General features: G+C 71.5%; 41 protein-coding genes. 30 read left to right on the top strand and 11 right to left on the bottom strand.

Annotated elements, in window-relative coordinates; translation table 11 throughout:
* Window positions 1-99: 99 nt before the first annotated feature.
* The 6 genes from FHG89_RS03485 to FHG89_RS03460 all read left to right on the top strand — a co-directional run bounded on the left by FHG89_RS03485 (window position 100) and on the right by FHG89_RS03460 (window position 12,761).
* Window positions 100-3,411, top strand: coding sequence for an efflux RND transporter permease subunit (locus tag FHG89_RS03485; protein WP_139582719.1), 3,312 nt, complete (start codon window positions 100-102; stop codon window positions 3,409-3,411).
* 160 nt (window positions 3,412-3,571) lie between these two features.
* Window positions 3,572-4,387 (top strand): polysaccharide deacetylase family protein, encoded by an 816-nt coding sequence (locus FHG89_RS03480; RefSeq protein ID WP_139582717.1) that lies wholly within the window; start codon window positions 3,572-3,574, stop codon window positions 4,385-4,387.
* An 11-nt stretch (window positions 4,388-4,398) separates the two neighbouring features.
* On the top strand, window positions 4,399-5,643 hold the full coding sequence (locus tag FHG89_RS03475; protein ID WP_139582716.1) for an MFS transporter: 1,245 nt from the start codon (window positions 4,399-4,401) through the stop codon (window positions 5,641-5,643).
* A gap of 65 nt (window positions 5,644-5,708) precedes the next feature.
* Window positions 5,709-6,653 carry a homoserine kinase gene (gene thrB, locus FHG89_RS03470; RefSeq protein WP_139582715.1) on the top strand — a complete coding sequence of 315 codons (945 nt, stop codon included), beginning with the start codon at window positions 5,709-5,711 and terminating at the stop codon, window positions 6,651-6,653.
* A gap of 294 nt (window positions 6,654-6,947) precedes the next feature.
* Window positions 6,948-9,125, top strand: coding sequence for a transcription termination factor Rho (rho, locus tag FHG89_RS03465; RefSeq protein WP_139582714.1), 2,178 nt, complete (start codon window positions 6,948-6,950; stop codon window positions 9,123-9,125).
* 144 nt (window positions 9,126-9,269) lie between these two features.
* A complete protein-coding gene (locus tag FHG89_RS03460; RefSeq protein ID WP_139582713.1) occupies window positions 9,270-12,761 on the top strand; it encodes a phosphodiester glycosidase family protein in 3,492 nt (1,163 codons plus the stop codon).
* A 47-nt stretch (window positions 12,762-12,808) separates the two neighbouring features.
* Here the strand turns inward: FHG89_RS03460 and FHG89_RS03455 are convergent, their stop codons facing one another.
* Window positions 12,809-13,705: a phosphatase domain-containing protein gene (locus FHG89_RS03455; protein ID WP_139582711.1), complete on the bottom strand. Its 897-nt coding sequence runs from the start codon at window positions 13,703-13,705 to the stop codon at window positions 12,809-12,811.
* A 275-nt stretch (window positions 13,706-13,980) separates the two neighbouring features.
* Here FHG89_RS03455 and rpmE point away from each other — a divergent pair, with 275 nt between their 5' ends.
* Together rpmE and prfA are read left to right on the top strand one after the other, a co-directional pair.
* A complete protein-coding gene (gene rpmE, locus FHG89_RS03450; RefSeq protein ID WP_007464546.1) occupies window positions 13,981-14,205 on the top strand; it encodes a 50S ribosomal protein L31 in 225 nt (74 codons plus the stop codon).
* Between the two features lie 115 nt (window positions 14,206-14,320).
* Entirely contained in the window at window positions 14,321-15,409 is a 1,089-nt protein-coding gene (gene prfA / locus FHG89_RS03445; protein ID WP_139582709.1) for a peptide chain release factor 1, read from the top strand.
* Between the two features lie 18 nt (window positions 15,410-15,427).
* Here the strand turns inward: prfA and FHG89_RS03440 are convergent, their stop codons facing one another.
* Entirely contained in the window at window positions 15,428-16,975 is a 1,548-nt protein-coding gene (locus tag FHG89_RS03440) for a GGDEF domain-containing protein (RefSeq protein ID WP_139582707.1), read from the bottom strand.
* A 73-nt stretch (window positions 16,976-17,048) separates the two neighbouring features.
* Here FHG89_RS03440 and prmC point away from each other — a divergent pair, with 73 nt between their 5' ends.
* The 4 genes from prmC to FHG89_RS03420 all read left to right on the top strand — a co-directional run bounded on the left by prmC (window position 17,049) and on the right by FHG89_RS03420 (window position 21,476).
* Complete coding sequence (gene prmC / locus FHG89_RS03435) at window positions 17,049-17,996, top strand: peptide chain release factor N(5)-glutamine methyltransferase (RefSeq protein WP_139582705.1); 948 nt, start codon at window positions 17,049-17,051, stop codon at window positions 17,994-17,996.
* Window positions 17,996-18,643 carry an L-threonylcarbamoyladenylate synthase gene (locus FHG89_RS03430; protein ID WP_139582721.1) on the top strand — a complete coding sequence of 216 codons (648 nt, stop codon included), beginning with the start codon at window positions 17,996-17,998 and terminating at the stop codon, window positions 18,641-18,643. Before prmC ends, FHG89_RS03430 begins: the two co-directional genes overlap by 1 nt.
* On the top strand, window positions 18,644-19,255 hold the full coding sequence (locus FHG89_RS03425) for an arsenate reductase/protein-tyrosine-phosphatase family protein (RefSeq protein WP_139582703.1): 612 nt from the start codon (window positions 18,644-18,646) through the stop codon (window positions 19,253-19,255).
* A 106-nt stretch (window positions 19,256-19,361) separates the two neighbouring features.
* Window positions 19,362-21,476, top strand: a complete 2,115-nt coding sequence (locus FHG89_RS03420) for a transglycosylase domain-containing protein (protein WP_139582702.1) — start codon at window positions 19,362-19,364, stop codon at window positions 21,474-21,476.
* 19 nt (window positions 21,477-21,495) lie between these two features.
* On the opposite strand, the gene FHG89_RS03415 is transcribed toward FHG89_RS03420, so the two are convergent.
* Window positions 21,496-22,959, bottom strand: a complete 1,464-nt coding sequence (locus tag FHG89_RS03415; protein ID WP_139582700.1) for an SDR family oxidoreductase — start codon at window positions 22,957-22,959, stop codon at window positions 21,496-21,498.
* Between the two features lie 35 nt (window positions 22,960-22,994).
* Between FHG89_RS03415 and FHG89_RS03410 the strand changes: the two genes are divergently transcribed.
* The 13 genes from FHG89_RS03410 (at window position 22,995) to FHG89_RS03350 (ending at window position 33,995) form a co-directional block, all read left to right on the top strand.
* Window positions 22,995-24,284, top strand: coding sequence for a serine hydroxymethyltransferase (locus tag FHG89_RS03410; protein WP_208760845.1), 1,290 nt, complete (start codon window positions 22,995-22,997; stop codon window positions 24,282-24,284).
* Window positions 24,277-24,702 carry a hypothetical protein gene (locus FHG89_RS03405; RefSeq protein ID WP_139582695.1) on the top strand — a complete coding sequence of 142 codons (426 nt, stop codon included), beginning with the start codon at window positions 24,277-24,279 and terminating at the stop codon, window positions 24,700-24,702. Before FHG89_RS03410 ends, FHG89_RS03405 begins: the two co-directional genes overlap by 8 nt.
* 192 nt (window positions 24,703-24,894) lie before the next feature.
* A complete protein-coding gene (locus FHG89_RS03400; RefSeq protein WP_030488045.1) occupies window positions 24,895-25,131 on the top strand; it encodes an AtpZ/AtpI family protein in 237 nt (78 codons plus the stop codon).
* Window positions 25,132-25,142: 11 nt separating this feature from the next.
* The gene (gene atpB, locus FHG89_RS03395) at window positions 25,143-25,940 is read left to right on the top strand and encodes a F0F1 ATP synthase subunit A (protein WP_139582691.1); all 798 of its coding nucleotides are present in this window, start codon (window positions 25,143-25,145) and stop codon (window positions 25,938-25,940) included.
* Between the two features lie 66 nt (window positions 25,941-26,006).
* Window positions 26,007-26,240, top strand: coding sequence for an ATP synthase F0 subunit C (locus FHG89_RS03390; protein WP_030488047.1), 234 nt, complete (start codon window positions 26,007-26,009; stop codon window positions 26,238-26,240).
* Between the two features lie 26 nt (window positions 26,241-26,266).
* Window positions 26,267-26,806 (top strand): F0F1 ATP synthase subunit B, encoded by a 540-nt coding sequence (locus FHG89_RS03385; protein WP_139582689.1) that lies wholly within the window; start codon window positions 26,267-26,269, stop codon window positions 26,804-26,806.
* Complete coding sequence (locus FHG89_RS03380) at window positions 26,806-27,627, top strand: F0F1 ATP synthase subunit delta (RefSeq protein WP_139582688.1); 822 nt, start codon at window positions 26,806-26,808, stop codon at window positions 27,625-27,627. Before FHG89_RS03385 ends, FHG89_RS03380 begins: the two co-directional genes overlap by 1 nt.
* Before the next feature lie 142 nt (window positions 27,628-27,769).
* Window positions 27,770-29,422, top strand: coding sequence for a F0F1 ATP synthase subunit alpha (atpA, locus tag FHG89_RS03375; protein WP_139582686.1), 1,653 nt, complete (start codon window positions 27,770-27,772; stop codon window positions 29,420-29,422).
* 4 nt (window positions 29,423-29,426) lie between these two features.
* Complete coding sequence (locus tag FHG89_RS03370; protein ID WP_139582684.1) at window positions 29,427-30,356, top strand: F0F1 ATP synthase subunit gamma; 930 nt, start codon at window positions 29,427-29,429, stop codon at window positions 30,354-30,356.
* On the top strand, window positions 30,356-31,792 hold the full coding sequence (gene atpD / locus FHG89_RS03365; RefSeq protein ID WP_139582683.1) for a F0F1 ATP synthase subunit beta: 1,437 nt from the start codon (window positions 30,356-30,358) through the stop codon (window positions 31,790-31,792). Before FHG89_RS03370 ends, atpD begins: the two co-directional genes overlap by 1 nt.
* A gap of 222 nt (window positions 31,793-32,014) precedes the next feature.
* Window positions 32,015-33,157, top strand: coding sequence for an LCP family protein (locus FHG89_RS03360; RefSeq protein WP_139582681.1), 1,143 nt, complete (start codon window positions 32,015-32,017; stop codon window positions 33,155-33,157).
* 88 nt (window positions 33,158-33,245) lie between these two features.
* Window positions 33,246-33,527, top strand: coding sequence for a F0F1 ATP synthase subunit epsilon (locus tag FHG89_RS03355; RefSeq protein WP_112584025.1), 282 nt, complete (start codon window positions 33,246-33,248; stop codon window positions 33,525-33,527).
* Window positions 33,528-33,539: 12 nt separating this feature from the next.
* Window positions 33,540-33,995 (top strand): DUF2550 domain-containing protein, encoded by a 456-nt coding sequence (locus FHG89_RS03350; RefSeq protein WP_139582679.1) that lies wholly within the window; start codon window positions 33,540-33,542, stop codon window positions 33,993-33,995.
* A gap of 139 nt (window positions 33,996-34,134) precedes the next feature.
* Here FHG89_RS03350 and FHG89_RS03345 read toward each other — a convergent pair whose 3' ends face one another.
* Window positions 34,135-34,332, bottom strand: a complete 198-nt coding sequence (locus FHG89_RS03345; RefSeq protein ID WP_244295129.1) for a hypothetical protein — start codon at window positions 34,330-34,332, stop codon at window positions 34,135-34,137.
* Between the two features lie 2 nt (window positions 34,333-34,334).
* A complete protein-coding gene (locus FHG89_RS03340) occupies window positions 34,335-34,907 on the bottom strand; it encodes a cob(I)yrinic acid a,c-diamide adenosyltransferase (protein ID WP_139582677.1) in 573 nt (190 codons plus the stop codon).
* Here FHG89_RS03340 and murA point away from each other — a divergent pair.
* Window positions 34,906-36,348 carry a UDP-N-acetylglucosamine 1-carboxyvinyltransferase gene (gene murA / locus FHG89_RS03335; protein WP_139582675.1) on the top strand — a complete coding sequence of 481 codons (1,443 nt, stop codon included), beginning with the start codon at window positions 34,906-34,908 and terminating at the stop codon, window positions 36,346-36,348. The two genes, FHG89_RS03340 and murA, sit on opposite strands and share 2 nt — an antisense overlap.
* 79 nt (window positions 36,349-36,427) lie before the next feature.
* Entirely contained in the window at window positions 36,428-37,276 is an 849-nt protein-coding gene (locus FHG89_RS03330) for a 3-hydroxyacyl-CoA dehydrogenase family protein (protein ID WP_139582674.1), read from the top strand.
* A gap of 39 nt (window positions 37,277-37,315) precedes the next feature.
* On the opposite strand, the gene FHG89_RS03325 is transcribed toward FHG89_RS03330, so the two are convergent.
* Window positions 37,316-38,161, bottom strand: a complete 846-nt coding sequence (locus FHG89_RS03325) for an ABC transporter permease (protein WP_139582672.1) — start codon at window positions 38,159-38,161, stop codon at window positions 37,316-37,318.
* On the bottom strand, window positions 38,158-39,009 hold the full coding sequence (locus FHG89_RS03320; protein WP_139582670.1) for an ABC transporter ATP-binding protein: 852 nt from the start codon (window positions 39,007-39,009) through the stop codon (window positions 38,158-38,160). Before FHG89_RS03320 ends, FHG89_RS03325 begins: the two co-directional genes overlap by 4 nt.
* 151 nt (window positions 39,010-39,160) lie before the next feature.
* Between FHG89_RS03320 and FHG89_RS03315 the strand changes: the two genes are divergently transcribed.
* Window positions 39,161-41,167: a protein meaA gene (locus FHG89_RS03315; protein WP_139582669.1), complete on the top strand. Its 2,007-nt coding sequence runs from the start codon at window positions 39,161-39,163 to the stop codon at window positions 41,165-41,167.
* Window positions 41,168-41,181: 14 nt separating this feature from the next.
* Here the strand turns inward: FHG89_RS03315 and FHG89_RS03310 are convergent, their stop codons facing one another.
* The gene (locus FHG89_RS03310) at window positions 41,182-41,478 is read right to left on the bottom strand and encodes a DUF1540 domain-containing protein (RefSeq protein WP_139582667.1); all 297 of its coding nucleotides are present in this window, start codon (window positions 41,476-41,478) and stop codon (window positions 41,182-41,184) included.
* A 729-nt stretch (window positions 41,479-42,207) separates the two neighbouring features.
* Here FHG89_RS03310 and FHG89_RS03305 point away from each other — a divergent pair.
* Complete coding sequence (locus FHG89_RS03305; RefSeq protein WP_139582666.1) at window positions 42,208-42,768, top strand: hypothetical protein; 561 nt, start codon at window positions 42,208-42,210, stop codon at window positions 42,766-42,768.
* Between the two features lie 67 nt (window positions 42,769-42,835).
* Here the strand turns inward: FHG89_RS03305 and FHG89_RS03300 are convergent, their stop codons facing one another.
* Window positions 42,836-43,453 (bottom strand): DUF4126 domain-containing protein, encoded by a 618-nt coding sequence (locus FHG89_RS03300; protein ID WP_139582664.1) that lies wholly within the window; start codon window positions 43,451-43,453, stop codon window positions 42,836-42,838.
* Window positions 43,454-43,524: 71 nt separating this feature from the next.
* Between FHG89_RS03300 and nucS the strand changes: the two genes are divergently transcribed.
* The gene (nucS, locus tag FHG89_RS03295; protein ID WP_139582662.1) at window positions 43,525-44,184 is read left to right on the top strand and encodes an endonuclease NucS; all 660 of its coding nucleotides are present in this window, start codon (window positions 43,525-43,527) and stop codon (window positions 44,182-44,184) included.
* Window positions 44,185-44,188: 4 nt separating this feature from the next.
* On the opposite strand, the gene FHG89_RS03290 is transcribed toward nucS, so the two are convergent.
* Together FHG89_RS03290 and FHG89_RS03285 are read right to left on the bottom strand one after the other, a co-directional pair.
* A complete protein-coding gene (locus tag FHG89_RS03290; RefSeq protein ID WP_139582660.1) occupies window positions 44,189-44,848 on the bottom strand; it encodes an SAM-dependent methyltransferase in 660 nt (219 codons plus the stop codon).
* Between the two features lie 79 nt (window positions 44,849-44,927).
* A complete protein-coding gene (locus FHG89_RS03285) occupies window positions 44,928-46,424 on the bottom strand; it encodes an aldehyde dehydrogenase family protein (protein ID WP_139582658.1) in 1,497 nt (498 codons plus the stop codon).
* Window positions 46,425-46,496 lie beyond the last annotated feature (72 nt).

The following is a 46,496-nucleotide window of genomic DNA, read 5'->3' as shown; positions in this document are numbered from 1 at the left end:
CTTCGGGACGGTGTGGGGGCGGCGGGGGTCGAGGTAGGCGAGTCCGGCACACTTTCGGGTATCCCCGCCCGCATTCTCGTTCAGGAGTGAGCCAGGCCGATGTCGCTGCTCGCCAGATTCAGCCTCGCCAACCGAGGGCTCGTGGCCCTCATCGCGGTGGTGATTACGGCGTTCGGAGCGTTCGCCGTGCCGTCGCTGAAGCAGCAACTGCTGCCGTCGCTCGAGTTCCCGGCCGCGTTCATCGTGGCCGCCTACCCCGGCGCCGGACCCGAGATCGTCGAGTCGCAGGTGACCGAGCCGATCGAGAACGCCCTGCAGGGCATCCCCGGGCTGGACAAGGTCACCTCCACCTCCCGCGAGGGATCGACGACGGTCCAGGTGCAGTACGAGTTCGGCACCGACCTGGACGACGTGGTCAACAAGATGCAGACCGCGCTGAGCCGGATCGACTCCCAGCTGCCGGAGAACGTCGACCCGCAGGTCATCGCGGGGAGCACCGACGACCTGCCGGCGGTGGTGCTGGCCGCGGCCGGCACCGGTGACGAGCGGGCGCTCGCCGAGAAGCTGCGCGCGACTGTGGTGCCGGAGCTGGAGGCCATCGACGGGGTTCGCGTCGTCGAGGTGACGGGAGCCCGCGACGACGTCGTGGTGGTCACCCCCGACCTGGCCAAGCTGGCCGCGGCGAAGGTGCAGCCCACCGCGATCGGCGCCGCGCTGAAGACCAACGGCGTGTCGGTACCGGCCGGTGCGGTGACCGACGGCAGCGGCCTCGCCCTGCCGGTCCAGGTCGGTACGCCCGTCGCCACCCTGGACGACCTGCGCGGCATCGTGATCACGCCGGGCGCGACCCCGGTCCGCCTCGGTGACGTGGCGACCGTCGAGCAGAAGCTCGCGCAGGCCACCGCGATCACCCGCACCAACGGCAAGGACAGCCTCGGCATCGCCGTCACCGCCGCCCCGGACGGCAACGCGGTGGAGATCTCGCACGAGATCCGGGACCGGCTGGCCGACCTGAAGAACGCCTCCGGCGCGGAGCTGACAGTGGTCTTCGACCAGGCGCCGTTCGTCGAGAAGTCGATCGAGTCGTTGACCACCGAGGGTCTGCTGGGCCTGCTGATGGCGGTCATCGTCATCCTGGTCTTCCTGCTGTCGGTGCGGTCGACAGTGGTGACCGCCGTCTCGATCCCGCTCTCCGTGCTGGTGGCGCTCATCGCCCTGTGGATCGGCGACTACTCGCTCAACCTGCTCACCCTCGGCGCGTTGACCATCGCGGTGGGTCGGGTGGTGGACGACTCGATCGTGGTGCTGGAGAACATCAAACGGCATCTGGAGTACGGCGAGGAGAAGCAGTACGCGATCATCACAGGTGTCCGTGAGGTGGCTGGCGCGGTGACCGCGTCCACCCTCACGACGGTGGCGGTCTTCGCGCCGATCGCACTGGTCGGTGGGTTCGTCGGGCAGCTCTTCGCGCCGTTCGCGATCACCGTGACGGTGGCCCTGCTCGCGTCCCTTCTGGTGTCGCTGACCGTGATCCCGGTGCTCGCGTACTGGTTCCTCAAGCCGCGCGGCGGCACCGTCGACGACGAGGCGGTGCGGCGCGACGCGGAGGAGAAGGAGCTGCGCAACCCGCTGCAGCGGGCGTACCTGCCGGTGATCGGGTTCGCCACCCGCAAGCGGTCGACCCGCTGGATCACCGTCGGGCTCGGCCTGCTGGTGCTCTTCGGCACCTTCGGGCTGGCGCAGAAGCTGGAGACCAACTTCCTGGACGACTCCGGCCAGGACACGCTCAGCTTCCGCCAGGAGCTGCCGGCGGGTACCGGCCTCGCGGCCACCGACGAGGCGGCCACGAAGGTCGAGGCGGTGCTCGGGCGTATCGACGGGGTCGAGACGTACCAGGTCACCGCGGGCGGTGGGGACACCCCGTGGGCGGGCGGCGGCGGCAACAACGTCGCGAGCTGGTCGCTGGCGCTGGACGGGGACACGGACGCCAAGCAGATGCGCGAGAAGCTGCGCGGCGAGTTCGACAAGCTCGGCGCCGGCCTCGGTGAGATCACCTTCGGTGGCGGGCAGGACGCCTCGACCAGCCAGCTGGAGGTGGTCGTCCAGGGCAGCGACCCGGAGGTGCTGACCCGCGCCGCCGAGGCAGCCCGGTCGGCCATGGCCGGGGTGCCGGACGTCGAGGACGTGACGACCAGCCTGGCCGAGCGGGTGCCGCGGGTCGACGTCGCCGTCGACCGGGTCGCCGCCGGACGGGTCGGGCTCACCGAGGCCGCCGTGGGTCAGCTCGTGTCGCAGGCGTTCCGTGGCGCGCCGCTGGGCCAGGTGGCGCTCGACGGCCGCCAGCAGGACGTGGTTCTGCGGTTGAGCGCGAAGCCGCCGGTGTCGCTGGAGGAGCTGCGCGCCCTTCCAGTGGGTCCGGTCAAGCTGGACGACATCGCGGACATCACCCAGGCCGAGGGGCCGCAGCAGGTCAGCCGGATCGACGGTGAGCGCAGCGTCTCGGTGACGGGCACGGCGACCGGCTCGAACCTGGGCGCGACCAGTCAGGAGTTGCAGAAGCGGCTGGACGGCATCGACGTACCGGGGGCGACCTTCACCATCGGTGGGGTCAGCGCCGACCAGGCGGACGCCTTCGGTGACCTGGCGCTGGCGGTGCTGGCCGCGATCGCGATCGTGTTCCTGATCATGGTGGCCACATTCCGTAGCCTCACCCAGGCGTTGATCCTGCTGATCTCCATCCCGTTCGCGGCGACCGGCGCGATCGGCCTGCTGCTGATCACCGGTACGCCGCTGGGCGTACCGGCGTTGATCGGTGTGCTGATGCTGGTGGGCATCGTGGTGACAAACGCCATCGTGCTGCTCGACCTGATCAACCAGTACCGCGCCCAGGGCATGGGTGTTCGGGAGGCGGTGGTCGAGGGTGGCCGGCGCCGACTGCGTCCGATCCTGATGACCGCCGTGGCGACGATCTTCGCGTTGCTGCCGATGGCGTTCGGGTTGACCGGCGAGGGCGGGTTCATCTCGCAGCCGCTGGCGGTCGTGGTGATCGGTGGTCTGCTCAGCTCGACGCTGCTCACGCTGATCCTGGTGCCGACGCTGTACACGATGGTGGAGCACACCAAGGAGTCGCTGCGCGAGCGTCGGCGGCGTCGGCGTAACGGCGGGTCGGCGGCGACCGAGCCGACCGCTCCGGCGCCCGCCGAGCCGGACGGCCCGAACCAGGTGGCGGTGCCGACCGGTGCGTCCACGTCGGCCGGTACGCCTCGCTCGGTGTCGGCCGAGGGTTCGCAGCCGGCGGCGACGCGCCCGGCCCCGTCGGGCGCGCTGGTGGACGGCACGGACCAGTTCGAGGTGCTGCGACTGCCCCGGAGCCGCACCTCGCCGCTGCCCCCGTCGGAGCCGACCGAGTAGTCGGACGACACCGAACGGAACGCCCCCGGCAGGCTCGACCCGCCGGGGGCGTTCCCGTTGTCCATCCGGACACTCCGATGGGACGACGGAACCTGCACTTTGCGTCACGCATTGCATACTCCTAGTAGGTGATGGGGGTGTCGGCGAGCAGGGCGGGCGGATGACCGAGAGCGCGCAAGGGTGGTCCCGGCGCGATCTGCTGCGCCGAAGTGCCCTGGTGGCGACCGGGGCGGTCGCCGGCGCGGGAGCCCTGAACGCGTGGTTGACCCACCGCCGGCTGCCGCTGGCCGGCGGTCCGGCCAGCGCCACGATCGGCAACGACCAGCAGAACGTCGGCTCCGGTGCCCTGCCGGTCGTCTGGTCGGTGTCGACGACGCGGCGGCTGGTCGCGCTCACCTTCGACGACGGACCGGCGCCACAGTGGACGCCGATGGTGCTGGACACCCTCGCCGAGCACCGGGTGCCGGCGACGTTCTTCCTGGTCGGCGCGCAGGTCCGGCGGCACGGGGACGTCGTACGCGGCCTGCTCGCCGAGCATGAGGTGGGCAACCACAGCTGGCGGCACCGGGACCTGGCCCAGATGGACACCGCGGCGGTGTACGACGATCTGCGCCGCAGCCACGACGCGATCGCCGACGTGACCGGGAGTCCGCCCCGGCTGGTCCGCCCGCCGTACGGCCACCTGGGCGGTGCGATGCTGCACGCGGCGGCGCGGCTGAACTACCGGCTCGTGCTCTGGTCGTTGCAGATGGTGGAGCGTGAGTACCCGGGCGACCCGGCCGGTCACGCCCGGCGGATCGTGGCCGGTGTCCGGCCGGGGACGATCGTGCTCGGGCACGACGTCGGCGACCCGCGGCGACTGGTCGCGCTCCGCGGCCTCCCCGACATGATCACCGGCCTGCGTGCGCGTGGCTACACCTTCGTCACCGTCTCGGCGCTGCTGGGAGCGGGTGTGGCCCCCACGTCGACCGGGTAGGGTGCCGCTCCGTGGCGTCCACCCTCTCGGTCCTTACCGGCAATCGGAGCTTTCGTAATCTCTTCCTCGCCGAGCTGGTGGTCTTCGGCGCCGACTGGTTCGTCATGGTGCCGCTGCTGGTGCTGCTGCCGCAGCTGACCGGCAGCGGCGTGTGGGGCGCGCTGGTGCTCGCCGTGGACACCGGCATCGTGGCGCTGCTGCTGCCGTACACCGGCACGATCGCCGACCGGTTCGACCGCCGGAAGATCATGATCGGCGCGAACGTGGCCGCCCTGGCGGGCGTGCTGCTGCTTCTCGGCGTGCGCAGCCGGGGCACTGCCTGGCTGGCGCTCGTGGCGATCGGCGTCGTCGCGGTCGCCAAGGCGTTCTACTCGCCGGCCGCCCAGGCCGCCCTGCCCAACGTCCTGGAGCCGCACGAGCTCGCCGCCGGCAACGCCGTGGCCGGCTCGGCCTGGGGCACCATGACGGTGGTGGGCGCCTCGCTCGGCGGCGTGCTCAGCTCGGCCACCGGCCCGTACTCCTGCTTCTGGGTGGCGGCGGTGGGCCTGGCGCTCGCCGCGGGCCTGGCCACGCGGATCCGCCGGCCGTTGCAGGCGCCACGCGACAGCGACCGCCCGGCCCAGCGGACCTGGGCGGCGGTCCGCGAGGCGCTGGGCTACATCGGCCACCGGCCGCGTGTGCTGGCGCTGGTCACCGTGAAGTCGGCGGTCGGGCTGGGCAACGGGGTGCTGACCGTGTTCCCGCTGCTCGCCGGCGTGTACGGGGTCGGCTCGCTGGGCGCCGGCCTGCTCTTCGCGGTACGCGGCGCGGGGGCGCTGGTCGGGCCCATCCTGATGCGTCGGGTGCTGACCAACAGGTCCTGGCTGCTGCCCGGGCTCGCGCTGTCCATGTCGCTCTACGGCGTGTCCTACCTGGGCGCGTCGGTGGTCCGGTGGTTTCCGTTGGTGCTGCTGCTGGTCTTCGTGGCGCACTTCGCGGGCGGCAGCAACTGGGTGATGTCGAACTTCGCCCTCCAGGGCGAGGTGCCGGACCGGTTGCGCGGTCGCGTCTTCGCCACCGACATGATGCTCGCGACGCTTGCCATCTCGGTGAGCCAGCTGGCGGTGGCCCTGATCGTTGACGTGGTGGACGAGCGCGTGGTGCTGGCCGGGTGCGGCCTGGTCACCCTCGTCTACGCGGTGGGCTGGCGGATCGCCACCCGCAAGCTGTCGCTCACCGACCCCAGTACCGAGCCGGTCCCGGACCCGGCCGGCTGAACCGAGCGGGTCCCATGCTGCGGGCACCGGACCGGATGGTCGGTGCCGACCCCTAGCATGGGCGCGTGCCGACGAACTTCACCGCCGGGCCGGTCCGGGTCCGGGTTCCCGCGACCAGCGCCAACCTGGGCCCGGGCTACGACGCGCTGGGCCTCGCCCTCGGGCTGTACGACGACCTGGCGGCCGAGGTGGCGCCGGCCGGGGTCCGGGTGACGGTGACCGGGCAGGGCGCCGACGAGCTGCCCGACGACCACAGGCACCTGGTGGTACGCGCCATGCGGGCCGCCTTCGACGTGCTCGGGGCGCAGCCCACGGGTCTGAGCGTGGAGTGCGTCAACCGGATCCCGCAGGCGCGCGGTCTGGGTTCCTCGTCCGCTGCGATCGTCGCCGGTGTGCTGCTGGCCCGCGCGCTTGTCGTCGACGGCGACCAGCGGCTGGACACCGCGGGCGTGCTCCGGCTGACCGCCGAGATCGAGGGCCACCCGGACAATGTCGCCCCCTGCCTGCTCGGCGGCTTCACGCTGGCCTGGTCCGAGCCGGCCGGCGCCCGCGCGGTGTCCCTGCCGGTCGCGGCCGACGTGCGACCGACGGTTTTCGTGCCGGCCGAGCGTGGCCTGACCGCTACCGCGCGGGCCGCGTTGCCGGCCACGGTGCCGCACGCCGACGCGGCGTTGACCGCCGGACGGGCGGCGCTGCTCGTGCACGCGCTCACCACCGACCCGACGCTGCTGCTTCCCGCCACCGTCGACCGGCTCCACCAGGACTACCGCGCACCCGGGATGCCGGCCACATCGGCCCTGGTCAACGCGTTGCGAGAGGTTGGTGTGGCGGCCGTGGTCAGTGGGGCCGGGCCGACCGTGCTGGCGCTCACCGACCCGCCGGCAGGCTACGCGGCGGGAACAGACTGGCAGATCTGGCAGTTACCGATAGACGACAGCGGCGCCCGGGTTGCCCGGGGTAGACTTGGACACGCCGAGCGGGACCCTGTTGCCGCAGGTCGGAAGAGTTGATTACGCTCTAGGCCTAGCACAGCCGCGAAGCACGCGATCTCCTGCGGGGCGGCGCACCCCGAAGCTCTCGGCGGTCAGCCCGTCACCCCTGCCAAGGCCCACGCCGCACCGCAGTTTCCACAGGTCGCCGCAGACGGCGAGACCTGCTCACCGACAGTTGGTGAGTCGGGATACCGCCCGGCTGCTGTGTCACAGACTCCCGCGACGCGTCCTTGCGAGGCGGGTGCACCGAGGCCGCCCGGCCACCTGAGCTCCGACTCCGGGCAGTCCCGGCCTATCGAGGGAAGGAATCCATTGAGCGACACCACCGACGTGACGTCGGATGTTTCCAACGTCGCTGGCGATGCCACCACTGCCGCTCCCGCCCGTCGTCGGCGTAGCGGCACCGGTCTGTCGGCGATGCTGCTGCCAGAGCTGCAGAGCCTGGCCGCGTCGCTCGGCATCTCCGGCACGGCTCGCATGCGCAAGGGCGAGCTGATCGCCGCGATCTCCGAGCGGCAGGGCGGCAACGCCGCCGGAACCCCTCGACCGCGGGCCGAGGTCGCGGCTGCGGCCGCTCCGACCCGTGAGGGGGTACGCGCCGACGTGCGGGAGACCGCCGACCGGCCGGCAGCCGAAGGGCGCAGCGCCGACCAGGCGCCCGCCGAGCCGGCCGCCGAGACCGAGAGCCGGGGTCGTACCCGCCGCAGCCGCACCGCCACGGCAGAGGCTCGCACCACCGAGGCTCGCACCGCTGAGGCTCGTGGTTCCGAGGCTCGCACCGCTGAGGCTCGGGGCGCTGAGGCTCGCAGCTCCGAGGCTCGGGGCGCCGAGGCTCGTGCCGACGAGGCCGAGACCGGCGAGCGGACCGACCGGGGCGAGAACCGCCGGGATCGGGCCGAGCGTCCGGAGCGTGCCGACCGTGGCGAGCGTGCCGACCGCAACGACGGTTCCGAGCGCGGCGAGCGGGCCGACCGCAACGACCGTGGCGAGCGGGCCGAGCGCGGCGAGCGGGCCGACCGCAACGAGCGTGGTGAGCGGGCCGAGCGTTCCGAGCGCAACGACCGTGGTGAGCGGGCCGAGCGCAACGACCGGGGCGAGCGTTCCGACCGCAACGACCGGGGCGACCGCAACGACCGGGGCGACCGCAACGACCGGGGCGACCGCAACGACCGGGGCGACCGCAACGATCGTGGCCAGCGCGCCGAGCGGGACAGCGACGACGACGACGGCGAGGGCGGCGGTCGGCGTGGCCGGCGGAGCCGTTTCCGGGACCGTCGCCGTGGGCGTGGCGAGCGCGCCGAGACCGGTGGTGACACCGGCGGGCGTGAGCCCCAGGTCGGCGAGGACGACGTGCTCGTCCCGGTGGCCGGCATCATCGACGTGCTCGACAACTACGCCTTCGTGCGGACCACCGGCTACCTGGCCGGCCCGAACGACGTGTACGTCTCGATGTCCCAGATCAAGAAGTACGGCCTGCGCCGCGGTGACGCGATCACCGGTGCGGTCCGCGCGGCCCGCGAGGGTGGCAACAGTGGCGACCAGCGGCGGGACAAGTACAACCCGCTGATGCGGTTGGACACGATCAACGGGATGGAGCCGGAGGAGGCGCGGCGCCGCCCCGAGTTCTACAAGCTCACGCCGCTCTACCCGCAGGAGCGCCTGCGGCTGGAGACCGAGCCGCACATCCTGACCACCCGGGTCATCGACCTGGTCATGCCGATCGGCAAGGGCCAGCGGGCACTCATCCAGTCGCCGCCCAAGGCGGGTAAGACGATGGTGCTCCAGGCGATCGCGAACGCGATCACCCGCAACAACCCGGAGTGCCACCTCATGGTGGTGCTGGTGGACGAGCGGCCCGAAGAGGTCACCGACATGCAGCGGTCGATCAAGGGCGAGGTCATCGCGGCCACGTTCGACCGTCCGCCGCAGGACCACACCACGGTGGCCGAGCTGGCGATCGAGCGGGCGAAGCGCCTGGTCGAGCTGGGGCACGACGTGGTCGTGCTGCTCGACTCGGTGACCCGGCTCGGTCGGTCGTACAACCTGGCGGCGCCGGCCAGCGGCCGGATCATGTCGGGTGGTATCGACTCCACCGCGCTCTACCCGCCGAAGCGCTTCCTCGGAGCGGCCCGCAACATCGAGAACGGCGGCTCGCTGACCATCATCGCCACGGCGCTGGTGGAGACCGGGTCCATGGCGGACACGGTCATCTTCGAGGAGTTCAAGGGCACCGGTAACGCGGAGCTGAAGCTGGACCGGAAGATCGCCGACAAGCGCACCTTCCCGGCCATCGACATCAACCCGTCCGGTACGCGTAAGGAAGAGGTCCTGCTCGCGCCCGAGGAGCTGGCCATCATCCACAAGCTCCGCAAGGTGCTGCACTCGCTGGACTCGCAGGCGGCCATGGACCTCCTGCTGGACCGCCTCAAGCAGTCCCGTACCAACATCGAGTTCCTGATGCAGATCGCGAAGTCGACGCCGGGGGAGTAACCAACCCCGGGTGACCGACGACGAAGGGGCACGGCCGACACGGCCGTGCCCCTCCGTCGTGTCCGCCCGCCGTCGATGGAATTTTCCTTCGGTTCAGCCGACAGGTCTTGAAACTTCTATTCATCGCCGGGTTGACTGTCGTCCATGCGTACCCGCAGACGATCCGCCCGCCGCACCGGCGTCCTGCTGCTGACGCCGCTGCTCGCCCTTGCCGTGTCACCGCCGGCCACCGCCGCACCCGCGACCCGACCCGTCGCCGCCCCGGTCACGGTCGGCCCGCCCACCACCGCCGAGGACGCGCCGCCCGCGTCGTCCCGGAGGGACGGGCCGGTCAGCCTGGCCGCCGACCCGACCGCCGCGACCGCGCCGGCAACCGCCGCTGGCGGTCTGGAGCCGGCCGGCGGCCTGGAGACCACGAAGGCCACCCGGCCGGTCGCGCCGGGCGTGCAGCTCACCTCCTTCGACAGGTACGACGCCGACGGCTGGCTGCGCGCCGACGCGCTCACCACCGACCTCGCCGGTGGCTCCACCGTCGACTACGTCAACTCCGGGGCGGTCAGCCGGGCCGAGCCACTGCGGACGGCGGTGGACGACTCGCGCGCGGTCGCCGCGGTGAACGGCGACTTCTTCGACATCAACAACTCGAGCGCCGCCCAGGGGGTCGGCGTCCGCGACGGCGAGCTGATCCAGTCGGCGGTCGGCGGTCACCGCAACGCGGCGGCGATCACGGCGAACGGGCTCGGCCGGGTGATCGAGGTGAACTTCGACGGCACCGCCGCCCTGCCCACCGGGCCGGTCCCGCTGACCCAGTTCAACAACCTGGTGCAGGCCGACGGCATCGGCGCGTTCACCGAGCTGTGGGGGACGTACTCCCGGCAGCGTGCCGTCGAGGGCGCGGCCCGGGTGGTCGAGGTCACCGTGACCGGCGGTCGGGTGGCCGCGGTGGCGGACGTGGCCGGCAGCGGCCCGATCGTCGCCGGCAGCACCGTGCTGCTCGGCCGTGACGCCGGCGCGGACGCCCTCGCCGGGCTCCGCCCCGGTGACCCGGTGACGGTGGCCTGGCGGCCCAAGTCGTCCGACGGCAGCGACCTGCACGCGGCGGTCGGGGGCGGGAACGTCCTGGTCCGCGACGGCGTCGTGCAGAGCATCGCCGACCCCACGCTGGCCCCGCGCACCTCGGTCGGCTTCAGCGCCGACGGTAGCAAAATGATCATGTTGACGGTGGACGGTCGTCAGGTCGACAGCCGAGGCGTCACCCAGACCGAGATGGGCCGGATGATGGCCGAGCTGGGCGCCCACCACGCGCTCAACCTGGACGGTGGCGGCTCGTCCACGCTGCTGGCCCGCGAGCCGGGCGCGTCGGTCGTGCAGGTGGAGAACGGCCCCTCCGACGGCAGCGAACGGGCCGTGCCCAACGGCCTGGCGATCTACGCGCCGAAGGGCAGCGGCCGGCTCACCGGCTACTGGGTCGAAACGGCCAGCGACCCCACCGCCGCCCCGGGCGTCTCGCCGGTGCGCGGTGGCCGGCCCGACCGGGTCTTCCCCGGACTGACCCGTACCCTCACCGCGGCCGGCTACGACGAGACGTACGGCCCGGCGGCCGGCGCGCCCACCTGGCGGGCCACCCCTGCGGTACGCGGCCGGGTCGACCGCGCCGGCGTGTTCCACGCGGGCGCGCCGGGGGCCGGAACGGTCACCGCCGCGCGGGGCCGCGTCACCGGCTCGCTGAACCTCACCGTGCTCGGCCCACTGGCCCGGGTCGGCACCACCGTGCCCCGGGTCGGCCTCACCGGCCGCGACGGCAACGCCCTGGTCGGCGTGGTCGGGTACGACGCCGAGGGCGACACCGCGCCGATCGAGCCGCGGGACGTGACCCTCGACTACGACAGGGACCTGCTGCGGATCACCCCCACCGGCGACGGCAACCTGACCGTCACCGCGCTGCGGGACACCGGCTCGGCCCTGGTGACCGTCCACGTCGGGCGGTCCAGTGCCGTCCTGCCGGTCACCGTCGGCCTGACCGACGTGCCGGTCGCCGGCTTCGACGACGCCGCGTCCTGGCGGTTCAGCCAGGCCCGGGCCAGCGGGTCGGTCGCGCCGGCCCCCGGGCACACCGGCACCGGCCTGAAAATGTCGTACGACTTCAGCCAGTCCACCGGCACCCGGGCCGCGTACGCCGACCCGCCCGCCTGGATCGAGGTGCCCGGCCAGCCGCAGGCGTTCGGCATGTGGATCCACGGCAACGGCACCGGGGAGTGGCCCAGCCTGCACCTGCACGACGCCCAGGACACCCAGCACGTGCTGCGCGGCCCGCTGATCACCTGGACCGGCTGGCGGTACGTGGAGTTCGCGGTGCCCGCCGGGGTGCAGTACCCGGTGCGGGTGCGCCGCTTCTACGTGGCCGAGACGAACGCCGCCGCGCAGTACACCAGCGAGGTGATCATCGACGACCTGGTGGCGAAGGTGCCGCCCACTGTCGACGTGCCGGCGGTGGCCCCGCGTACCGACCGGGTGGTGGTCCGCGACGGCACGGTGGACGGCGCACCCTGGCGGTTCGCGGTGCTCTCCGACGCGCAGTTCGTGGCCGCCGACCCGGACAGCGACCTGGTCGCCCAGGCCCGGCGGACGCTGCGCGAGGTGAAGGCGGCCCGGCCGGACTTCCTGCTGATCAACGGCGACTTCGTGGACACCGCCTACCCGGTCGACTTCGCGCTGGCCAGGCGGATCCTCGACGAGGAGCTGGGCGACGCGCTGCCCTGGTACTACGTGCCCGGCAACCACGAGATCATGGGCGCCCCGATCAGCAACTTCGAGGCGGCGTTCGGTGCCACCTCCCGGGTGTTCGACCACAACGGCACCCGCTTCGTCACGCTGAACTCGTCCACCGGCACGCTGCGCGGCGGCGGGTTCGACCAGGTGCGGATGCTGCGCGAGACGCTTGACGCGGCGGCCACCGACCGGCGGGTGGGCTCGGTCGTCGTCCTGCACCACCACCCGGCGCGTGACCCCAGCCCGGCGCAGGCCAGCCAACTCACCGACCGCAAGGAGGCGGCGCTGCTGGAGCAGTGGCTTGCCGACTTCCAGCACCGCACCGGCAAGGGCGCGCTGTTCGTGGGCGGGCACGTCGGCACGTTCCACGCCGACCGGGTGGACGGGGTGCCGTACGTGATCAACGGCAACGCGGGCAAGGCCCCGTCCACCCCCGCCGAGCAGGGCGGCTTCACCGGCTGGACGGAGTTCGGCGTCGACCCGGTCACCCCGGCCGAGGCCGACCGGGCCCGCCGCGACCCGCTCGCCGAGGGGCCACCCTGGGTGGACGCCGAGTTCCACGCCCACGTGGACCGGCTCGCGCTGAACGCCCCGGCCAGCGTGGCGGTCGGCGCCCCGGCGACGGTCACCGCCACGCTGACCCAGCCCGGCGGGCGTACGGTCCCGGTGGCCGCACCGGTCAGCGCCGACTGGTCCGCCTCGCCCGGGGTGCACATCGGCGGGGCGGCCGGGGTGCGTCCCTGGCACACGGCCCGCTTCGACCCGGCCACCGGCACCCTGACGGCACTGCGGCCCGGCGCCCAGGTACGCCTCACCGTCGCCGTCAACGGCGTCCTCGCCGACGCCACCGTCGCGGTCACCCGGTGAACCGTCCGGACGGGCCCCGCGCGCTCGGGGGCCCGTCCGGACACACCTCAGAAGTCGCCCTCGGCCACCTGGAACACGGTGAGACCGAGCTCCCGCCACATCCGCACCACCTGGACGCGGTCGTCGAACACGCCCACCACCCGGTAGCGGTCCCGGATCTCCCGGTCGTAGATCTCCCGCTTGACGATCGAGTCCTTGCGGGAGTCGCCGACGGCCCGCAGGTGCAGCCCGAGGTAGGGGACCCGGACGTGCCGGGCCAGCCACGCCTCGGTGGCCGCCCGCGCGGAGGCGTCCCGCCCGGAGCAGAAGACCACCCCGTACCCGGCCGCGTGCATGGCCCGCACCGCCGCGATCACCGCCGGGTTCGGCTGGTCCTCGCCCACCCGGGTCATGTCGTAGGGGCTGCGTGACAGGGCCAGCGCCACAGTGCCGTCGATGTCCACCAGGACGATCTCCGGCGGTTCCGCCGACGGCGGGTGCACGGCGGCGGGCCGACCGGTGCGGGCCTGCGGCACCGGCAGCGGCAGGGTCCGACCCGCCAGGTACCGGTCGTGCAGCCGGCGGATGGCGTCCGCGCCCACCTGCTCGGCCGCCGGGCGGGCGGCGTCCCGGCGCAGGCACTCGTCAAGGGGCACGTCGGTGAAGTCGTGCACCTCGAACTCCGCACCGTGCCGGGCGGCCAGGTCGGCCCAGTCCCGCAGCGTCCGTGCCCGCAGGTTGGTGTCGTCCACGCACACGTCCGCCCGGGCCCGCAGCAGCGCCTCGACCTGGGCTCGCTGCACGACGGTGACCTGCGCCTCCGCCCACTGGGTGAAGAGCCGCTCGCCGTGCAGCATCCGGCGCAGGTCGTCCCGGTTCACCCGGACCACCGACGGCTGGAGCGTGCGGGCGAACGTCGTCTTGCCCGAGGCGGGCAGTCCCCGGGTGGCGATCAGTCGGGTCATCGGCGCCCCTCGGGCTCGACGGGCGTACCCCCGGCGGGGCACGCGACGGCGGTTCGTCGGGTGGACGAATGCCCCGCCAGGCGTCGGGAATGCGGACGGGTAGGCACGTGTTGACGATGCCGGACGAGGTGTGCGGCCCGATTGCCGGGTCGGCTCAGGCCCATGGCACACTGGTCAATCGGCCACCGGTTCCGGTTCACGCCCGAGCCCGTCGCGTACGGCGCGACGAGCGGTGACGGCGACCCGGCGACCACCAACGAGAGGACCGAGGCGAGATGAAGGCAAACATCCACCCGGAGTACGTGACCACCGAGGTCAGCTGCTCCTGTGGCAACACGTTCACGACCCGCAGCACCGCCAAGGGCGGGGCGATCCACGTCGAGACCTGCAGCGCCTGCCACCCGTTCTATACCGGTAAGCAGCGCGTTCTCGACACCGCCGGCCGGGTCGCGAAGTTCCAGCAGAAGTACGCCAAGGTTCAGGCCAAGAAGGCCAAGTAACTCTCCGTTCGGCGCCCGCGTCCGGTTTTCCACCGGACGCGGGCGCCGTCCGCGTTCCACCCGGTTTTCGCCTGGCCCGGGCCGGCGCCCGCACCCTCGAAGGAGCATCCGCAGCATGAGCAGCGAGCGTCTGGCCGGCCTCCTCGACGAGTACGCCGAGTTGGAGAAGCGGCTGGCCGACCCGGCGATCCACGCCGACCAGGCCACCGCCCGCCGAGTCGGCCGTCGGTACGCCGAGCTGGTGCCGCTGCACAAGGCCGCCGGCGAGCTGGAGCAGGCGCGCGCCGACCTGGCCGCGGCCCGCGAACTGGCCGCCGAGGATCCCTCCTTCGCCTCCGAGGCGGAGTCGATCGCGGCCTCCCTGCCGGTTCTGGAGGAGCGCCTCGCCGAGCTGCTCATCCCGCGTGACCCCCACGACGCCAAGGACGTGATCGTCGAGATCAAGGCCGGTGAGGGCGGCGAGGAGTCCGCGCTGTTCGCCGGTGACCTGCTGCGGATGTACACCCGGTACGCCGAACGCCACGGCTGGGTCACCGAGGTGATCGACGCGCAGGACTCGGACCTCGGCGGGGTCAAGGACGTGTCGCTGTCGATCCGGACCAAGGGTGTGCCCGACGGCGGCAACGGCGTCTGGTCGCGGCTCAAGTGGGAGGGCGGCGTGCACCGGGTGCAGCGCGTCCCGGTCACCGAGTCGCAGGGCCGGATCCACACCAGCGCCGCCGGGGTGCTGGTGCTGCCCGAGGCCGAGGACGTCGACGTCACCATCGACCAGAACGACCTGCGGATCGACGTGTTCCGTTCGTCCGGGCCGGGCGGGCAGTCGGTGAACACCACCGACTCGGCGGTGCGGATCACCCACCTGCCGACCGGCATCGTCGTGTCCTGCCAGAACGAGAAGTCCCAGTTGCAGAACCGGGAGCAGGCCATGCGCATCCTGCGGGCCCGGCTGCTCGCGGCCGCCCAGGAGCAGGCCGACGCCGCGGCCTCGGACGCCCGCAAGGCGCAGGTACGCACGGTGGACCGCTCGGAGCGGATCCGCACCTACAACTTTCCGCAGAACCGGATCACCGACCACCGGATCGGCTACACGGCGTACAACCTGGACCTGGCGCTGGCCGGTGAGCTGGACGGCGTCCTGGACGCCCTGACCGAGGCCGACCGCGCGGCCCGCCTGGCCGGCGACACCGAGCTGACCCGCCGCTGACCCGGCCGCGCCGGCGGGTCAGCTGGCGCGGGGCCGGGACTTGGCGCGGAGCATCTCCCGGTCGGCCACCTCGAAGGCGAGGCTGAGCGCGTCGCGTAGTCCACCGCCGCCGGAGACCTCGGCGAAGCCGATGCTCACCCCGACCGGGGTGCCCGGCACCAGCGACTCCCAGTCCTCGGCGCGCACCGCCGCCTCGATCCGCCGGGCCACCTCGGCGGCCTCGGCCATCCCGGTGTCCGGCAGCACCACGACGAACTCGTCACCGCCGTAGCGGGCCACGAAGTCGCCCCGGCGCATCACCCGGTTGATCACCCCGGCGATGCGTTGCAGGACCAGGTCGCCCGAGTGGTGCCCGTGCCGGGTGTTGACCGCCTTGAACCCGTCCAGGTCGCAGACGCCGATCACCACCCGCTCGCCGCGGGTGACCACCGCGGTGATGTACCGCTCGATTCGGCGGCGGTTCGGCAGGCCGGTGAGCGGGTCGGTAAGTGCCTCACCCTCGAACCGGGCCGCCTCGCGGCGCATCTCCTCGTGGTCGATCCGGGCGGCGATGCCGTCGATGTAGACGTCGCGCAGCCGGTCGTTGCGCTGCGCGGCCAGCCGGAACGCCAGCCGGTCGGCCCGGTGCGCGGCCACGTGATCCCCGGCGCGGGCCAGCGCGATGCTGCGCAACCGGGCCGGTTCCGCCGCGCCGAGGGTCTCGGTGGAGACCCGGATGGTGTCCAGCCGGGCCACCGCCTCGATCGGCCGGCCGGCGGCGACGGCCAGGCAGACCTGCCCGAGGTGCCGCATGTCCCGCGCCCGGGCGCTGTCACCGCCGTTCTGGAGCAGTTGCGACGGGTCGGTGTCGGCGGTCGGCTCCACCCGGTCGCCGAGCGCGGCCTGCCGGGCCGCCGCGTACCCGTACGCGGCGAGGCTGCTCGGGCGCAGCCGGTCGGCGCGACCGTTGCGCACGAACCGGGCCAGGTCGGCGGCGACGTCGCGGAGCACCCGCAGGCAGCCGTCGCTGTCGCCGTTGTGGTCCAGTGCCACGGCGTTGCGCAGCCGGATACCCGGCGCGGCGAACGTCTCCTCGGGGATTCCGGAGGTCACGCCGAGTTGCCTGGCGCGTTCTATCGCGCCCAGGGCGTACCCGTGGAAACTGAGATAGCTGTAGGCCATCGCGAGGTCGTGCCAGCCCCAGGCGGTGTCCCGGTCCGGGTCCTCCACGGCGCTCAGCGCCCGGGCGGCCTTCACCAGGTGGGTGACGCAGCGGTCCAGTGCGCCCTGGTGGTGCGCGGCGAGCGCCGCGAGCGCGTTGAGGTGCCCGTGCAGGTAGGGCTCGGCGAGGTCCCGGACCGCCGCCGACGCCTCTTCGATGGTCCGGGTGAACTCCGCCGTCCGACCGAGATTGATCAGCGCGGAGAGGCGCTGCACCATGGCGTCCGCTCGCGCCGCCGGGTCGTCGGTGGTGCGGATCACCCGCTCCAGCAGACCGTACGCCTCCGCCGAGCGGCTGGCCTCCTGCAACGCCCGGGCGTGCGTCAGGGTGTCAACCTGGTCATCGACCCGGTCGAGCCAGCCCACCCGCCGACCTCCTGTCGTGTGCGTCTCGGCGCACCCGTTCGTCACGTAGCCCGCGACGCATCATGATTATCGTGTGACCACTCTGCCGCAACACCCCTCCGAAGGGACAGGGCGGCTCCGTCCGTCCGCCGCGGTGGCCCGCGCGGCCCGGGCGCTCGCCGCCTCGGGGGTGGGCCCGGCCCGGGTGGAGGCGGAACTGCTGGCGGCGTACGTGCTGGGGGTGCCGCGCGGCCGGCTGGCGCTCGCCGACGACCTGGGCGCCGACGAGCTGGCGCGGCTCGACGAACTGGTCCGCCGGCGCGCCGGGCGGGAGCCGTTGCAGCACCTGACCGGCCGGGCCGCGTTCCGGCACCTGGAGCTGGCGGTCGGCCCGGGTGTCTTCGTGCCCCGGCCGGAGACGGAGTTGCTGGCCGGCTGGGGCGTCGAGCAGGCCCGGGGCCGACCTGACCCGCTGGTGGTGGACCTGTGCAGCGGCTCCGGCGCCATCGCGCTGGCGGTGGCGCAGGAGCTGCCGGGGGCACGCGTGGTGGCGGTGGAGCGGTCCCCGGAGGCGCTGGCGTGGCTGCGGCGCAACGCGGCGGAGCGGGCCGCGGCGGGGGACCGCCCGATCGAGGTGGTCGAGGCGGACGTGACCGCGCCGGACCTGCTGGCGGAGCTGGCCGGTCGGGTGGACGTGCTGCTCTGCAACCCGCCGTACGTGCCGGTCGAGGTGGTGGTGCCGCCCGAGGTGGCCGCGCACGACCCGGCGGAGGCGGTCTTCGGTGGCCCGGACGGCCTGGCGGTGATCCGGCCGGTGATCACCCGGGCGGCGGCGCTGCTGCGCCCGGACGGGGTGGTGGGCGTCGAGCACGACGACACGCACGGCGCGGCGGTGCCCGGCCTGTTCGTCGCGGACGGCCGGTTCACCGCCGTCGCGGAGCATCGGGACCTCACCGGCCGGCCCCGGTACGCCACCGCGTCCCGACGGGCGGACGGCCAGCACGCCCCGGGCGCGGCGGCGTGGCAGACTCACTCCTCGTGATGCTCTACGACTGCCGGTCGCCCGCCGATCGGGACCGCGGCATCGCCGCGGCCATCGAGGCGGTCAAGAACGGCGAACTGGTCGTCCTTCCGACGGACACCGTCTACGGGATCGGCGCGGACGCGTTCACCCCGTACGCGGTCAAGGCGCTGCTGGACGCGAAGGGCCGGGGTCGGCAGATGCCGCCGCCGGTGCTGATCGGGTCCCGGCACACCCTGGACGGGTTGGTCTTCTCGCTGCCCACGGCCGCGCGTGACCTGGTGGAGGCGTTCTGGCCGGGTGCGTTGACGATCGTCGTCGAGCACTCGCCGAGCCTCCAGTGGGATCTGGGCGACAAGACGGGCACGGTGGCGGTGCGGATGCCGCTGCACCCGGTGGCCCTGGAGGTGCTGCGGGAGACCGGTCCGATGGCGGTGTCGTCGGCCAACAAGACGGGTCAGCCCGCCGCGGTGACCGCCGAGGAGGCGCGGGATCAGCTCAGCTACTCGGTGCGGGCGTACCTGGAGGCCGGGCCCTGCCCGGACCCGGTGCCCAGCACGATCGTGGATCTGACCGGTGAGGTGCCGCAGTTGTTGCGGGCCGGCGCGATCCCGCTGGAGAAGCTGCGCGACGTGGTTCCGGATCTCGTCGACAGCCAGGGGGCCTGAGTGCCCCCGTTCACCGTGCTGCACGTCTGCATGGGCAACATCTGTCGGTCGCCGATGGCCGAGCGGCTGCTCGCCCTCGCGGTGCGGGAGCGGTTGGCCCGGCGTGAGCAGGACCCGGCGCGGGCGGAGGAGCTGCTGTTCAGTCACAGCGCCGGCACCGGTGGTTGGCACGCGGGCGAGGAGATGAACCCACCGGCGGCGCGGCAGGTCGTCGGGCGCGGCGGGGACGTCGAGGGCTTCACCGCGCGCAAGCTGCGTTCGGACCACATCGACGCCGCCGACCTGGTGCTGACCGCGACCGCCGACCAGCAGGAGTACGTGGTGGCGTTGCGGCCGGACGCGGCGGCCCGCACGTTCGTGCTGGGCGAGTTCGGCCGGTTGCTCGCGGCGGTGGACGCGAGCGTGTTGCCGCCGGCCGAGGCGACTCCGGAGGCGGTGTACGCCCGGGGCGTGGCCCTGGTGGCCGCGGCGCAGGACGCCCGGCTGGGTGTCTCGGCGTTGCCGACGGACGATCTGGACGACCCGTGGGGTCGCGGCGACCAGTGCTTCAGCCGGGTCGCCGACGAGATCGAGGAGACGGTCCACCCGCTGGTCGGCGCGCTGCTGCCCTGAGCGCCGTGCGAGTTTCCTCCGGGTTTGGTGAAAACCCGGGGCGAACGGGGCGTTCCGGGTCATTCTGAACGGGTCCTAGCGTGACCGGCTCCTGCGGGGAGAGCTGATGATCCGGGCCCATCTCGACAAACTGCTGACCGTGGTGATCGCCGGCGTACTGGCCGGGCTGGTGCTGGCCGTGGCCGCCCTGCCCGCGGCCCTGGTCTTCGGAATCGGCTTCAGCGCCCTGTCCACGCCCTACTCGGAGCTGCCGAACACCCTGCGGACGCCCCCCACCGCGCAGCGCTCCAACCTCTACGCCAACGACGGCACCACCCTGATCACCTCCTTCTACCAGGAGGACCGGTGGGACGTGCCGCTGCGGGAGGTGGCGCCGGTGATGCGCCAGGCGATCGTGGCCGCCGAGGACGTCCGGTTCTACCAGCACAGCGGGGTGGACCTGCGCGGTGTGGTGCGCGCCTTCACCGTGAACAAGCGCGACGGCCAGACCCGGCAGGGCGCCTCGACGCTGACCATGCAGTACGTCCGCAACGTCCTGAGCAGCGACCCCCGGCTGACCGAGCGGCAGCGTCGGGCGGCCACCGAGGTCACCACCGCCCGCAAGCTCCAGGAGATGCGGTACGCCCTGGCGATGGAGCGGGAGCTGAACAAGGAGGAGATCCTCACCCGCTACCTGAACATCGCCTACTTCGGCGCCGGCGCGTACGGCATCGCGGCGGCCAGCAAGCGCTACTTCTCCCGCAGCCCCGCCGACCTCACCCTCGCCCAGGCCGCGCTGCTGGCCGGCCTGGTCCGCTCCCCGGACAGCGACGACCCGATCAACGGGGACGCCGACAGCGCGCTGAACCGGCGGACGTACGTGCTGGAGCAGTTGGTGGAGACCGGCCAGGTGTCGGCGGAGGCGGCGGCGGCGGCCCGGGCCGAGCCGTTGCAGCTACGGCCCAGCGAAACCCCGAACGACTGCACGGGCGTGCCCGACGCGCACAACGACTGGGGGTTCTTCTGCGACTGGTTCACCGGGTGGTGGAGCGACCAGCCGGCGTTCGGGTCGACCGCCGACGAGCGGCAACGCACGCTGCGCCGGGGCGGGTTCTCCATCGTCTCCTCGCTGGACCCGGGGGTGCAGCGGGCCACCACCGAGCAGGTCCTGCGGATCTACCGGCCGACCGAGGCGCGGGCGGTGCCGACCGTGGTCGTGCAGCCCGGCACCGGCCGGGTGCTGGCGATGTCGGTGAACCGCAACTACAGCGTCGAGGACAACCCGGTCGGGCAGAAGAACCACCCGAACACGGTCAACCAGCTGGTCGCCGGCGGCGGCGCGATCGAGGGGTACCAGGGCGGGTCCACGTTCAAGCTCTTCGCCCTGCTCGCCGCGCTGGAGTCCGGGATGCCGCTGTCGACGGACTTCGTCGCGCCCACCCAGCTGCGCACCCGCTTCCCGGTGACCGGCCCGGGCAGTTGCGACGGCCGCTGGTGCCCGGCCAACGCCAGCCCTTCGTCGATGGACGGCCCGCGCACCATGTGGACCGCGTTCGGCCGCTCGGTGAACACCTACTTCGCCTGGCTCACCGAGCGGGTCGGCGCCGACCGGGTGGTGGAGATGGCCGAGCGGCTGGGCATCGTGCTGCGTGCCGACTCCGATGCCCGGCTCGCCCGGTACGGCGCGAAGGACTGGGGTCCGTTCACCCTGGGCGTGGCCGCGACGACCCCGTTGGACCTGGCCACGGCGTACGCCACGGTGGCCGCCGAGGGGACCCGGTGCGCGCCGCTGCCGGTGGTCTCGATCACCGACTCGGGTGGCCGGCCGGTCGACGCCGCCAAGCCGGACTGCCGGCAGGTGCTCGACACCGACGTGGCGCGGGCGGCGGCGGACGCGGCCCGCTGCCCGGTGGGCGACCAGTCGATGTACGGGCGGTGCGACGGCGCCACCGCGCCCGACCTGCGTTCCCGGCTGGGCCGTCCGGTGGCCGGCAAGACCGGCAGCTCGGAGCGGTACGAGACGGAGACGGTGGTGGCCTTCACCCCGCAGTTGGCGGTCGCCTCGATGGCGGCCAACCCGGACGATCCCCGCGACGCGGTCGGTCAGGCGGTGCAGGCCCGGATGGTGACCGCGGTGGGGGAGGTGCTCGGCGTCGCCCTGCGCGACCAGCCGGTCCGCGACTTCGTCCCGCCGAGCGAGCGGGCCGCGTTCCAGGTCACCGGGGCCCGCACCGGCAACTGACCCGTCCGAGGCGGGGTGGTCAGGAAGCCTGTTCGGCGTTGCGGGCGATGTTGCGGGCCATGCCGCCGAAGACCACCGCGTGGAACGGGGCCACCGAGCCCCAGTAGGCGTGGCCGGCGAGGCCGCGGGGCAGGAAGACGGCGCGTTGCTGGTAGCGGCTGCGGCCGTCGTCGGCCCGCAGTGCCCGCATCTCCAGCCAGGCCCGGCCGGGTAGCCGCATCTCGGCGCGCAGCCGCAGCAGCTCGCCGGGGACGATCTCCTCGACCCGCCAGAAGTCCAGCGCCTCGCCGACCTGGAGGTGGTGCGGGTCGCGTCGGCCCCGGCGTAGCCCGACGCCGCCGATCAGCCGGTCCAGCCAGCCGCGGATCGACCAGGCCAGGGGGAAGGAGTACCAGCCGTGTTCGCCGCCGACGCCCTCGATGACCCGCCAGAGCGCCGCCGGTGACGCGTCGACCGCCCGCTCACGGATGTCGGTGTACGCGGTGCCACCGGACCACTCCGGGTCGCTGGGGAGGGGCTCGGCGGGCGCGTCCGGGCCGCTCGCGGTCGACCAGCGGGTCTCCACCTGGGCGTCGCGTACCTTGGCCAGCGCCAGCGCCACCGCGTCGTCGAAGCCGGTCAGCCCGCCGGGCGGGTCCGGCACGTACCTGGCGATGTCGTGCTCGTGCGCGACGGCCTCGTGGATGAGGCTCTCCACCAGCGGGCGGGCGATGGCGTTCGGCACCGGCGTGATGAGGCCGACCCAGTGCGAGGAGAGCGACGGGGTGAGCGGCCGCACCGGCACGATGATCCGTCGACGCAGCCCGGCCACCCGGGCGTAGCGCTGCATCATGTCGAGGAAAGAGAGCACGTCCGGGCCGCCGATGTCGAAGCCGCGGTTGACCTCCGGCGGGAGCGCGACGCAGCCGGCCAGGTAGCGCAGCACGTCGCGGACGGCGATCGGCTGGATCCGGTTCCGCACCCAGCGCGGGGTGACCATGGCGGGCAGGCGCTCGGTGAGGTAGCGCAGCATCTCGAACGACGCCGAGCCGGACCCGATGATCACCGCGGCGCGGAGCACCGCCGTGGGGACCCCGCTGTCCAGCAGGATCCGGCCCACCTCGGCCCGGGACCGCAGGTGCGGCGAGGGGACCTCCGCGTCGGCGGCCGGCTCCGGGCCGCCCAGGTAGACGATCCGGCGTACGCCGGCCGCGCGGGCCGCCGCCGCGAAGTTGGTCGCGGCCGTCCGGTCGGCGACCTCGAAGTCGGGCCGACCCAGCGAGTGCACCAGGAAGTACGCGACGTCCACGTCGGCGAACGCGGCGGGCAGCGTCTCCGGCCGGCTCAGGTCGCCCTCGACGATCTCGGCCGCCGAGGCCCAGGGCACGTCGCGCAGCCGCACCGCCTTGCGGGCGAGGCAGCGGACGGTGTGACCGTCGGCGAGCAGCAGTGGCGTCAGTCGCCCGCCGATGTATCCGGTGGCTCCGGTGACGAGGCATCTCACGGATCCCAGTGTGCGGCCCCCTAGACTCGTTCGCTGTGGAGACCGAGACGAGCACCTTCTGGGGGCCGGATTTCGCCGAGCTCAGGGCCACCGACCCGGAGATCGCCGAGGTGGTCCTCGGCGAGCTGGACCGGCTGCGGGGCGGCCTTCAGCTGATCGCCAGCGAAAATCTGACCTCGCCGGCGGTGTTGGCCGCGCTCGGTTCGACGCTCACCAACAAGTACGCCGAGGGCTATCCGGGCCGGCGCTACTACGGCGGTTGCGCCGAGGTGGACCGGGCCGAGGAGATCGGCATCGCCCGGGCCAGGGAGCTCTTCGGGGCCGAGCACGCCAACCTCCAGCCGCACTCCGGGGCGAGCGCCAACCTGGCCGCCTACGCCGCGCTGGTGCAGCCGGGGGACACGGTGCTGGCGATGGACCTGCCGCACGGTGGGCACCTCACCCACGGCAGCCGGGTGAACTTCTCCGGCAAGTGGTTCCACCCGGTCGGCTACACGGTCCGCCCCGACACCGAGATGATCGACTACGACGAGGTACGGGACCTGGCCCGGGCGCACCGACCCAAGATGATCATCTGTGGTGCCACGGCGTACTCCCGCCTCATCGACTTCGCCCGGTTCCGGGAGATCGCCGACGAGGTCGGCGCGTACCTGATGGTGGACGCCGCGCACTTCATCGGCCTGGTCGCCGGCCGGGCGATCCCGTCGCCGGTGCCGTACGCCGACGTCGTCTGCGCCACGACCCACAAGGTGCTGCGCGGCCCGCGCGGCGGCATGATCCTGTGCCGGGAGTCGCTGGCCCAGCGGATCGACAAGGCGGTCTTCCCGTTCACCCAGGGCGGCCCGCTGATGCACGCGGTCGCCGCGAAGGCGGTCGCGCTGCGCGAGGCGGCCCAGCCGGAGTTCCAGACGTACGCCGGTCAGGTGGTCCGCAACGCGCAGGCGCTCGCGGCCGGCCTGGCCGCCGAGGGGATGCGACAGGTGTCCGGCGGCACCGACACCCATCTGGCCCTGATCGACCTGCGGGAGGTGGGCGTCACGGGCGCCGAGGCGGAGAACCGCTGCGACGCCGCGTCGATCACCCTGAACAAGAACGCCATCCCGTACGACCCGCAGCCGCCGATGGTGGCCTCCGGCATCCGGGTGGGCACGCCGAGCGTCACGACCCAGGGGATGCGGGAGGGGGAGCTGCGGCAGGTGGCCGCCCTGATCGCCCGGGCGGTACGCACCGATCCCGGTGCCCCGGGCGGCGCCGACGAGCTGGCCCGCGTCGGTGCCGAGGTGGCCGAGCTGGCCGCCGCCTTCCCGGCGTACCCCCGTGGCTGAGCCCGGGGTGGTCGAGGCCGACACCGACCGGCGGTGGCGGCTGCGGCACCTGCCGGTGCTCCTGGCCGCGTCGGTGGCGCTGGCCGCGGTCGCCGCGGTGGTGGGTGGGGCCACCGGCGGGGTGACGGCCGCTTTCGGCGCGGCGGCCGGCGTCGGCGTCACGGTGCTCAGCTACACCCTCACGACCGTGGTGCTGGCCTGGGCCGACCGGATCAACACGCAGTTGGTGCTGCCGCTCGGGCTGGGCCTGTACGCGCTGAAGTTCACCCTCCTGGGTGTGGTCATGGTGGCTGTCGCGTCGACCGGTTGGCCCGGGTTGGTCCCGCTCTGCCTCGGCATCGTCGCCGGGGTGGCAGTGTGGACAGCAGTGCACATCTGGTGGCTGACCAGGGTGCATGCCCGCCGACCGCGGAGCTGACCTGGCGATCGGTCGGTCGTCGTCCCAGCTTTCGGACGCGCGGCAATGTGTCGGCCTCCGGTCATTCTCCGACGGGCGGAAGGGGAGTAGCGTGCCCACAGACGACGCGAGCCCAGAGATGCCCACACAACGACGGTTGTGCGGGGGGTGAGGCACAGCCTCGTCTTCCCGGCTGATATCGTTCGCCCCGTCATGGCTGGTGACCAAACCCCCCGTCCCGCCGGTGAACCGGACGACATTCCGTCCGGCGCCGGTCAGGGTTGGACCGCGCTCAGCTACCTCATCGGAGGCATGCTCGTGTGGGGTTTCATCGGCTGGCTGGTTGACCAGTGGCTCGACACCGGCGGCGTCGCCACCGGGATCGGCGTCGTGCTCGGAATGGCCGGGGGCATCATCCTGGTCGTCCGCCGACTCGGCACGCCTACTTAGGAAGGGACGCGGTGTTCGGACAGGCGAACGTTCTGGCAGCGGGCCAGGCGGCATTCCCACCCACGGTGGAGGACTTCTACCTGCCCAGCATCCTGCCGTGGGGTGCCCACGACTCCTACTGGTTCACCAAGATCACGGCGATGGTCTGGATCGCGGTCGGCGTCCTGATCATCTTCTTCCTGGCGACGTACCGGAAGCCGCAGCTCGTGCCGACGAAGAAGCAGTGGCTCGCCGAGTCGATCTACGGCTTCGTGCGCAACAACATCGCCGTCGACATGATCGGCCACGCCGGTGTGCGGTTCGCCCCCTACTTCACGACGCTCTTCTGCTTCGTGCTGCTGACGAACGCGTTCGCGATCATCCCGTTCTTCCAGATCTCGCCGAACTCGCACATCGCCTTCCCGGCGATCCTCGCGATCATCAGCTACGTGCTGTTCAACTACATCGGCATCCGGCACCACGGCTTCGTCAAGTACTTCAAGAACTCGCTGATCCCGCCGGCACCCTGGTACATCCTGCCGCTGCTGATCCCGATCGAGCTCTTCTCGACCTTCATCGTCCGGCCGTTCTCGCTCGCGGTTCGTCTCTTCGCGAACATGTTCGCCGGTCACATGCTCCTGCTGGTATTCACGCTCGGCGGTTTCGCGATGCTGAGCGCCAACGCCTGGCTGGCTCCGGTCTCGGTGCTCTCCTGGGTGATGACCATCGCGCTCACCTTCCTCGAGTTCCTGGTGATCTGCCTGCAGGCATACGTCTTCACCGTCCTCACCGCCAGCTACGTGCAGGGCGCGCTCGCCGACGAGCACTGATCCACCGCACCAACCGTTGTCGTCCCGCGTGAGAGTCACGCGTGATAACCAGGAGGAACCACACCAATGGACGCTAGCGTTCTCGCCGCGGTAGAGGGCAGCACCGCCGCCATCGGCTACGGCCTCGCGGCCATCGGCCCGGGCATCGGCGTTGGCCTGGTCTTCGCCGCCTACATCCAGTCGACCGCCCGCCAGCCGGAGTCGTCCCGGATGACTCTGCCGTACGTCTGGATCGGCTTCGCCGTCATCGAGGCGCTGGCGCTGCTGGGCATCGCCTTCGGCTTCATCTGGGCCGGCTGATCCCGCCCATAGACCGGGAGGTAACCATGTACTTCCTCGCCGCTGAGGGTGGTGAGTCGACCCACAACCCGATCATCCCGCTCTGGCAGGAGATCGTGGTCGGTTCGGTCGCCTTCGCCGTGCTCTGCTTCGTGCTGATGAAGTTCGTCTTCCCCCGCATGGAGCAGACGTTCCAGGCCCGGGTCGACGCGATCGAGGGCGGCATCAAGCGCGCCGAGGCCGCCCAGGCCGAGGCGAACCAGCTGCTCGAGCAGTACCGTGCCCAGCTCGCTGAGGCCCGCACCGACGCCGCGAAGATCCGTGACGACGCGCGGGCCGACGCCGAGGGCATCCGACAGGACATCCTCGCCAAGGCGCGGGAAGAGTCCGACCGGGTCATCCAGGCCGGCAAGGATGCGCTCGCCGCCGAGCGGGCCACCATCGTGCGTGAGCTGCGTGCCGAGGTCGGCACCATCGCGGTGGACCTGGCCAGCAAGATCGTCGGTGAGTCGCTGGCCGACGAGGCGCGACGCAAGGGCACCGTCGACCGGTTCCTGAGCGGTCTCGAGAGCACGGGGGCCCGCTGATGCAGGCCGCCAGCCGGGAGTCGTACAAGGTCGCGGCCGAGCGCCTCGACGCGTACGTCCGCGGCGCGGAGCCGTCGGCGGTGACGTCCACCGCCGACGCCATCCTCTCCGTGGCGGCCCTGCTGCGGCGCGAGCCGCGGCTGCGCCGGGCGCTGTCCGAGCCGGCCCGCTCCGGCGAGGACCGGGGCGCCCTGCTCGGCGACATGCTGGGCGGTCGGATCGGCTCCGACGCACTCGACCTGCTCGTGGTCCTGGTGTCCGGCCGGTGGTCGGCACCGTCGGAGTTGCTCGACGGCGCCGAGCGCCTCGGCGTGGAGGCGCTGCTCGCCAGTGCTGACAAGGCCGGCGAGCTGGGCGAGGTCGAGGACGAGCTGTTCCGCTTCGGCCAGGTCGTGGCCGGTCAGTCGGCGCTGAGCAACGCGCTGGCCGACCCGGTCGCGCCGGTCGAGCAGCGGGCCACGCTGGCCCGCGAGCTGCTCGCCGACAAGGCCCGCCCGGTCACCGTCCGCCTCGTCGAGGCGGCGTTGGGCGGATTCGGGGGACGCTCCTTCATCGGGGCGCTCACCCGCCTGGTGGAGCTCGCGGCCGAGCGACGCGACCGGCAGGTGGCGTACGTGACCGTCGCGGCCCCGTTGAGTGACGAGGACGAGCGTCGGCTGGGTGCGAGCCTCAGCGCGATATACGGTCGAGAGGTCTCCGTCAAGCAGACGGTCGACCCCCACGTCCTGGGTGGCGTGAGCGTGCGGGTCGGCTCCGACCTGTACGACGGCACCATCCTCCGCCGCCTCAACGAGACCCGCAACGCGCTCGCGAAGCGCTGAAACGGCTTCGCCGCCCAAGGGCTGAACGGCTTCGCCGCCCAGCGCTGGGGCGGTTCGGCCGGGCAGCGCCCGGAATGACAGACGCCATTCGGACCGGTCGGTACTAGGTATCCCGGGCCCCTGAATTTTAAGGAAGCAGAGGATGGCCGAGCTGACCATCTCGACGGAGGAGATCCGCGGCGCCCTGGAGCGCTACGTCTCCTCCTACTCGTCCGACGTCTCCCGCGAGGAGGTCGGCACCGTCGCCGACACCGGCGACGGCATCGCCCACGTCGAGGGCCTGCCCTCGACCATGACCAACGAGCTCCTGGAGTTCGAGGACGGCACGCTCGGCGTGGCGTTGAACCTCGACGTCCGGGAGATCGGTGTCGTCGTCCTCGGTGACTCCGCCAAGCTGGAGGAGGGGCAGCGCGTCAAGCGCACCGAGCGGGTTCTCTCCGTTCCGGTCGGCGACGCCTTCCTCGGCCGCGTGGTCAACGCGCTCGGCCAGCCGATCGACGGCCTCGGCGACATCGCCAACGAGGGCTTCCGCGAGCTGGAGCTGCAGGCTCCGAACGTGATGTCCCGGCAGTCCGTCGACGAGCCGCTGCAGACCGGCATCAAGGCCATCGACGCGATGACCCCGATCGGTCGGGGCCAGCGGCAGCTGATCATCGGCGACCGGAAGACCGGTAAGACCACTGTCGCCCTGGACGCCATCCTCAACCAGCGGGACAACTGGCGCACCGGCGACCCGAAGAAGCAGGTCCGCTGCATCTACGTCGCCATCGGTCAGAAGGCCTCCACCATCGCCTCGATCAAGGGGCAGCTGGAGGAGGCGGGCGCGATGGAGTACACGACCATCGTCGCCTCCCCGGCGTCCGACCCGGCCGGCTTCAAGTACCTGGCCCCGTACACCGGCTCGTCCATCGGGCAGCACTGGATGTACGGCGGCAAGCACGTCCTGATCGTCTTCGACGACCTGAGCAAGCAGGCCGAGGCGTACCGGGCCGTGTCGCTGCTGCTGCGTCGCCCGCCGGGCCGTGAGGCGTACCCGGGTGACGTCTTCTACCTGCACTCCCGTCTGCTGGAGCGCTGCGCGAAGCTCTCCGACGAGCTGGGTGGCGGCTCGATGACCGGTCTGCCGATCATCGAGACGAAGGCCAACGACATCTCGGCCTTCATCCCGACCAACGTCATCTCGATCACCGACGGCCAGATCTTCCTGGAGACCGACCTGTTCAACCAGGGCGTCCGTCCGGCGATCAACGTCGGTACCTCGGTCTCCCGGGTCGGTGGCGCCGCGCAGGTGAAGCCGATGAAGAAGGTCGCCGGCTCGCTGCGGCTCAACCTCGCGCAGTACCGCGAGCTGGAGGCGTTCGCCGCCTTCGCCTCCGACCTGGACCGGGCCTCCCGGGCCCAGCTGGACCGCGGTTCGCGCCTGGTCGAGCTGCTCAAGCAGCCGAACTACTCGCCGTTCCCGGTGCAGGAGCAGGTCGTCTCGGTCTGGGCCGGCACCGAGGGCAAGCTGGACGACATCCCGGTGGGCGAGGTGCGCCGCTTCGAGTCGGAGTTCCTCCAGTACCTGCGGCACAAGCACCAGGGCATCCTGGCCGGGATCGCCGACAACCAGTGGAACGATGACATCATCAACTCCCTGGACGCCGCGATCGGCGAGTTCAAGCAGGTCTTCCTCGGCAAGGAGGACGAGCGCAAGGTCAACGACGCGCCGGCCGCCCCGCTGGAGGGTGACGAGAACCGCGAGACGGTGACCCGCTTCCGCGACGGCGCGACCGACCGCCCGGCCGAGAGCTGATCCCATGGCGGCCCAGGTACGCGTTCTTCGTCAACGGATCCGCTCGGCGAAGTCGATGAAGAAGATCACCAAGGCGATGGAGCTCGTGGCGACGAGCCGGATCGCCAAGGCCCAGGCTCGGGTGCAGGCGTCCCTGCCGTACGCCCAGGCCATCACCGGTGTGCTCACGGCGCTGGCGTCCAACGCGCGGATCGACCACCCGCTGCTCACCCCGCGCGAGCGGGTGCGGCGGGCGGGCGTCCTGTTGGTCACCAGCGACCGTGGCCTGGCCGGCGGTTACAGCTCCAACGCGATCAAAATGGCGGAGTCGCTGATCGCGCGGCTCAGGGCGGACGGCAAGGAGCCGGTTCTCTACGTCATCGGGCGTAAGGGCGTCGGGTTCTACCGGTTCCGTGACCGGCCGATGGAGGCGACTTGGACCGGGTTCAGCGAGCAGCCGTCGTTCGAGGACGCCCGCACCGTCGGTGAGACGCTGATCAAGGCGTTCACGGCCGGCGCGGACGACGTCGACGGTGGCGCCGGTGCGGATGGCGTGCTCGGCGTCGACGAGCTGCACATCGTCTACACCGAGTTCCACTCGCTGATGACGCAGACCCCGGTCACCAAGGTCATCGGTCCGATGCAGGTGGAGGACCGGCCGCGCTCCGAGGGGCTGCTGCCGGCGTACGAGTTCGAGCCGGAGGCGGAGGCACTGCTCGACGCGCTCCTGCCGAGGTACATCAACACGCGGATCTACGCGGCGTTGATCGAGTCGGCGGCGAGTGAGTCGGCGTCGCGTCGGCGGGCGATGAAGAGCGCCACCGACAACGCCGAAGACATGATCGACAAGTACACGCGTGAGATGAACTCGGCCCGGCAGGCCGGGATCACCCAGGAGATCAGCGAGATCGTCGGCGGCGCCAACGCGCTGGCCGCGTCGGGAAGTGAAGTGTGATGACTGCCCCAGTAGAGACCAAGACGGCCACGGGTCGCGTGGTCCGGGTCATCGGCCCGGTCGTCGACGCCGAGTTCCCGCGCGACGCCATGCCGGCCCTGTTCAACGCACTCAACGTGAAGGTGAACCTGTCCGGCGGTGAGAAGACGCTGACCCTGGAGGTCGCCCAGCACCTGGGTGACAACCTGGTCCGCGCCATCTCGATGCAGCCGACGGACGGCCTGGTCCGTGGCGCGGAGGTGCAGGACCGCGGCGAGCCGATCACCGTTCCGGTGGGCGACGCGGTCAAGGGCCACGTGTTCAACGCGATCGGCGAGTGCCTCAACCTCACCGAGGGCGAGACCATCCAGGCGGACGACCGGTGGGGCATCCACCGCAAGGCCCCGGCCTTCGCCGACCTGGAGCCGAAGACCGAGATGCTGGAGACCGGCATCAAGGTCATCGACCTGCTCGCCCCGTACGTCAAGGGCGGCAAGATCGGCCTGTTCGGCGGCGCGGGTGTGGGCAAGACGGTGCTCATCCAGGAGATGATCACCCGGGTTGCCCGTAACTTCGGTGGTACGTCGGTGTTCGCCGGCGTGGGTGAGCGGACCCGTGAGGGCAACGACCTCATCGCCGAGATGACCGAGTCCGGCGTCATCGACAAGACCGCGCTGGTCTACGGCCAGATGGACGAGCCGCCGGGCACCCGTCTGCGGGTGGCGCTCTCCGCGCTGACCATGGCGGAGTACTTCCGGGACGTGAAGAAGCAGGAGGTGCTGCTCTTCATCGACAACATCTTCCGCTTCACGCAGGCCGGCTCGGAGGTCTCCACCCTGCTCGGCCGCATGCCGAGCGCGGTGGGTTACCAGCCGACCCTGGCCGACGAGATGGGCGAGCTCCAGGAGCGGATCACGTCCGTCCGGGGCCAGGCCATCACCTCGATGCAGGCGATCTACGTGCCGGCGGACGACTACACCGACCCCGCCCCGGCCACCACGTTCGCCCACCTCGACGCGACCACGAACCTGGAGCGGTCGATCTCCGACAAGGGCATCTACCCGGCCGTGGACCCGCTGGCGTCCTCGTCCCGGATTCTCGCCCCGGAGTTCGTCGGCCAGGAGCACTTCCAGGTCGCCACCGAGGTGAAGCGGATCCTGCAGCGCTACCGCGACCTGCAGGACATCATCGCCATCCTCGGTATCGAGGAGCTCTCCGAGGAAGACAAGATCACCGTGCAGCGCGCGCGGCGGATCGAGCGTTTCCTCTCGCAGAACACGTACGCCGCGGAGCAGTTCACCGGCGTGCCGGGCTCGACGGTCCCGATCAAGGAGACCATCGAGGCGTTCCGCAAGATCAGCGAGGGCGAGTACGACCACTTCCCCGAGCAGGCGTTCTTCATGTGCGGCGGTCTCGAGGACCTGGAGCGTAAGGCTGAGGAGCTGATGAAGGGCTGACCAGCCCCATCGGATTCGTCACCAAAAGACTGCCCCGGCAATGCCGGGGCAGTCTTTTGTTCATCTTCGCGCCCTATCATCGTCGCGGTCCGTTACTCGTGGTCGTCGCTCTCGCGTTGGCCGCGCTACGGTCGTTCCGCGCGCTCATGTGAACGAGCGTTCATCTTTGCAACCTTTCGGCGACGTGCGCCCGTCTTTCCCACGTGGGCGTAACGAACGGAGATGCTCGTGGCTAAGGCCGGCAAGAGTGGCCGCAGGAAGTCCGTGTGGCGGGGCGTCCCACGCTGGGCGAGGGTCTGCACGGTGTTCGGCGCCGTGTTGACCATGCTCAGCGGGGCGGCGCTGGTCGGCACCGAGGTGCTGATGGCCCGCTACGAGGGCGCGGTCGGCAAGGCCGACCTCTTCGGCGACCAGGCGGCGGGCGCCAAGGAGAAGAAGAGCGACATCAAGGGCCCCCTCAACATCCTGCTGGTGGGCATCGACCCGCGTACGCCCACGGCGGCGCCGCTTGCCGACTCGATCATGATCCTGCACGTGCCGGCGTCGATGGACCGGGCGTATCTCTTCTCGTTGCCACGCGACCTCTACGTCGATATCCCCGCCTTCAAGAAGGCCAACTTCCACGGCGAGAAGACGAAGATCAACGCTGCCATGTCGTTCGGCAGCCGGGTGCCCGACGCGAACCCCGACGCGGCGCGCGGCTTCGAGCTGCTGGCCACGACTGTGCAGAACGTGACGGGCATCAAGCGGTTCGACGCCGGCGCGATCATCAACTTCACAGGCTTCCAGAAGATCGTCGACGCGATGGGTGGTGTCGACATGTACGTCGAGCGCGAGGTGCGGTCCGAGCACAAGCAGCCGGACGGCAAGCCGCGGCCGGGCAACACGCGCGGCGAGGGCTACGTCGGCCCGCAGGCGGTCTACACGAAGGGCAACCACCACCTCAAGGGGTGGCAGGCGTTGGACTACGTCCGGCAGCGCTACCCGAAGAACGGTGTCCCGGATGCCGACTACGGTCGGCAGCGCCACCAGCAGCAGTTCGTCAAGGCCATGGTGGGTCAGGCGTTCAGCGCCGACGTGGTGGCCAACCCGATCAAGCTGGACAAGGTGCTCCGCGCGGCCGGCCAGTCGTTGATCTTCAACGGTCGGGGCAACAGCGTCGTCGACTTCGGGCTCGCACTGAAGGACATCCGCCCCAACACCATTCAGATGATCAAGCTGCCTGGCGGGGGAGTGTACGACGGTAAGAAGTACCTGGGTGAACAGTTCCAGGAGGGCGTCCCCGACTTCTTCGCGGCCCTGCACAACGAGCAACTGGACCCGTTCCTCCTGGAGCATCCGGAATTCCAGAACAAGACCAAGTAGTCGGGGCGTTGTTTTCCCACCCGCGTGGGGAGCGCGCCGGAGTCACGGCTAGACTTTCGGCAATCCGCCGCCGCAGCAAGGAGACAGCGTGGCACAGCAGCTTCACGTCGAGCTCGTCGCCGTCGAGGAGAAGGTCTGGTCCGGTGACGCCGAGATGGTCGTCGCCCGGACGACCGAGGGTGAGCTTGGTGTCCTGCCGGGGCACGCTCCGCTGCTCGGCCAGCTCGCCGAGCCCGGCCAGGTCCGCATCAAGCTGGCCGGCGGTGAGCAGGTCGCGTACGACGTGGCCGGTGGCTTCCTCTCGGTGAGCGCCGACGGCGTCACCGTGCTGGCCGAGAGCGCTACCCCGGTTTCCGCGCAGAGCCGCTGAGCCATACCGGGGATGGAGATCGTCGAAGGGATCGGGATCGGCGTCGCCGTCATCCTCGTCGCGCTCCTCGTCCTCTTCGTCCGGCGGGCCGTGGTCACCCGCAGCGGTGGCATCATCCGGCTCAGCGTCCGGGTCACCACAGTCCTCGACGGTCGTGGCTGGTCGCCCGGCTTCGGCCGGTTCGCCGGTGACGAGCTGCGCTGGTACCGGATGTTCAGCTTCGCCCTGCGCCCCAAGCGGGTCCTGTCCCGCAAGGATCTCGCGGTCGAGCGCCGACGGCTGCCCGAAGGGCAGGAACGGCTCTCCATGCCGGCCGACTGGGTGATCCTGCGGTGTACCAGTCACCACGCACCGGTCGAGATCGCCATGGCGCGGTCGACAGTGACCGGATTCCTCTCCTGGCTCGAGGCCGCCCCTCCGGGGGCGGTCTCGCCGCGTATGGCCTCCCAGGACTGGCCGGCTGCCTGAGGCTCGTCTCTGGTCGCTCTCTGGGCTTCCGGGGGAGCCCACCCGGCTCCGGGCGGTCAGGCTTGATCCCTGCGCCGGGCGGGCTCCCCCGGACACCCGTCTTTGCCCGCTGTGCGTCGGTCTGGCGCGCTTTTGGGGTCTACTGCCGTTGCCCGGTGGCGATCAGTTCTGCCTCGTAGCTCTGGTTGTCGGCGAGGTAGGCGGCGTAGGTGTCGGGGCGCCGGCGTGTGGATGGCGGTCGGGGAAAAGTAGCGACCAGCCGTGGTCCGGTGCGGCCGCGACGCGTGGCGACGGCGAGATCGGGAACCCACACCTCCACGTGGTGCAGGGCGCCCACGCTCAGCGCTTACCGCCCGGCACCCATAGCACATCTCCCGCCGGATTTGCCGTTCTTGACAGGATAAAGAGCAGATCGGAGAGCCGGTTGAGATACTTTGCCGGGAGCGGGCTGGTCCGGTCCGGATCGTGGCTGACCAGCGCCCACGCCGCTCGTTCCGCACGCCGGGCAGTGGTGCGCGCCACGTGCAGCAGTGCCGCACCCGCGGTGCCGCCGGGGAGGATGAAGGAGTCGAGCTTGCTCAGGCGTGCGTTGTACTCGTCGCACCAGCCCTCCAGGCGCTCGACGTACTCCTCGGTCACCCGCAGCGGCGGGTACTTCGGGTCCGGCTCGACCGGGGTGGACAGGTCGGCGCCGACGTCGAACAGGTCGTTCTGCACCGACGCCAGCACGCCCCGCAGTTCCTCGTCGAGCTGTCCCAGGGCGATTGCTACGCCGATCGCCGCGTTGCACTCGTCGACGTCGGCGTACGCGGCGATCCGTGGATCGGTCTTCGGCACCTGCTCGTTGTTGCTCAGCCTGGTCATGCCGGCGTCGCCGGCCTTGGTGTAGATGCGCGTGAGGTGGACGGCCATGACGCACAGCCTACGGATACCGGACCTGACGATCCCGGCACGCCCGGACGCCACGACCGCCTGGCCGGCGGTGGTGGGTCCCGGCGACGCCGGCGATCCGGTGGTCAGCGACGTCGACGTCATCCGGGTCCGCGGTGACGCCCGGCTGACCGGCACCGTGCACGTCGTCGGTGCCAAGAATTCGGCGTTGAAGCTGATGGCCGCCGCGCTGCTCGCCCCGGGTCGCAGCGTCATCACCAACGTCCCACGGATCACCGACATCGCGATCATGGGTGAGGTGTTGCGCCGGCTGGGTTGCGACGTCGAGTTCGACGCCGACGATCCGGTCGACCCGATGGTCGCTCGAGGCGGTGTCGCGCGGTCCCGTTCGGTGACCATCGACGTGCCCGAGCAGCCGGGCGCGGAGGCCGACTACGACCTGGTCCGCCGGCTGCGCGCGTCGATCTGTGTGCTCGGCCCGCTGCTGGCCCGTCGGGGATACGTGCGGGTGGCCCACCCCGGCGGTGACGCGATCGGCTCCCGTGGGCTGGACATGCACGTCTCCGGGCTGACCCGGATGGGGGCGGAGATCTCCGGCGAGCACGGGTTCGTCATCGCCTCCGCGCCGCACGGGCTGCGTGGCGCCGACATCGTGCTGGACTTCCCCAGCGTGGGCGCGACCGAGAACCTGGTGATGGCCGCGGTGCTCGCCCAGGGCACCACGATGATCGACAACGCGGCCCGGGAGCCGGAGATCGTCGACATCTGCACCATGCTCAACCAGATGGGCGCGCGGATCTCCGGCGCCGGCACGTCCACCCTGCGGATCACCGGGGTTCCCGGGCTGCGCCCGGTGCGCCACGCCACGGTGGGGGACCGGATCGTCGCCGGCACCTGGGCGTTCGGTGCGGCGATGACCCGGGGAGACGTCACGGTGACCGGTCTGGACCCGGCCTTCCTGGAGGTCGCGCTGGACAAGGTCGTCGCGGCCGGCGGCCTGGTGGAGACCCGGGGGGACGGCTTCCGGGTACGGATGGACGACCGGCCCCGCGCGGTGGACGTGGTGACCCTGCCGTACCCAGGCTTCGCCACCGACCTGCTGCCGATGGCGATCGGGCTGGCCGCGGTCAGCGACGGCGCCTCGCTGATCACCGAGAACATCTTCGACGGCCGGTTCATGTTCGCCAACGAGATGATGCGCCTCGGCGCGGACATCAAGACCGACGGGCACCACGCGGTGGTCCGGGGTCGGGAGCGGTTGTCCGGCGCGCCGGTGCGGGCCACCGACATCCGCGCCGGGGCCGGGCTGATCATCGCCGGGCTCTGCGCGGACGGGGTCACCGAGGTCTCCCACGTGCACCATGTCGACAGGGGTTACCCGGACTTCGTGGCCGATCTGCGGGCGCTGGGGGTGGCGGTGGAGCGGGGCACCGCGCCGGACGAACCGTCGCTGGAGATCTGACGCCGCAGCCACTTAGCCGTCGTTCAGGCTCGCCGACTAGGGTGCAGGAAGGCACTCAATCGCAGCGAGGGAGAAGTAGATGGCGGGTCGACTCGCGGTCGTCGGGGCTGGGCTGATGGGTTCCGGCATCGCCCAGGTGGCGGCGCAGGCGGGCTGGCAGGTGACGCTGCGCGACCTGGACGACGCGGCCACCACCCGGGGGCTCGGCGGCATCCGGAAGTCGCTGGAGAAGTTCGCCGAGAAGGGCAGGATCGAGGCGTCCGACGTCGAGGCGACGCTGGCGCGGATCACCCCGACCACCGACCTGGAGGCGGCGGCGGACGCGGACATCGTGGTCGAGGCGGTCTTCGAACGGCTGGAGATCAAGCACGAGGTGTTCCGCGCCCTGGACAAGATCTGCAAGTCCGACGCGGTGCTCGCCACCAACACCTCGGCCATCCCGGTCACCCAGATCGCCGCGGTGACCGAGCGGCCCGAGGCGGTCGTCGGCACCCACTTCTTCTCCCCGGTGCCGATGATGCAGCTCTGCGAGCTGGTGCGCGGCTACAAGACCAGCGACGCCACCCTGGCCACGGTGCGGGCCTTCGCCGAGGAGATCGGCAAGACGGTGGTGGTGGTCAACCGGGACATCGCCGGTTTCGTCACCACCCGGCTGATCTCCGCCCTGGTGGTGGAGGCGGTCAAGCTGGTCGAGTCCGGCGTGGTCTCCGCCGAGGACCTGGACACCGCCTGCCGGCTGGGCTTCGGGCACGCCATGGGCCCGCTGGCCACCACCGACCTGACCGGGGTGGACGTGCTGCTGCACGCCTCGAAGAACATCTACACCGACACGGCCGACGAGAAGTTCTTCCCGCCGGAGCTGCTCCAGCGCATGGTCACCGCCGGCGACCTGGGCCGCAAGACCGGCAAGGGCTTCTACACGTACTGAGCGACGCCGGCCGGGGCGAATCCCGCCCCGGCCGACCGGTCAGCCGTCGCGCTTGGTGGTCCAGCGGAACGTGGTCAGGCAGAGCACCAGACCGATCACGCACCACAGGCCGAGTACCAGCGCGACCCGGCCCAGCTCGAACGAGCCGCCGGGCTCCTGGGCGCCGAAGCTCTCCGGCAGGAACACCGAGCGCAGTCCCTGGCACATCCACTTGAGCGGGAACAGCGCGGCGACCTGCTGCATCCAGGTGGGCAGGTCGGTGAAGACGAAGAACACCCCGGAGATGAACTGGAGCACCAGGGAGACCGGGGTGACCACCGCCGAGCCGCTGCGGGCGGTGCGGGCCAGCGACGAGATGGCGATGCCGCACAGGGTGCAGGCGGTCACCCCGAGCGCGGCCACCCAGGCGAAGGTGAACCACTTCGCGGCGGTGCCCGGCAGGTCGAGGTCGAACAGCGCGACGGCGACGGCCAGCAGCAGCGCGGTCTCGGCGATGCCGATCGCCACCACCATGATCACCTTGCCGGCGAACCAGACCCACTTGGGCATCGGCGTACCCCGGTACCGCTTCAGCACGCCCCGGTCGCGCTCGATCGGGATCCAGATGCCCAGGTTCTGGAAGCTCACAGTCATCAGGCCGGTCGCGATCATGCCGGTGATGAAGTACTGGGTGAACTTGACCCCGCCGCCGATCTCGCCGCTGAAGATCGACGCGAAGATCAGGATCATGATGATGGGGAAGCCCATCGTGAAGACCACTGACTCCCGGCTGCGCAGGAACTGGGTGATCTCCAGCCGACCCTGGCGCAGTGCGAGCGCGCCAGCGCCGGGCCGACGGCCTCGGGTCACGGTGACCGGCGTCGCCGGCTTCGTCGTGGTGGTCATCGCGCATGTCCGATCATCGTGAGGTAGACGTCCTCGAGGGTCGGCCGGGTCACCGTGAGGCCGGGGACCTCGCCGCCGTGGCGCGCGGCCAGGTCGGCCACGAGGGCCGTCGGCGTCGCGCTCTGCGCGCTCTCCACCGTCCCTTCGGGGGTACGCCAGGAGACCGTGGCCAGAGCCTCCTGCCGGTTGCCCAGCCGGTTCGGGGCGGCCACCTCGACCAGCCGGCCGCCGGCGATCACGCCGACCCGGTCCGCGAGGGCCTCCGCCTCGTCCAGGTAGTGGGTGGTGAGCACGATTGTGGTCCCGGCCGCCGCGAGGTCGCGGATCAGCTCCCAGAACTCGCGGCGGGCCTCCGGGTCGAAACCGGTGGTCGGCTCGTCGAGGAAGAGCAACTCGGGGCGGCCGATGATGCCCAGCGCCACGTCCAGGCGGCGCTTCTGCCCGCCGGAGAGGGTGTGCGTACGGGCCTTCGCCTTGCCGGCCAACCCGACCCGCTCGATCACCTTCTCCGGGTCGTCCGCGTCCGGGTAGAAGCCGGAGAAGTGCCGGATCACCTCGGCCACGGTCAGCTCGTCGAACTCGCCGGTGCCCTGGAGCACGATGCCCACGCGGGAGCGCCAGTCGGCGTCCGGACGGGCCGGGTCCGTACCGAGCACGGAGACCTCGCCGGCATCCCGGTGCCGGTAGCCCTCCAGGATCTCCACGGTGGTGGTCTTGCCGGCGCCGTTCGGGCCGAGCAACGCGAACACCTCACCGCGGTGCACGTCGAGATCCACGCCCGCCACCGCCACGTTGTCGCCGTACGCCTTGCGCAGCCCTCGGACGGAGATGGCCAGCTCGTCATCCATGCCGTCCAGTGTGCGTCCTAACCTGTCCGGCCTGCTGCCCGGGGTGTGGCGGTCAGCGCCACCGCGAGAGCTTCTGACCCGGTCGTCCGCGACATGGGCCTGTGTGGTTTTCCACAACCCGTTTTACTGAACGGTAACTTAGACTCCGGCCATGGATGAGACGGCATACCCGGGGCGGCTGCCCGAGCGGGATCGCCCGTGGGTGATGCGCACCTACGCCGGTCACTCGTCGGCCACCGCGACCAACGCCCTCTTCCGCCGCAACCTGGCGAAGGGGCAGACCGGCCTGTCGGTCGCCTTCGACCTGCCCACCCAGACCGGGTACGACCCGGACCACGAGCTGGCCACCGGCGAGGTCGGCCGGGTCGGCGTGCCGGTGGCGCACCTCGGCGACATGCGGGCGCTCTTCGACGGCCTCCCGCTCGCCGACACGAACACCTCGATGACCATCAACGCCCCGGCGATGTGGCTGCTCGCCCTCTACGGCACCGTGGCGACGGAGCAGGGCGCCGAGCTGGCCCGCTGCGCCGGCACCACGCAGAACGACATCATCAAGGAGTACCTGTCCCGGGGGACGTACATCTTCCCGCCGGCCGCGTCCCTGCGACTGACCGCCGACGTGGTCGCGTACACGCTGCGCGAGATGCCCCGGTGGAACCCGGTAAACATCTGCTCGTACCACCTCCAGGAGGCCGGGGCCACGCCCGTGCAGGAGGTCGGGTTCGCGCTGGCCACCGCCGTCGCCGTCCTCGACGCGGTCCGCGACTCCGGCCAGGTCCCCGCCGAGCGGATGGGCGACGTGGTGCAGCGGATCTCGTTCTTCGTCAACGCCGGGGTGCGTTTCGTCGAGGAGATCGCCAAGATGCGCGCGTTCGGCGCGCTCTGGGACGAGATCACCCGGGACCGGTACGGCGTCACCGAGGCCCGCCAGCGCCGCTTCCGCTACGGCGTGCAGGTCAACTCACTCGGCCTGACCGAGGCGCAGCCGGAGAACAACATCCAGCGCATCGTGCTGGAGATGCTCGGCGTCACGCTGTCCCGCGACGCCCGCGCCCGCGCGGTGCAACTGCCCGCCTGGAACGAGGCGCTCGGTCTGCCCCGCCCCTGGGACCAGCAGTGGTCGCTGCGGATGCAGCAGGTCCTGGCGTACGAGTCGGACCTGCTCGAATATCCCGACATCTTCGCCGGCTCGCACGTGATGACCGCGCTCGTCGACGAGATCGTCACCGGAGCCCGCGTCGAACTGGACAAGGTGCTGGAGCTGGGCGGCGTCGTGGCCGCCGTGGAGAGCGGCTACCTCAAGAGCGCGCTTGTCGCCTCGCTGGCCGAGCGCCGCCGCCGGATGGAGTCCGGCGCCGACGTGGTGGTCGGGGTCAACCGCTTCGCCGAGACCGAGCCGTCCCCGCTGACCGCGGCCGGCGCGGAGGCGGTCGAGCAGGTCGACCCGGCGGTCGAGGCGGCCGCCGCGGACGCCGTACACCGGTGGCGGGCCGAACGGGACACAGCCGCTGTCGACGGGGCCCTGACCCGGCTCCGCGCGGACGCCGCGACCACCACCAACCTGATGCCGGCCACCCTGGAGTGCGTGCGGGCCGGGGTGACCACCGGCGAGTGGGCCGGCGCGCTGCGCCAGGTCTTCGGCGAGTACCGGGCACCCACCGGCCTGGCCGGCGCCACCGGGACCGGCGGAGACCCCGGTCTCGCGGCGGTCCGTGAACGGGTCACCGCCACCGCCCGGGAACTGGGCAGCGGGCGACTGCGGCTGCTGGTCGGCAAGCCCGGCCTGGACGGGCACTCCAACGGCGCCGAGCAGATCGCGGTACGCGCCCGCGACGCCGGCTTCGAGGTCGTCTACCAGGGCATCAGGCTGACCGCCGGGCAGATCGTGGCCGCCGCCGTCGAGGAGGACGTCGACCTGGTCGGGCTCTCCGTGCTGTCCGGCTCGCACCTCGCCGCCGTGCCTGCGGTGCTCGACGGTCTACGCGCCGCCGGCCGGGGCGACCTGCCGGTGGTGGTCGGCGGCATCATCCCCGCCGGCGATGCCGACACGCTGCGGGTCGCCGGAGTGGCCCGCGTCTTCACGCCGAAGGACTTCGCGCTCACCGGCATCATCGACGACCTGGTGACGGTCATCCGGCGGGCCAACGACCTGCCCTGAGCCCGCTTTCTGGGTCAGCGACCGGCGTACGTCATGCAGTCGGCCATGTCGTTGTCCGGGCCGACCTTGATGGACGACGCGTGGCACTCCAACTGCTCGTTGTGCCGACAGTCGGAACGCTGGCAGGCGCCCACCTGGGCGATCAGGCTGTCCACGCCACCCCGCACCGGCGACTCGACGAAGGTGTGGCAGTGCGCGTGATCCATGCTGCCGATCGTGATCGCGAAGGCGTGGCAGTCACCCGACTGGTTGTACGCACACGCCGCGACCACGCACTCCTGGACCCGAGGCATCTCCATCGCTGTGGTCATGCTGCCAACCTCCTCTAGGCTCTGTCTGATCCTAGGCATTTGTCGGCCTTGCGCACCGCGATATGTCCGCCCGCCAATCGGCGTCACCGGGACCGGCCCGGTGCTCGTGCTCTCGGGCTGACCCGATGTCCCGCTCGCCAGGAACCCGAGCCGAACGCCCGAGATTTCCGCCCCTGGAGGGGCGTTCTTCCGTCCAGGATCTCGCCGGGCGCGATCACACGTTGATGATCGACACCACATCGCCGATCTGGTGGCGTCCCGGATACCCCCACGTCGGCGATACGGAGTCGATCATCGCCCGGAACACCCGTGATGACCTTCACCCCGTCGCGTCGGGTGGGTGTCTGTCCGGTTATGGGGCCTTGTGGGCTGTGACCGGCCGCACCGGTGCGGCGGAATCATGGCCGGCCGGGGGTCGTTACACACCCTGACGATCGCAGGACCACCGGCTCGGCCCCGCCCCCACCGGGGTGGGAATGCCCGGCCAGGCCCGGTCGTTGCACCCCCTCCCAGGCGCCGCCTTCACGTGGGTGCCGCCGGACGGGCCATCCCCGGAATGACTCCGGCCCGCCGGTCGTTACACACGGACCCGGCGCCGCGAGCCTCCCGGGCTTGCAGGCCGCCGACCCCTCAAAGACTTTGTGCAGCGCCGGACGAGGTGCTCACACCCGCGTCACCGTCCCCCGGATGGGTGTGCGGGTGTTCCTACCCCCGAAGGAGCTAACCCCCATGAACACGATCTTCCGTAAGAGTGTGCTGTCTGTTGCTGGTCTGGCTTTCGCCGGTGGCGTGTTCGCCGGCCCGGTCGCCGCGCACGCCAACCCGGTCGACGCCAAGCCGGCCGCCGCCGCGGTGCAGACGGCCGCGTCGAAGCCGCAGGGCGAGCAGTCGCACATCACCCTGAACGGTGAGCAGACCGCGAACGTCAAGGCGATCATCGCCGCGACGAAGAAGGCCGGCCTGCCCGAGCGGGCGGCGGTCATCTCGATCGCGACGAGCCTGCAGGAGTCGAAGCTGGAGAACCTCGGCCACCTCGGCGACCGCAACGACCACGACTCGTTGGGCCTGTTCCAGCAGCGCCCGTCCAGTGGTTGGGGCACGCCGGAGCAGATCACCGACCCGGAGTACTCGACGACGGCGTTCCTCAAGGGTCTGAAGCAGGTCGACGGCTGGCAGGACATGCCGCTGACCGACGCCGCGCAGACCGTGCAGGTCTCGGCGTACCCGGACGCGTACGCGCAGTGGGAGCAGCAGGCCGCCGACCTGGTCGCCCAGCACTGGAACAGCTGACCCACCACACACAGACACGATGGCCGGCACCCCCGCAAAGGGGTGCCGGCCATCGGCATGTTCGACGTCAGACGCGGAAGCCGGCGGCGCGGGCCGCTTCGCGTTCGCGGCGGCGTTCGGAGCGGCGGCGTACGAACCAGAAGACGAAGAACACCAGGCCGAGCAGGAACGCCAGGACCAGCACCGGCAGGATGATCGCCACCAGTGACACGATCACGCTTGTGGCGTCCTCGGCGGTGCTGGCGACCGGGGCGCCGAATCCGGCGGTGGTCGCGTTGACGACCGGGCGTGCGGCGGACTTGAGCAGGTGTACGCCGAACGCGAGCGCGACGCCGGTGGCCACCGGCACCCACTGGTGACTGGAGAAGAAGCTTCCCGGGTCGCTGACGGTCACCGTCTCCGAGGACGATCCGGCGCCGAAGGCGAGACCGCCGGCGGTGGGGCGGACCACGGTCTGCACGACGTCGTTGATGTGATCGACGACCGGCACCTTGTCGGCCACCATCTCCACGGCGAGCAGTACGGCGAGGATGACGATGACCCAGCCGTTGCCGAGCCACGCCCAGCCGCTGGGCAGGTCGATGAGGTCGCTGTAGCGGGCGAGCAGGCCGAGGGTGAGCAGGGGTATGTAGGCGTTCAACCCCGCCGAGGCGGCGAGGCCGGTACCGGTGAGAACTTCGAGCACGGTCTCAGCATCGCATCGACGCGCCAGTCCCGCTCGGTGGCGACCGGCGGGTGCTCGGCTACCCTCGTCGGGTGCGGTTGGTCATTGCGAAGTGCTCGGTGGACTACGTTGGACGGCTCTCGGCTCACCTGCCGCCAGCCACCCGGCTGTTGATGGTGAAGGCGGACGGGTCGGTGTCGATCCATGCCGACGACCGGGCGTACAAGCCGCTGAACTGGATGAGCCCGCCCTGTCGGCTGGAGGAGGCGCCAGGCGTGTGGCGGGTCGTCAACAAGGCCGGCGAGGAACTGCGGATCACCCTGGAGGAGATCTTCCAGGACACCTCGTACGAGCTGGGTGTGGATCCGGGCCTGCGCAAGGACGGGGTGGAGGCGCATCTACAGGAGTTGCTGGCCGCCAACCCGGGTGTGCTGGGTGAGGGGTACACGCTGGTCCGCCGCGAGTACATGACGGCGATCGGTCCGGTCGACCTGCTCTGCCGGGACGCCAACTCCGGTGCGGTCGCCGTCGAGGTCAAGCGGCGCGGTGAGATCGACGGGGTGGAGCAGCTCACCCGTTACCTCGAACTGATGAACCGTGATCCGCTGCTCAGCCCGGTCAGCGGTGTCTTCGCCGCGCAGGAGATCAAGCCGCAGGCGCGGGTGCTCGCCACCGACCGGGGCATCCGGTGCGTCGTCGTGGACTACGACAAGTTGCGCGGCATCGAGAAGGACGAGCTGACCCTCTTCTGACCGCTCACGCGCCGGTCCGTACCGCGATCAGCGATTTCGGCAGGCCGATCACGCGCTCGACGAGCATCCGCGAGTCGGGGAAGTAGTGCCGCATCTGCGAGCGGTCCAGCAGCTCGGTCCACAGCACCTGGTGGATCGCGGCCTCGTGGCTGCGGGTGGGTTTGTGGCCCAGTGGCCAGCGGCGGGCGAGCGCGGTGCGCAGTCGTACCGGCAGGAACTGCATTCCGGGCGCGATCCAGTGTGGCTCGATGGGGAAGTAGCGGTAGGGCGTCTGCACCCAGTGCCGGTCGGCCAGCGCACGGGCGGTGGCGGCGAACCGTAGGCGGCGCTCGTGCCCGCCTACGTGCTCCAGCACCGAGTTGGAGAAGACCAGGTCGTAGTCGCCCTTGGCGAGGCGTGCCGGCAGCTCGCAGGCGTCGGCCTGCTCGACGTGGGCCCATTCCGGCACGGCGACGGGTGGTTGTTCCAGGTTGACGACGGTCACGCGGGCCGGTCGTACGGTGGCGCGGTGCCAGGTGCCGAGCCGGCCGCCGAGGTCGACGACGTGCATGTCCCCCAGGTCGGGGAAGGTGCGCGCCAGCCAGTCCGCGCGGTGCCGCCGCCGCCGAGCGCTCCACGACCGGTCACTGTCGACAAGGCGGTAGCGCAATCGATTAGGGCCCATTTAACGCAATGTACCGCCGCGCCTACTGGGGATAAACATGTGGATTCGCCGATCCCATTGGAGATCGGTTATCCGACACTCACCTTCCGTACATCGTCTTGATGACGCGGACGAGTCGTGCCACGTCGGTCGGGGTGCGGTCGAAGGTCATCGACGGCAGCAGCGACCGGCCGCGCCGCCGGGTGACGGCCTTGGCCCGACCGAACTCGCGTAGCCCGTCCTCTCCGTGGATGCGCCCGAAGCCCGAGTCGCCGACCCCGCCGAACGGCAGCGTGGACATCCCCGCGAAGGTCAGGCTGGAGTTGATCGAGGCCATCCCGGAGCGCATCCGCCGGGCGATGGCGACCGCGCGGCGCCGGCCGAAGACCGAACCCCCGAGGCCGTACGGCAGGGCGTTGGCGCGGCTGACGGCCTCGTCGGCGTCGCGGACCCGGTTGATGGTCAGCGTCGGGCCGAAGGTCTCCTCCCGCACGGCGGCCGAGTCCTCCGGGACGTCCACGAGAACGGTCGGGTGGACGTACGGCGGCTGCACCGCGTCCGGGCCGCCCAGCACGGCGCGTCCGCCGGAGGCGATGGCGGCGTCGATGTGGCGGCGGATCACGTCGAGCTGGGTGGGCATCGTGATCGGGCCGATGTCGGTGCCCTCCGGCCCGACGGTCAGCCGACCGGCGCGGGTCACCACCTTGTCGACGAAGGCGTCGAAGACGGGGTCGACGACGTACACCCGCTCGATGCCGATGCAGGTCTGACCGGCGTTGGTCATGCCGCCCCACACGCACGCCTCGGCGGCGGCATCCAGATTCGCGTCGCTGTCGACGATCATGGCGTCCTTGCCGCCGCCCTCGATCAGCACCGGGGTCAGCGTCTCGGCGCAGGCGGCCATCACCTTGCGGGCCGTCGCGGTGGAGCCGGTGAAGGCCACCTTGGCGACCCCGGAGCGGCAGAGCGCGGCGCCCACGTCGCCCAGCCCGTGCACCGCCGTGAACACCGGCTGCTCGGGCACCACCTCGGCGAAGCTGTCCACCAGCCACTGGCCGGTGGCGGGCGTGTACTCGCTCGGCTTGAGCACCACGGCGTTGCCGGCGGCGAGGGCGTACGCGGCGGAGCCGATCGGGGTGAAGACCGGATAGTTCCACGGCCCGATCACGCCGACCACGCCGTACGGCTGGTATTCGAGGTGCCCGGAGAACTCGGCGAGGATGAGGCGGGACCGTACCCGGCGGGGGCCGAGCACCCGCGCGGCGTTGCGGGCGGCCCAGTCGATGTGCTCGATCGCGGTGACGATCTCGACGATGGCATCGGCGACCGGCTTGCCGCCCTCCACGTGCACCAGCTCGGCGAGCTGCTCGATCCGCTTGGCGAGCAGGGCGCGCCAGCGCAGCAGCCGCGCGCGACGGCCGGCGAAGCCGAGCCCGGCCCACCACTCGCCGGCGGCGCGTGCGCGCTCGACGGCCTGTCGTACGTCGGCGTCGGTGGCGACCGGGAGGCGACCGGCCTCGGCACCGGTGGCGGGACTGGTGGAGACCAGCTGGTCCGCCTCGACGAGAGGGGCGCCAGGGACATGCACTGCCGTCATGGCGGAAGCTTAGACCCGAATACTACTCACTGGTAGGCCGCGATTCGGATCGACGGGATGGGAGTCCCACCC

Origin of the sequence: Micromonospora orduensis, assembly GCF_006228125.1 — a bacterium.
In the GTDB taxonomy this organism is placed as follows: Bacteria; Actinomycetota; Actinomycetes; order Mycobacteriales; family Micromonosporaceae; genus Micromonospora; species Micromonospora orduensis.
Note: the sequence above shows the minus strand (reverse complement) of the source record. Positions and strands in the feature narration are given on the sequence as shown.

Coding starts and splice junctions, on each gene's coding strand:
- FHG89_RS03485 (WP_139582719.1), top strand. CDS start 100: ATGTCGCTGCTCGCCAGATTCAGCCTCGCCAACCGAGGGCTCGTGGCC.
- FHG89_RS03480 (WP_139582717.1), top strand. CDS start 3,572: ATGACCGAGAGCGCGCAAGGGTGGTCCCGGCGCGATCTGCTGCGCCGA.
- FHG89_RS03460 (WP_139582713.1), top strand. CDS start 9,270: ATGCGTACCCGCAGACGATCCGCCCGCCGCACCGGCGTCCTGCTGCTG.
- FHG89_RS03455 (WP_139582711.1), bottom strand. CDS start 13,705: ATGACCCGACTGATCGCCACCCGGGGACTGCCCGCCTCGGGCAAGACG.
- rpmE (WP_007464546.1), top strand. CDS start 13,981: ATGAAGGCAAACATCCACCCGGAGTACGTGACCACCGAGGTCAGCTGC.
- prfA (WP_139582709.1), top strand. CDS start 14,321: ATGAGCAGCGAGCGTCTGGCCGGCCTCCTCGACGAGTACGCCGAGTTG.
- FHG89_RS03430 (WP_139582721.1), top strand. CDS start 17,996: ATGCTCTACGACTGCCGGTCGCCCGCCGATCGGGACCGCGGCATCGCC.
- FHG89_RS03420 (WP_139582702.1), top strand. CDS start 19,362: ATGATCCGGGCCCATCTCGACAAACTGCTGACCGTGGTGATCGCCGGC.
- FHG89_RS03400 (WP_030488045.1), top strand. CDS start 24,895: ATGGCTGGTGACCAAACCCCCCGTCCCGCCGGTGAACCGGACGACATT.
- FHG89_RS03390 (WP_030488047.1), top strand. CDS start 26,007: ATGGACGCTAGCGTTCTCGCCGCGGTAGAGGGCAGCACCGCCGCCATC.
- FHG89_RS03385 (WP_139582689.1), top strand. CDS start 26,267: ATGTACTTCCTCGCCGCTGAGGGTGGTGAGTCGACCCACAACCCGATC.
- FHG89_RS03380 (WP_139582688.1), top strand. CDS start 26,806: ATGCAGGCCGCCAGCCGGGAGTCGTACAAGGTCGCGGCCGAGCGCCTC.
- atpA (WP_139582686.1), top strand. CDS start 27,770: ATGGCCGAGCTGACCATCTCGACGGAGGAGATCCGCGGCGCCCTGGAG.
- FHG89_RS03370 (WP_139582684.1), top strand. CDS start 29,427: ATGGCGGCCCAGGTACGCGTTCTTCGTCAACGGATCCGCTCGGCGAAG.
- atpD (WP_139582683.1), top strand. CDS start 30,356: ATGACTGCCCCAGTAGAGACCAAGACGGCCACGGGTCGCGTGGTCCGG.
- FHG89_RS03360 (WP_139582681.1), top strand. CDS start 32,015: ATGCTCGTGGCTAAGGCCGGCAAGAGTGGCCGCAGGAAGTCCGTGTGG.
- FHG89_RS03350 (WP_139582679.1), top strand. CDS start 33,540: ATGGAGATCGTCGAAGGGATCGGGATCGGCGTCGCCGTCATCCTCGTC.
- murA (WP_139582675.1), top strand. CDS start 34,906: ATGACGCACAGCCTACGGATACCGGACCTGACGATCCCGGCACGCCCG.
- FHG89_RS03340 (WP_139582677.1), bottom strand. CDS start 34,907: ATGGCCGTCCACCTCACGCGCATCTACACCAAGGCCGGCGACGCCGGC.
- FHG89_RS03330 (WP_139582674.1), top strand. CDS start 36,428: ATGGCGGGTCGACTCGCGGTCGTCGGGGCTGGGCTGATGGGTTCCGGC.
- FHG89_RS03325 (WP_139582672.1), bottom strand. CDS start 38,161: ATGACCACCACGACGAAGCCGGCGACGCCGGTCACCGTGACCCGAGGC.
- FHG89_RS03320 (WP_139582670.1), bottom strand. CDS start 39,009: ATGGATGACGAGCTGGCCATCTCCGTCCGAGGGCTGCGCAAGGCGTAC.
- FHG89_RS03315 (WP_139582669.1), top strand. CDS start 39,161: ATGGATGAGACGGCATACCCGGGGCGGCTGCCCGAGCGGGATCGCCCG.
- FHG89_RS03310 (WP_139582667.1), bottom strand. CDS start 41,478: ATGACCACAGCGATGGAGATGCCTCGGGTCCAGGAGTGCGTGGTCGCG.
- FHG89_RS03305 (WP_139582666.1), top strand. CDS start 42,208: ATGAACACGATCTTCCGTAAGAGTGTGCTGTCTGTTGCTGGTCTGGCT.
- FHG89_RS03290 (WP_139582660.1), bottom strand. CDS start 44,848: ATGGGCCCTAATCGATTGCGCTACCGCCTTGTCGACAGTGACCGGTCG.
- FHG89_RS03285 (WP_139582658.1), bottom strand. CDS start 46,424: ATGACGGCAGTGCATGTCCCTGGCGCCCCTCTCGTCGAGGCGGACCAG.